General features: G+C 36.5%; 56 protein-coding genes and 5 other annotated features (1 of these 61 only partly in view). Of the genes, 14 read left to right on the top strand and 42 right to left on the bottom strand.

Annotation, left to right across the window (positions count from 1 at the left end):
- The first annotated feature begins 223 nt into the window (after positions 1-223).
- A complete protein-coding gene (locus tag QUF93_RS23950; protein WP_002122858.1) occupies positions 224-673 on the top strand; it encodes a YslB family protein in 450 nt (149 codons plus the stop codon).
- Between the two features lie 115 nt (positions 674-788).
- Here QUF93_RS23950 and uvrC read toward each other — a convergent pair whose 3' ends face one another.
- The 8 genes from uvrC to QUF93_RS23990 form a co-directional block, all read right to left on the bottom strand.
- Positions 789-2573, bottom strand: a complete 1785-nt coding sequence (gene uvrC, locus QUF93_RS23955) for an excinuclease ABC subunit C (RefSeq protein ID WP_002122859.1) — start codon at positions 2571-2573, stop codon at positions 789-791.
- Between the two features lie 148 nt (positions 2574-2721).
- Positions 2722-3036: a thioredoxin gene (trxA, locus tag QUF93_RS23960; RefSeq protein WP_002122861.1), complete on the bottom strand. Its 315-nt coding sequence runs from the start codon at positions 3034-3036 to the stop codon at positions 2722-2724.
- 211 nt (positions 3037-3247) lie between these two features.
- The gene (gene etfA, locus QUF93_RS23965; protein WP_000101960.1) at positions 3248-4225 is read right to left on the bottom strand and encodes an electron transfer flavoprotein subunit alpha; all 978 of its coding nucleotides are present in this window, start codon (positions 4223-4225) and stop codon (positions 3248-3250) included.
- Positions 4226-4261: 36 nt separating this feature from the next.
- Entirely contained in the window at positions 4262-5035 is a 774-nt protein-coding gene (gene etfB, locus QUF93_RS23970; protein WP_289360400.1) for an electron transfer flavoprotein subunit beta, read from the bottom strand.
- A 78-nt stretch (positions 5036-5113) separates the two neighbouring features.
- Complete coding sequence (locus tag QUF93_RS23975; protein WP_002122865.1) at positions 5114-5890, bottom strand: enoyl-CoA hydratase; 777 nt, start codon at positions 5888-5890, stop codon at positions 5114-5116.
- Positions 5891-5901: 11 nt separating this feature from the next.
- A complete protein-coding gene (gene fadR / locus QUF93_RS23980; protein WP_012261773.1) occupies positions 5902-6489 on the bottom strand; it encodes a fatty acid metabolism transcriptional regulator FadR in 588 nt (195 codons plus the stop codon).
- A 106-nt stretch (positions 6490-6595) separates the two neighbouring features.
- Positions 6596-8281 carry a long-chain-fatty-acid--CoA ligase gene (locus QUF93_RS23985; RefSeq protein WP_289360401.1) on the bottom strand — a complete coding sequence of 562 codons (1686 nt, stop codon included), beginning with the start codon at positions 8279-8281 and terminating at the stop codon, positions 6596-6598.
- 193 nt (positions 8282-8474) lie between these two features.
- Positions 8475-9305 carry a BclA C-terminal domain-containing protein gene (locus tag QUF93_RS23990; protein ID WP_289375847.1) on the bottom strand — a complete coding sequence of 277 codons (831 nt, stop codon included), beginning with the start codon at positions 9303-9305 and terminating at the stop codon, positions 8475-8477.
- Between the two features lie 410 nt (positions 9306-9715).
- Between QUF93_RS23990 and QUF93_RS23995 the strand changes: the two genes are divergently transcribed.
- From QUF93_RS23995 to QUF93_RS24010, 4 genes are all read left to right on the top strand, one after another.
- Positions 9716-10690, top strand: a complete 975-nt coding sequence (locus tag QUF93_RS23995) for a petrobactin ABC transporter substrate-binding protein FpuA (protein ID WP_289360403.1) — start codon at positions 9716-9718, stop codon at positions 10688-10690.
- Positions 10691-10697: 7 nt separating this feature from the next.
- Positions 10698-12734: a Fe(3+)-hydroxamate ABC transporter permease FhuB gene (gene fhuB / locus QUF93_RS24000; protein WP_289360404.1), complete on the top strand. Its 2037-nt coding sequence runs from the start codon at positions 10698-10700 to the stop codon at positions 12732-12734.
- A gap of 224 nt (positions 12735-12958) precedes the next feature.
- Positions 12959-13462, top strand: a complete 504-nt coding sequence (locus QUF93_RS24005) for a DinB family protein (protein ID WP_289360406.1) — start codon at positions 12959-12961, stop codon at positions 13460-13462.
- A 139-nt stretch (positions 13463-13601) separates the two neighbouring features.
- A complete protein-coding gene (locus tag QUF93_RS24010) occupies positions 13602-13934 on the top strand; it encodes a YfjL-like protein (RefSeq protein ID WP_289360407.1) in 333 nt (110 codons plus the stop codon).
- Positions 13935-13997: 63 nt separating this feature from the next.
- Here QUF93_RS24010 and QUF93_RS24015 read toward each other — a convergent pair whose 3' ends face one another.
- The 6 genes from QUF93_RS24015 to QUF93_RS24040 form a co-directional block, all read right to left on the bottom strand.
- Positions 13998-14693, bottom strand: coding sequence for an ABC transporter permease (locus QUF93_RS24015; RefSeq protein WP_002122883.1), 696 nt, complete (start codon positions 14691-14693; stop codon positions 13998-14000).
- A gap of 24 nt (positions 14694-14717) precedes the next feature.
- Positions 14718-14858, bottom strand: coding sequence for a hypothetical protein (locus tag QUF93_RS24020; RefSeq protein ID WP_157380769.1), 141 nt, complete (start codon positions 14856-14858; stop codon positions 14718-14720).
- Between the two features lie 37 nt (positions 14859-14895).
- On the bottom strand, positions 14896-15594 hold the full coding sequence (locus tag QUF93_RS24025; RefSeq protein WP_289360408.1) for an ABC transporter permease: 699 nt from the start codon (positions 15592-15594) through the stop codon (positions 14896-14898).
- Between the two features lie 14 nt (positions 15595-15608).
- Positions 15609-16532 (bottom strand): ABC transporter ATP-binding protein, encoded by a 924-nt coding sequence (locus QUF93_RS24030; protein WP_289360409.1) that lies wholly within the window; start codon positions 16530-16532, stop codon positions 15609-15611.
- Positions 16533-16657: 125 nt separating this feature from the next.
- Positions 16658-17593, bottom strand: coding sequence for a HAMP domain-containing histidine kinase (locus QUF93_RS24035; protein WP_289360410.1), 936 nt, complete (start codon positions 17591-17593; stop codon positions 16658-16660).
- 1 nt (position 17594) lies between these two features.
- Complete coding sequence (locus QUF93_RS24040) at positions 17595-18287, bottom strand: response regulator transcription factor (RefSeq protein ID WP_289360411.1); 693 nt, start codon at positions 18285-18287, stop codon at positions 17595-17597.
- A gap of 169 nt (positions 18288-18456) precedes the next feature.
- Here QUF93_RS24040 and QUF93_RS24045 point away from each other — a divergent pair, with 169 nt between their 5' ends.
- Positions 18457-18630 (top strand): hypothetical protein, encoded by a 174-nt coding sequence (locus QUF93_RS24045; RefSeq protein WP_002122890.1) that lies wholly within the window; start codon positions 18457-18459, stop codon positions 18628-18630.
- Complete coding sequence (locus tag QUF93_RS24050) at positions 18631-18825, top strand: YwbE family protein (protein WP_002122891.1); 195 nt, start codon at positions 18631-18633, stop codon at positions 18823-18825.
- A 39-nt stretch (positions 18826-18864) separates the two neighbouring features.
- Here the strand turns inward: QUF93_RS24050 and QUF93_RS24055 are convergent, their stop codons facing one another.
- Positions 18865-20064 carry a class I SAM-dependent rRNA methyltransferase gene (locus QUF93_RS24055; RefSeq protein WP_289360412.1) on the bottom strand — a complete coding sequence of 400 codons (1200 nt, stop codon included), beginning with the start codon at positions 20062-20064 and terminating at the stop codon, positions 18865-18867.
- Positions 20065-20313: 249 nt separating this feature from the next.
- Between QUF93_RS24055 and isdG the strand changes: the two genes are divergently transcribed.
- A complete protein-coding gene (gene isdG / locus QUF93_RS24060) occupies positions 20314-20637 on the top strand; it encodes a heme oxygenase (RefSeq protein ID WP_002112144.1) in 324 nt (107 codons plus the stop codon).
- 72 nt (positions 20638-20709) lie between these two features.
- Here the strand turns inward: isdG and srtB are convergent, their stop codons facing one another.
- The 12 genes from srtB to zapA all read right to left on the bottom strand — a co-directional run bounded on the left by srtB (position 20710) and on the right by zapA (position 36273).
- Positions 20710-21474, bottom strand: a complete 765-nt coding sequence (gene srtB, locus QUF93_RS24065) for a class B sortase (protein ID WP_289360414.1) — start codon at positions 21472-21474, stop codon at positions 20710-20712.
- Between the two features lie 43 nt (positions 21475-21517).
- On the bottom strand, positions 21518-22288 hold the full coding sequence (locus tag QUF93_RS24070) for an ABC transporter ATP-binding protein (protein ID WP_289360415.1): 771 nt from the start codon (positions 22286-22288) through the stop codon (positions 21518-21520).
- Complete coding sequence (locus QUF93_RS24075) at positions 22278-23261, bottom strand: FecCD family ABC transporter permease (RefSeq protein ID WP_002122898.1); 984 nt, start codon at positions 23259-23261, stop codon at positions 22278-22280. The genes QUF93_RS24070 and QUF93_RS24075 overlap by 11 nt, the downstream gene beginning before the upstream one ends.
- A gap of 27 nt (positions 23262-23288) precedes the next feature.
- Entirely contained in the window at positions 23289-24170 is an 882-nt protein-coding gene (gene isdE, locus QUF93_RS24080) for a heme ABC transporter substrate-binding protein IsdE (protein WP_289360417.1), read from the bottom strand.
- Positions 24171-24239: 69 nt separating this feature from the next.
- Entirely contained in the window at positions 24240-27392 is a 3153-nt protein-coding gene (isdX2, locus tag QUF93_RS24085; RefSeq protein ID WP_289360419.1) for an NEAT domain-containing hemophore IsdX2, read from the bottom strand.
- 28 nt (positions 27393-27420) lie between these two features.
- Positions 27421-28131: a heme uptake protein IsdC gene (gene isdC / locus QUF93_RS24090; RefSeq protein ID WP_002122904.1), complete on the bottom strand. Its 711-nt coding sequence runs from the start codon at positions 28129-28131 to the stop codon at positions 27421-27423.
- 489 nt (positions 28132-28620) lie between these two features.
- Positions 28621-29946, bottom strand: coding sequence for a branched-chain amino acid transport system II carrier protein BrnQ6 (gene brnQ6 / locus QUF93_RS24095; RefSeq protein WP_289360421.1), 1326 nt, complete (start codon positions 29944-29946; stop codon positions 28621-28623).
- A 118-nt stretch (positions 29947-30064) separates the two neighbouring features.
- Positions 30065-30316 (bottom strand) — a binding site (T-box leader).
- A 106-nt stretch (positions 30317-30422) separates the two neighbouring features.
- Complete coding sequence (locus QUF93_RS24100) at positions 30423-31112, bottom strand: 23S rRNA pseudouridine(2604) synthase RluF (RefSeq protein ID WP_289360422.1); 690 nt, start codon at positions 31110-31112, stop codon at positions 30423-30425.
- Positions 31113-31308: 196 nt separating this feature from the next.
- Positions 31309-33669, bottom strand: a complete 2361-nt coding sequence (locus tag QUF93_RS24105) for an endonuclease MutS2 (RefSeq protein ID WP_289360424.1) — start codon at positions 33667-33669, stop codon at positions 31309-31311.
- Positions 33670-33688: 19 nt separating this feature from the next.
- Complete coding sequence (polX, locus tag QUF93_RS24110; protein WP_212935228.1) at positions 33689-35407, bottom strand: DNA polymerase/3'-5' exonuclease PolX; 1719 nt, start codon at positions 35405-35407, stop codon at positions 33689-33691.
- A gap of 55 nt (positions 35408-35462) precedes the next feature.
- The gene (locus QUF93_RS24115) at positions 35463-36002 is read right to left on the bottom strand and encodes a CvpA family protein (protein ID WP_002122915.1); all 540 of its coding nucleotides are present in this window, start codon (positions 36000-36002) and stop codon (positions 35463-35465) included.
- 1 nt (position 36003) lies between these two features.
- A complete protein-coding gene (gene zapA, locus QUF93_RS24120) occupies positions 36004-36273 on the bottom strand; it encodes a cell division protein ZapA (protein WP_002122916.1) in 270 nt (89 codons plus the stop codon).
- Positions 36274-36397: 124 nt separating this feature from the next.
- Between zapA and rnhC the strand changes: the two genes are divergently transcribed.
- On the top strand, positions 36398-37336 hold the full coding sequence (gene rnhC / locus QUF93_RS24125; RefSeq protein ID WP_289360426.1) for a ribonuclease HIII: 939 nt from the start codon (positions 36398-36400) through the stop codon (positions 37334-37336).
- A 206-nt stretch (positions 37337-37542) separates the two neighbouring features.
- On the opposite strand, the gene QUF93_RS24130 is transcribed toward rnhC, so the two are convergent.
- From QUF93_RS24130 to QUF93_RS24155, 6 genes are all read right to left on the bottom strand, one after another.
- Entirely contained in the window at positions 37543-37677 is a 135-nt protein-coding gene (locus QUF93_RS24130; RefSeq protein ID WP_002122927.1) for a YuzL family protein, read from the bottom strand.
- Between the two features lie 82 nt (positions 37678-37759).
- Positions 37760-38662 (bottom strand): SDR family oxidoreductase, encoded by a 903-nt coding sequence (locus QUF93_RS24135; RefSeq protein WP_289361011.1) that lies wholly within the window; start codon positions 38660-38662, stop codon positions 37760-37762.
- A gap of 178 nt (positions 38663-38840) precedes the next feature.
- Positions 38841-40232 (bottom strand): asparagine--tRNA ligase, encoded by a 1392-nt coding sequence (gene asnS, locus QUF93_RS24140; protein WP_002122931.1) that lies wholly within the window; start codon positions 40230-40232, stop codon positions 38841-38843.
- A 52-nt stretch (positions 40233-40284) separates the two neighbouring features.
- Positions 40285-40536 (bottom strand) — a binding site (T-box leader).
- Between the two features lie 154 nt (positions 40537-40690).
- On the bottom strand, positions 40691-43111 hold the full coding sequence (pheT, locus tag QUF93_RS24145; protein ID WP_289360429.1) for a phenylalanine--tRNA ligase subunit beta: 2421 nt from the start codon (positions 43109-43111) through the stop codon (positions 40691-40693).
- Positions 43112-43129: 18 nt separating this feature from the next.
- Positions 43130-44164: a phenylalanine--tRNA ligase subunit alpha gene (gene pheS, locus QUF93_RS24150; protein WP_000388217.1), complete on the bottom strand. Its 1035-nt coding sequence runs from the start codon at positions 44162-44164 to the stop codon at positions 43130-43132.
- A gap of 43 nt (positions 44165-44207) precedes the next feature.
- Positions 44208-44436: a binding site (T-box leader), on the bottom strand.
- 62 nt (positions 44437-44498) lie between these two features.
- The gene (locus QUF93_RS24155) at positions 44499-45296 is read right to left on the bottom strand and encodes a TrmH family RNA methyltransferase (protein WP_128856688.1); all 798 of its coding nucleotides are present in this window, start codon (positions 45294-45296) and stop codon (positions 44499-44501) included.
- Positions 45297-45378: 82 nt separating this feature from the next.
- On the opposite strand from QUF93_RS24155, the gene sspI reads away from it, so the two are divergent.
- From sspI to QUF93_RS24175, 4 genes are all read left to right on the top strand, one after another.
- Positions 45379-45588, top strand: coding sequence for a small acid-soluble spore protein SspI (gene sspI, locus QUF93_RS24160; RefSeq protein WP_000009511.1), 210 nt, complete (start codon positions 45379-45381; stop codon positions 45586-45588).
- A 174-nt stretch (positions 45589-45762) separates the two neighbouring features.
- On the top strand, positions 45763-46320 hold the full coding sequence (locus tag QUF93_RS24165; protein WP_128280774.1) for an HD domain-containing protein: 558 nt from the start codon (positions 45763-45765) through the stop codon (positions 46318-46320).
- Positions 46321-46470: 150 nt separating this feature from the next.
- A complete protein-coding gene (locus tag QUF93_RS24170) occupies positions 46471-47184 on the top strand; it encodes a CPBP family intramembrane glutamic endopeptidase (protein WP_289360436.1) in 714 nt (237 codons plus the stop codon).
- 124 nt (positions 47185-47308) lie between these two features.
- Positions 47309-47671 (top strand): ammonia permease, encoded by a 363-nt coding sequence (locus QUF93_RS24175; protein WP_289360438.1) that lies wholly within the window; start codon positions 47309-47311, stop codon positions 47669-47671.
- A 21-nt stretch (positions 47672-47692) separates the two neighbouring features.
- On the opposite strand, the gene QUF93_RS24180 is transcribed toward QUF93_RS24175, so the two are convergent.
- Positions 47693-49492, bottom strand: coding sequence for a DHA2 family efflux MFS transporter permease subunit (locus QUF93_RS24180; protein WP_289360440.1), 1800 nt, complete (start codon positions 49490-49492; stop codon positions 47693-47695).
- A gap of 12 nt (positions 49493-49504) precedes the next feature.
- Entirely contained in the window at positions 49505-50158 is a 654-nt protein-coding gene (locus QUF93_RS24185) for an HlyD family secretion protein (RefSeq protein ID WP_002122946.1), read from the bottom strand.
- 296 nt (positions 50159-50454) lie between these two features.
- Here QUF93_RS24185 and QUF93_RS24190 point away from each other — a divergent pair, with 296 nt between their 5' ends.
- Positions 50455-51072 carry a TetR/AcrR family transcriptional regulator gene (locus tag QUF93_RS24190; RefSeq protein WP_002122949.1) on the top strand — a complete coding sequence of 206 codons (618 nt, stop codon included), beginning with the start codon at positions 50455-50457 and terminating at the stop codon, positions 51070-51072.
- 40 nt (positions 51073-51112) lie between these two features.
- Here the strand turns inward: QUF93_RS24190 and QUF93_RS24195 are convergent, their stop codons facing one another.
- The 7 genes from QUF93_RS24195 to ytxC all read right to left on the bottom strand — a co-directional run.
- The gene (locus tag QUF93_RS24195) at positions 51113-52198 is read right to left on the bottom strand and encodes a M42 family metallopeptidase (RefSeq protein WP_289360441.1); all 1086 of its coding nucleotides are present in this window, start codon (positions 52196-52198) and stop codon (positions 51113-51115) included.
- A gap of 70 nt (positions 52199-52268) precedes the next feature.
- The gene (locus QUF93_RS24200; RefSeq protein WP_000365057.1) at positions 52269-52760 is read right to left on the bottom strand and encodes a dUTP diphosphatase; all 492 of its coding nucleotides are present in this window, start codon (positions 52758-52760) and stop codon (positions 52269-52271) included.
- Positions 52761-53201: 441 nt separating this feature from the next.
- Positions 53202-53558, bottom strand: coding sequence for a 50S ribosomal protein L20 (rplT, locus tag QUF93_RS24205; RefSeq protein ID WP_001138364.1), 357 nt, complete (start codon positions 53556-53558; stop codon positions 53202-53204).
- 38 nt (positions 53559-53596) lie between these two features.
- Positions 53597-53797: a 50S ribosomal protein L35 gene (rpmI, locus tag QUF93_RS24210; RefSeq protein WP_001125945.1), complete on the bottom strand. Its 201-nt coding sequence runs from the start codon at positions 53795-53797 to the stop codon at positions 53597-53599.
- A 21-nt stretch (positions 53798-53818) separates the two neighbouring features.
- The gene (gene infC, locus QUF93_RS24215) at positions 53819-54322 is read right to left on the bottom strand and encodes a translation initiation factor IF-3 (RefSeq protein ID WP_002015470.1); all 504 of its coding nucleotides are present in this window, start codon (positions 54320-54322) and stop codon (positions 53819-53821) included.
- Between the two features lie 63 nt (positions 54323-54385).
- Positions 54386-54506: a sequence feature (ribosomal protein L20 leader region), on the bottom strand.
- Between the two features lie 206 nt (positions 54507-54712).
- Positions 54713-56650 (bottom strand): threonine--tRNA ligase, encoded by a 1938-nt coding sequence (thrS, locus tag QUF93_RS24220; RefSeq protein ID WP_000786076.1) that lies wholly within the window; start codon positions 56648-56650, stop codon positions 54713-54715.
- A 48-nt stretch (positions 56651-56698) separates the two neighbouring features.
- Positions 56699-56926 (bottom strand) — a binding site (T-box leader).
- 31 nt (positions 56927-56957) lie between these two features.
- Positions 56958-57671, bottom strand: the 3' portion of a protein-coding gene (gene ytxC / locus QUF93_RS24225) for a putative sporulation protein YtxC (protein ID WP_002122954.1). 168 nt of this gene lie beyond the right edge of the window; the window shows 714 of its 882 coding nt (coding positions 169-882); its start codon lies beyond the right edge, outside the window — the gene reads right to left on this strand; the stop codon is at positions 56958-56960.

Below are 57671 nucleotides of genomic sequence, written 5' to 3' on the forward strand. Positions count from 1 at the left end.
ATAAGAAAAACTGAAAAAATTATTCGAAATATTTCAGCATAATTTGATAACAAGTTCATTTTACTCTTATTTTTGTCGAAGCGTCAAGAAAACGTATACATAATTTGCATATAATTTGCCAATTCTTTTTTTCTTCTTATATATTCAGATTTCCCCAAAGAAAAATCTGTTTTTATAAATGAAAAATGTTATATAATAATCCCTATAGAAAGAGGGGAATATTGTGAGCAAAAATACAATCGATATAACATCTTTAGAAGATGTTTCATTGAACGCCTTCGCTTATGAATTGCTACGTGAAGAATTACTAACTGATTTAATTGGTAACGATTTAGATGGTATTTTATACTGGGCCGGTAGAAACCTTGCGAGAAAATATCCGCTAGAAACAATTGAAGAAGTCATTCAGTTTTTTGAAAAAGCTGGTTGGGGCACTTTAAGCATCATTGAACATAAACGTCGTGAAATGCAGTTTCAACTTAAAGGTGCACTTATTACTGAGCGTCAAAAACAAAAAAGACATTCATCTTATCAATTAGAAGCTGGATTTATCGCCGAGCAAATTCAAAAACAAAGAAACGTCGTTGCTGAGTCCTACGAAGAACAGAAAAAACGTTCAGACTCTATTACATTTCTTGTTAAATGGGATATAAAAGATCTCATCGAAGTGTAGCATCTACCTACAGTCAACTAGACATATAAGTTTAGTTGACTTTTTAGTATATTCATTTAGGTGCGTTTATTTTAAATCTTCAGAAATTATACCAAAAAACAGAAGACATTGTAAACTACAACGTCTTCTTATCTGTTAAATACGTATAAATTGTCTCCGCTACATTTTTCGGCATACCCGCTTCGACAAATTCCGATATGGAAGCTTCTTTCATCTTTTTTAATGAACCAAAATGTTTTAGCAATACCTTTTTTCGTTTATCACCGATTCCTGGAATTTCATCCAACGCGGATTGAATAACAGATTTCCCATGTAATTGACGATGGAATGTAATTGCAAATCGATGCACTTCATCTTGAATGCGCTGCAATAAATAAAATTCTTGGCTATTCCTCGCAAGCATAACAGGCTCAGGCGGATCCCCAATAATTAAATGTGATGTTTTATGTTTTTCATCTTTTACAAGCCCTGCCATTGGAATATATAACCCAAGCTCGTTTTCAAGAACATCACTTGTAGCCGCGAGATGCCCTTTTCCCCCATCGATAATGATTAAATCTGGCAAAGGTGAACTTTCCTTTAATGCTCTCGTATAACGGCGTCTCACAACTTCCCTCATAGACTCGTAATCATCTGGCCCTTGGACCGTTTTAATTTTATATTTCCGATATTCTTTCTTCGCTGGTTTCCCATCGATAAAAGCAATCATTGCTGAAACAGGATTTGCCCCTTGAATATTCGAGTTATCAAACGCTTCAATACGATATGGCGTTTCAATCCCTAGTTGCTTCCCTAGATTATCAACAGCTTTAATCGTCCGTTCTTCATCACGTTCAATTAAGTGAAATTTCTCTTCTAGTGCAATTTTTGCATTTTTATTTGCTAATTCCACAAGATCTTTTTTCTTCCCGCGTTTCGGCTGTGTCGCTTCAACTTCTAAAAAGCGCTCTACTAATTCTGAATCTATACTTCCTGGAACAACAATTTCCTTCGGCTTGAAATGACTACTGTTTTCATAAAATTGACCGATAAAAGTTAAAAAACCCTCTTCAGGTTCATCATATATCGGGAACATGGAAACATCGCGCTCAATTAACTTTCCTTTTCGAACAAAGAAAACTTGAACACACATCCACCCTTTATCAACTGCATATCCAAACACATCACGATCCACTAAGTCACTCATAATCATCTTTTGCTTTTCCATAATTGCATCAATATGAGCAATTTGATCTCGCAACTCTTTCGCCCGTTCAAATTCTAGTTTCTCTGAAGCCTCATACATCTTCGTTTCTAATTCTGAACGAATTTCTTTATGCCCACCGTTTAAAAATTTAATAATTTCATCAACAATTTCTTTGTTTTGCTCATCCGTTACTTCTTTCACACAAGGTGCTAAACATTGACCCATATGATAATACAAGCAAACTTTATCTGGCATATTTGAACATTTACGAAGTGGATACATACGATCTAATAATTTCTTTGTTTCATGTGCCGATTGCGCATTTGGATACGGACCAAAGTACTTTCCTTTATCCTTTTTTACATTTCGCGTAATGAGTAAGCGCGGCTGTTTTTCAGCTGTAATTTTAATGAAAGGATATGTTTTATCATCTTTTAATTGAATATTATATTTTGGATCATATTTTTTTATTAAATTTAACTCTAAAATAAGAGCCTCCAAATTTGAGGAAGTCACAATATATTCAAAATCAACAATTTCTCCAACAAGCCGAAGTGTTTTCCCATCATGTGAACCAGTAAAGTACGAGCGCACACGATTTTTGAGTACCTTTGCTTTTCCGACGTATATAACCGTTCCCTGCTTATCCTTCATTAAATAACAACCAGGTTGATCGGGCAAAATTGCTAATTTCTCTTTTAAATGCTCGTGCACTCGTCTCCCTCCATTTCTACATGCTTATCATTTTTATTTTCACATAAAAACATACTATGCCAAAACACCCAACATACGTTCTTTTATTGTAACGGAAAGGTTGTAAAAAAGAAAATAAAAAAAGCTACCAAATGGTAGCTTCTTTATTTTAGAAGTGTTTAGAAACTAATTCTACTAACGCTTCTTTCGGTTTATATCCTAACGCTTGATCAACCACTTTACCGTCTTTTAATACGAAAAGAGCTGGAATGCTCATTACTTCGAATTGACGAGCAGTTTCTTGGTTTTCATCAACGTCCACTTTTACTACTTTTACTTTCTCGCCTAACTCTGAATCGATTTCCTCTAATACAGGAGCGATCATTTTACAAGGTCCGCACCAAGGCGCCCAAAAATCTAATAATACAACACCTTCGCTAGTTTCAGATGCGAAGCTTTGGTCATTTGCGTTTACAATTGCCATTTTATTTCCTCCTTCAAGTATATTCTACCAAGAGTATATCATTAACTTATATACGTGGCGAATATTATGTATCGTTATGTATTGTAACAAAAAAATGTTCCTTTATACTATATAAAAATATGGATGAAACACTAAAAAGATGAGAGACAGGGATCTCTCACCTTTTTTCTATATATAGGGGTACTTCACTTGGAACTCAAGGGTACTCAAATCATGAATGTACTTTTAACTTTTTAAACTCTTCTGTTAAAAGAGGTAATACTTCAAATAGATCACCGACAATACCGTAGTCAGCTACTTTGAAGATACTCGCTTCTGGATCTTTGTTAATCGCAACGATTATTTTTGAGTTAGACATACCAGCTAAATGCTGAATCGCACCAGAAATTCCGCATGCAATATATAAGTCTGGTGTAACAACTTTACCTGTTTGACCAATTTGTAATGAGTAATCACAATACTCAGCGTCACAAGCACCACGAGATGCTCCAACAGCGCCGCCTAGTACATCAGCTAACTCTTTTAATGGCTTAAATCCATCTTCACTCTTCACACCACGTCCGCCAGCGATAATAACTTTCGCTTCTGAAAGATCAACACCTTCTGCAGTTTTACGGACAACATCTTGAATGATTGTACGTAAATCTTTCACATCTACTGTAATAGAAGACACGTCACCTGTGCGAGACTCGTCTTTTTCAAGAGTTGCAATGTTATTTGGACGCACTGTCGCAAATAAGATACCATCTGTTACAATCTTCTTCTCAAACGCTTTACCAGAGTAAATCGGACGAGTGAAGATAACATTTCCACCTTCAACTTCTAAAGCAGTTACGTCAGAAATTAGACCAGCTTCAAGTTTCGCTGCTAATTTTGGTGATAAATCTTTACCAAGTGCTGTATGCCCAAATACAATACCTTCTGGCTTTTCTTCAGCATATACAGCTAAAAATGCTTGTGCATAACCATCAGATGTATATGATTTTAATTTATCATTTTCAACTGTCACAACGCGATCTGCACCGTAATGAATCAATTCATTTGCAAAAGAGGCAACGCTGTCTCCAACTAGAAGACCTACCACTTCACCGCCTTCTGCAATTGTTTTTGCTGCTGCTACCGCTTCAAACGAAACGTTACGTAGCGATCCATCACGAACTTCACCCATTACTAATACTTTACGAGCCATAGATTTTCCCTCCTGCATATATAATTTCGTATTTTATTAGATTACTTTCGCTTCTGTGTGGAGCAACGATACAAGTTCTTTTACTTGATCTTGCAGCTCGCCTTGTAACACTTTTCCTGCATCTTTCTTAGGAGGCAAATAGATTTCAATTGTTTTTGTTTTTGCTTCCACATCATCTTCTTCTAAATCTAAATCATCTAATTCTACTTCTTCTAGTGGCTTCTTCTTCGCTTTCATAATACCTGGAAGTGATGGATAACGCGGTTCATTTAAACCTTGTTGTGCTGTTACTAAAACCGGTAATGATGTTTCAATTACTTCTGTATCCCCTTCAACATCACGCTCGATTTTTACATTTGTACCGTCAATTTCAAGCTTTGTAATTGTCGTTACATATGGAATATTTAACGCTTCAGCTACACGTGGACCAACTTGTCCAGATGCACCGTCAATCGCAACGTTCCCGCCTAAAATTAAATCTACTTCTTTATCTTTCAAATATTCAGCAAGTACTTTTGCTGTCGTGAACTGGTCACCATGTTCAACATCATCTTCAATATTAATTAATACTGCTTTATCGCAGCCCATCGCTAGTGCAGTACGAAGTTCTTTCTCACTATCTTCCCCGCCAACTGTTACGACAGTAACCTCTCCACCTTGTGCATCTCTTACTTGAATTGCTTCTTCAATCGCATATTCATCGTAAGGGTTGATGATGAATTCCGCTTCGCCATCGTAAATTGCACCGTTTTTAATTACGATTTTTTCTTCTGTATCAAATGTTCGTTTCATGAGTACGTAGATGTTCATTCCATTTACCCCCTTATTTTTCAGAAAGATTACATCAATTTTAAAATTCTGTTAATTTATATCAAAAAAATAATTGAACTACCTGCCACTAAATGAAGGTTTACGCTTTTCTAAAAATGCCGCTACACCTTCTCTTCCATCTTCACTCGTAAATACTTCACCAAAAACTTGCGCTTCGTGCTGTACACCTTCGTAATAATGAGACGATTTTGTCGTTTGCAATAACTCTAATACAGCACGAGTTGTTGCTGGACTTTTCCCAGCAATTTGTTTTGCAATTTTAAGCGTATCTTCTAAAATTGTTTCTTCAGAAAACACTCCGTTAACAAGTCCCCATTTTAATGCTTCTGCACCAGTAATTGGTGTACTTGTTAACATCATTTCACAAGCTTTTGCTTTCCCAACATAACGCGGTAAGCGCTGTGTACCTGCAAAACCAGGAATTAATCCAAGCGTTAATTCAGGTAAACCAAGTTTTGCACTTTCGGTTACGAAGCGCATGTGGCAAGACATAGCAAACTCAAGGCCGCCGCCAAGTGCCGCTCCATGAATTGCCGCAATAACTGGTTTTGAACATTTTTCAACGCGCTCAAATGTAACTTGTCCAAGCTGCGCTAATTCTGTCGCTTGCTTCGCTTCAGTAACAGATGTAAATTCTTTAATATCTGCTCCTGCTGAGAAAAAGCGTCCTTCACCATGGAGAACAACAACACGAATGTTATCATCCTTTTCCACTTGATCGATTAACTCAGTAACATCATGCATAACTTGTGAAGACATTGCATTCGCTGGCCCGTGGTTTAACGTTGCCACCGCGATATGGTCTTCAACTCTTACAGATAGGAATTTCAACATGATCCCTCCCATTATTGACGATAACCACAAGCTGCAATAAGTAGCCCATGTACCGTTTTTGAAAGTGCGACCAGATCATACTTATGATCGCTCATTACCCAATTGGTCACAACTTCATCTACTGTTCCAAAGATCATTTGTCTTGCCACACGAACATTTAAGTCCGCTTGGAATTCACCTTGCTTTATGCCTGTCTCTAAAATCTCATCCATAACTTGTAAGTAGCCTTTTAATACTTCATTTATTTTAAGGCGCAAGTCTTGATTGGACTGCCTTAGCTCTAATTGTGTAACGATAGCAAGAGGATCATTTTGTGACAACAGCAAGAAGTGCGTTTCTACCAACATGAATAACTTCGCTACAGCGCTTTCAATTCCTGCTATTTTTTGACGAATTGTTTCAACAAATTCTCCCATCTTCTCTTGGAATAAGGATATTAATATATCTTCTTTATTTTTAAAATATAAATAAATCGTGCCATCAGCTACCCCAGCTTGCTTTGCAATTTTAGAAACTTGCGCTTGATGGTATCCATTCTCCGCAATCACAATAACTGCTGCATCAATAATTTGATTGTATTTCGGTCTATTTTTCTTCACTTTACTGTCCCCTTCAAGAAGATGACTGAATGAATAGTCATTCATATTCTTATAATACTTACTATTCAGAAAAGTGTCAATCCTATTTTTTCAAAAAGAAAGGGCCTTAGCCCGTTTGCTCATCCTCACTCTTTTTCTTCTCTTCATCTATTAGGACACGGCGTAAAATCTTTCCGACTGTCGTCTTCGGTAATTCACTTCTAAACTCATATACTTTTGGGACTTTGTATGCTGCTAAATATTTACGTGCAAACTTATCTAATTCTTCTTCCGTGCATTCGGCGCCTTCTTTCAAAACAACAAATGCTTTTACAGTTTCTCCTCGATACGGATCAGGAACGCCAATTGTTACTACTTCTTGCACCTTTTCATATTCATATAATACCTCTTCCACTTCACGAGGATATACATTAAATCCGCTAGCAACAATCATATCTTTCTTACGATCTTTCACATAGAAAAATCCATCCTCATCCATGTATCCCACATCACCTGTATGAAGCCAGCCATCTTGCAATACAGCTGCTGTTTCTTCTGGTTTATTCCAATACCCCTTCATAATTTGTGGGCCCTTTACAACAATTTCCCCAATTTCCCCTGGAGATAATGCCTCTCCTGTTTCAAGTGACATGATGATTGCCTCTGTATCTGGCCACGGTACCCCAATACTTCCCGGCACACGCTTTTCCCACAAAAAATTCCCATGTGTAACTGGTGATGACTCCGTTAATCCATAACCTTCTACTAATTTACCACCTGTAACCCTCTCAAACTCCTCCTGTACTTCTACAGGAAGCGGTGCAGAACCACTAATACAAGCCTGAATTGAAGAAATATCATATTCTTTTAAAAGAGGACTATTTAATAGAGCAATATAAATGGTTGGTGCTCCTGGAAATAGTGTAACTTTATGTTTCTTAATTGCTTCAAAAACCATTTTCATGTCAAACTTCGGAATAAGCACCATTTTATATCCTTGCATAATACTCAAATTCATTACAGCTGTCATCCCGTACACATGAAAAAACGGAAGAACACCAAGGATTACCTCTTCTCCTTCTTTACAATTATATAACCAATGCGCTCCCATTAAAGTGTTCGAAACGAGGTTTTTATGCGTTAACATAACCCCTTTTGGAAATCCTGTCGTTCCCCCTGTATACTGCAAAAGGGCTAAATCATTTTCAGGATCACATGGAACTTCAACATCAGCATTACTTTCCCTTTCTACCGATTTCCAAAGATGAATCGTTTCGCTTTCCGACACATTCACAACAAGATTTGCCTGCTTTTTTTGTACAAATGGATAAAGTAAATTTTTAGGAAATGGTAAAAAATCTGCAATACGGGTTACGATAATGTGCTCAAGCTTTGTTGCAGTTTGAACATTAGTAACTCTCGGAAACACTAAATCAAGGCAAAGAATAACTTTTGCCCCTGAATCATGAAGTTGGTACTCAAGCTCTCTTTCTGTATAAAGAGGATTCGTTTGTACGACAATACCACCCGCAAGCAAAGTACCATAATAACCAATTACAGATTGTGGACAATTCGGTAACATAATCGCAACTCTATCACCTTTTTCAATACCAAGCCTTTGAAGGTAATTCGCAAATTTCTTTACCTTGTCATGGAAATCTGAAAATGTAACATCTTTACCTAGAAAGTGAAGCGCTTTCTTTTCTGGATAACGAGAAGCCATTTTCTCTAAATATTCATGAAGTGGCTGAATATCATATGAAATCGTCCCTGGAATTTCCTCTGGATAACTCTGCAACCAAGGTTTTTCCACTCTCATTCCCCCTTCCAATAATTGTTAAAATAAATGAATGTTCATTCATGATGATTGTTTTCATTATATTATAGTCAGAACAGCGTTACAATCATAATATTCTGACTTTTATATAACTATGCTTTACTTCGTTAACTTCTTATTATATGTATAAACTCTCTTAATTTTAAAAGAATAAGAGAGTTATCGTTAATTAGCTTAATCTTATAATCGTTAAAACTGCACCAGGTGTAGTCGTTGATAATGTTGCAATAGCTACCAATCCAAACAACTGCAAACTAATTGCACTCCCCGCTGCAAGAGTCGTAATAATTGTTGCACTAAAGGAAGTGGTCGCTAGTGCTGGAGCATTTATCGTCCCAGCCAGAGGAGCCCCATTTATTGTAATTCGAGAACTTACTAATAATGAAGCAGTAATATTTATTGTATATGAAATATAATAATTCCCTGCATTTGCAGCCGTAAATACTGTATTTCCACCAGACACAGTAATTCCTGGACCGATATTCTGATTATTTGGAAGCGTGACATTTGTTCCACCAAGAAGTACCGATATTGCTGTACCCGACGTATTATTCGCAAATGCATACGTCGCAGTTATACTTGTACCTGTTACTCCCGTTGCCCCTGTTTCTCCCGTTGGGCCTGTTGCTCCTGTTATTCCCGTCGCTCCCGTTGGACCCGTTGCTCCTGTTAGACCTGTTGCTCCTGTTGCTCCCGTTGGACCCGTTGCTCCCGTTGGACCCGTTGCTCCGGTTGCTCCCGTTGGACCCGTTGCTCCCGTTGGACCTGTTTCTCCGGTTAGGCCTGTTGCTCCTGTTGCTCCGGTTGCTCCCGTTGGACCTGTTCCCCCGGTTGGGCCTGTTGTTCCTGTTGCTCCCGTTATTCCTGTCGCTCCCGTTGGACCTGTTGGACCGAGCTTAGGAACTATCCCATCACAACTAAAACAGCACGAATCAACATGTATACCATTTTGATTATTACACCCACAATATCCATTTGTGTTATTGCGCCCAAAAGACATGTTGATCCCTTCCTTCTTGTTCAATATTTTAAATACATCCAACTAATTTAGAAGCATCTATCTAATAAAAAATCGCTTTTTATTTCCCCTATCAACTCTATCCGATCTAAGACAAACCTTTTATAAACAAAGGTTTACTCCTGACATTCTAATAATTATTACATGCAATATTCTCTCCTTTCGCTTGTACTTTCGCCTTCTTCATTAAACGAATTTCCTCTCCTTCAATCTTGATACATTCATGTATTTCAATGCAACATATCAAAATCCGTATAAATCATTATTTTCCGTCGAAATTTTAAAAATATATTGACACTTAAAATATCCTCATAGTATGATTTGTTTGTTGTAATTGATAACGATTTTCAATATCGTACATTGCAAATAAAAAAATTATTTGGGGGCAGAAGATGAAGAAAATTCTCAGTATTTTCATAGTAGTTCTTCTATTCGCTGTTGGATGCGGACAGCAAAAAGAGGAGAAAAAAGAAGCAAAGACAGACGATAAAAAGCAAGCTATAACAATTAAACACGCTGAAGGGGAAACGAAGTTAGATAAACCGGCGAAAAAAGTTGTTGTACTTGAGTGGGTATATGCAGAAGACTTATTAGCACTTGGTGTTCAGCCAGTAGGGATGGCAGACATTAAGAATTATAATAAATGGGTAAATACAAAAACAAAACCAAGTAAAGATGTTGTAGATGTAGGAACTCGTCAACAACCAAACTTAGAAGAAATTAGCCGTCTAAAACCAGATTTAATCATTACAGCTTCATTCCGTAGTAAAGCGATTAAAAATGAATTAGAACAAATTGCACCAACAGTTATGTTCGACCCATCAACAAGCAATAACGATCACTTTGCTGAAATGACAGAAACATTTAAACAAATTGCAAAAGCAGTTGGAAAAGAAGATGAAGGTAAAAAAGTATTAGCTGATATGGATAAAACATTTGCTGATGCAAAAGCAAAAATTGACAAAGCAGGCTTAAAAGATAAAAACATCGTAATGACACAAGCATTTACAGCTAAAAACGTACCAACATTCCGTATTTTAACCGACAATTCTACAGCTTTACAGGTTACAAAAAAATTAGGTTTAACAAATACTTTTGAACCAGGTAAATCTGAGGCAGATGGTTTTAAACAAACAACTGTAGAATCATTACAAAGTGTACAAGATTCAAACTTCATTTACATTGTAGCGGATGACGATAACATGTTTGACACTCAACTAAAAGGCAACCCTGCTTGGGAAGAATTAAAGTTCAAAAAAGAAGACAAAATGTATAAATTAAAAGGCGACACTTGGATTTTCGGTGGTCCTGAGTCTGCAAAATCTTTAGCAACACAAGTAGCAGATGTAATGACAGCGAAGAAGTGATTACACGATGAATAGCTTACAACATACACTTCGAGCAAGTCTTGTATTCGGAGGAGGAGCAGCTCTCTTGCTCCTCCTTTTCTTTATTCATATCGGGCAAGGACAAGCAAATATTTCCTACAGTATGATTATCGATGCTCTTATCTCACCGAATCAATCGCTAGAGCATCAAACTTTAATCATGCTTCGACTCCCTAGAGCTGTAATTGCCATTTTAGCTGGAGGTGCTCTTGCTGCATCTGGAGTCATTTTGCAAACTTTAACGAAAAATCCCCTTGCTGAAGCAAGTACAATGGGAATTCATTCAGGTGCATATTTCTTTCTAGTAGCGGCTACAATTTTCTTACCGAAAGGTTTGCAAATTAACTCACTTCTTTTCACATTTATCGGTGGTGCAATTACTGCTTTATTTGTATACCGTATTTCTGGTGGAAAAAAGGGAACCCCACTTAGAATGGCACTAGCTGGTATGGTCGTTACATTAATGCTTTCTGCCTTTACCGGAACGATGCAGCTTTTCTATGAAAATGAAACAGCTGGTTTATTTTTATGGGGAGCTGGATCTCTTATTCAAAATAACTGGGATGGCGTTCAATTTGCTTTTCCATTTATCGTTATTTCTTTCCTAGTTTTACTATTCATATCTCGTAAGCTCAACATTCTCTTACTAGGTGATGATGTTGCTGTTTCTCTTGGTGAAAAAACAGCAGTAACACGTCTTATCGCCTTCATTGCTGCAATCTTTTTAACAGCAGTAATTGTTACTGTTGTTGGACCAATCGGTTTTGTTGGCTTAGTTGCACCACATTTAATGCGTCTTATTGGCTATCGTCAACATTTTACACTTCTCCTTTCCTCCTTCTTATGGGGAGCCATTTTATTACTTGGAGCAGATGTCGTTGGTAGACTAATAGATCCAACCGGGGCTGAACTTCCTGTCGGAGCAGTCACAGCAATGATCGGGTCACCTTGGCTTATTTATTTAGTGTATCGAATGATGAAGTCGAAACAATATATGAATGATAACGGGGCGAATGCAGCTGGAGCTAGTTCCCGCTATTACTCTTATAAAAAGGTAATCATTATATCTATCACACTTTGTATTGCAACAATTGCTCTTGGCGTTGTAATCGGTAGCAATTCTTACATCGAAAGCATTACAAATGCCATAACCGGGCAATTAACACAATTTGATAAAAATATGATGATGAATCTTCGTTTACCAAGAATGCTAGTTGCCGCTATCGCTGGAGCATGTCTTGCAATAAGTGGACTTGTTTTCCAAGGCATATTAAGAAATCCACTTGCCGATCCTTCTATTATTGGTATTTCATCAGGAGCAGGTGTTGGTGCTTTAACAATTATGTATGTCTTTCCTGCACTTCCTGGTTTCTTCCTACCAATTGGTGCATTTATCGGCGGGCTACTTGCAGTTGGAATTGTCCTCTTTTTCTCATGGAAATCAGGATTTAGCCCAACAGCTCTTGCCTTAATTGGAATCGGAATTTCAGCGCTTGGCTCGGCAATTATTCAAATCTTTATCGTTAGAGCGAATTTGAACGTCGCTGCTGCTTTAACTTGGCTATCAGGGAGCACATACGCAAGAGGATGGAATCACTTAGAAAATATCATTCTATACCCATCACTCATTCTCGTACCAATTATATTTTTCTTAATGAAACAACTCGATGTTCTTGTGCTTGGCGATGATTTAGCAACAGGACTTGGACAGCCTGTAAATAAAACACGCCTTGCTCTAATTGTTTTAGCGACACTACTTGCATCAGTCAATATCGCTGCTGTCGGTACGATTGCCTTTTTAGGCCTTGTTGCACCTCATTTAGCGCGAATCGTTGTTGGGATGAATCACCAAAGACTATTCGTTTGTTCAGCACTGTTTGGAGCAATCCTTCTTTCCATTGCTGATTTACTCGGACGTACGATTGCATACCCGAAGGAAATTCCTTCTGGGCTTGTCGTTGCTGTACTTGGAGCACCTTATTTCTTATGGTTAATGAGGAAAAGTGGGAAGAAGGTTAATTAAAAGCCAGCTTCATATATGAAGCTGGCTTTTCTATTATGGCATAAAATTAATATAAGCTTTGTACATAAAATATATAACAAATGAATAGATCGATTTTCTGACACTTTTACAAATATTTTCTATTTTTTTATATTGTATCAATATGTAATGAAATTTTTTCTATTAAAAGGGAATAAATCAAGTATCTCGAACTTAACCTATGAACATAATTAGGAGGGATAACTATGTACCAAACAATTGAAGGATTTTTACAATCATGGAAATATGAAGCTGAGTCTACTCAGAAGATGCTCGATGTATTAACAGATGAATCTTTATCACAAGAAATTGCACCTGAACACTGGACATTAGGAAGAGTTGCTTGGCATATCGTTACCGCAATTCCAGTTATACTATCTGGGACAGGACTAAAGTTTGAAGGAGAAACGAAAGATTATCCTGTCCCAACTTCTGCAAAAACAATTGCAGATGAATATCGAAAAGTGAATGCAGCTTTTGTTGAAGCACTTCAAAGCGAATGGACCGATAAAGACTTAGCTACTATTAATGACTTCTTTGATCGTCCTATGCCGAATTCTACATTTTTAATGACACTGATTAATCATCAAAATCACCACCGCGGACAAATGACTGTTTTAATGCGACAAGCTGGCTTAACCGTTCCTGGTGTATACGGTCCTGCAAAAGAAGAATGGGCTGCCGCTGGAATGGAAGCTCCAAAAATGTAACGACAAAAAAAGGACAAGGTGTTTGCGCACCTTGTCTTTTTCTGTAACATGTTTCATGTGAAACTATTTTTTGCTGAATGGTTGTTTTATGGAAAAAATAAGTTAAAATGAATACATATTATGAGAAGGGGCAACCAAATTGAATACAAAAAACAAAAAAATAGCAATGGGAACTCTTTTACTAACATCTATCATTGGATTTATCGGTGTATCTCTTTACTTCACAAGTTATGGTACCCCTTGGGAAAAACAAACAGCAATTACAGAATCAAAAAATTATATTACAAAATACTTTAATCTAGACGCGAAAGTCAAAAATACTTCTTACGATTCTAAAATGGATAGCTATGCAATCGCCTTTGAAACAATTGAAGATGGAGAGTTTACTATCGAATATAAAGGTCCTAATAACTTTAACATTTCTCCAGGAGTTCAAGAGTATTTAAGTAAACACTACAAATTTAAGGAGTAGTAACGAAGCATACATATACAAAAAAAGAGTTGGTGTAACGCCAACTCTTTTTTCTTATTCTTGTCACGCTGTTACATCTTCCCTCTCTATATTTTTGATTCCGTAATATGCAATCGCAACTCCAATCGCTGCAAATGCTAGTTGAAGTGGAAGAAAAGTCGCTATAGGAAACATTGGTTGGTTATTAATTGCGACTAATACAACGATAATAGATGAAACAATTGTAGTCGGCACCGAATGTTTACGCATTCCGAAGTATAGAGGAATTAAACTTATTCCCGCAGTTGCAATCGCTAAAGGAACCAGGTTTATCCCTTCTTGCATCAATTGATCTACTGTGAATGGATTAGGAAGAATCGAAAAATAACTATCTATGCCAAAGAAAATTCCTACTACAAAAATATTAGATAAAATAACTGTTATGAATGTTACTATTGCTGTAATAGCCAACTTACTAATCATCATTTTCTTTCGGTTAACAGGATAAGAAAACATCAGTAATATTGTTTTGTTTTTATATTCGTCAATTATTAATTTGGCTATTAATACACCACCAAAAATAATAAATGTTGCTCTTACTAATGCACTAGCCATTAACAAAATCGCCTGTGGATCCCTTATTTCTGGATCTCCTTCTATTTGAGAAACAATACTAACAAAGATCAACAATGCCAGTATAACAATATTTGCAATAACTGCTCTCCTCACATACCATCCGAGCTTAAATTTCTTCAGTTCTAGCTTCATAAGACGTAGCATTATGGTCCTCCTCTCTTTTAAAATTTAATTGATATAAATTTCCTTTATCGTATCTATCTCAAAAGCAACCTCCTTCTTAAAATCTTTTCCAGCGAATGTCTTAAAATCAAAAATCACACTAGCAATTGTAAGAAATAAAATAGCAATTACTATTATTTTCTTCACTATCCATACCCCAGTTCATCGTTGTTTTAAGCTTGCTTTACGCCACATCAACCTTGTCGATTTTACGATACGACAGATAACTAATAAAAATCCCTAATAAACAGAGCACAATTGGGATAACTATAAAATCATAAAAACTTACTTGATTGTTTCCAATGTTACTGTTCATTATCATCCCGATTATTACTGCAGAAGTAATCGTTGTCGGTGCCGATTTCTTTCTCATCCCAAAAAATAAAGGAATTAAACTTATACCAGATATCATAAATGCATTTATAAAAGTAGCTGGAATGGTAGCTATTATTTCCCCCCTCGTAACAGGCGTTTCAATTACTCCCATCATTGGATTCATAAAAAATATGAGCAAACTAATAGTGAAAGTAGCGATAATCATGCTCACAAAGCAAAAACTAAAAACAATTGTTAATTTCGCCCTCATTACCATTTTCCTTTGCAATGGATACATAAACAATAGTTGCATTGTTTTGTTCTTATACTCATCAATTACTAAACGTGATAAAATGACCGAACTAAAAATAAGAAATGTCATCCTAATAAAGATGTTTGCTAAAGTCATATATTTTGTGAAATCAGTGAGCGCCGCATCTACTTCACCTTTCGCTCCCAACCCTATAAGACTTACTGCAACAAAAATTGCTATAATACAAATCGCTACCCCTTTAAAGTAACTAGATAGTTGATGTTTCTTCCATTCGAGCTTCATTAGTTTAAACATATAAGCCACCTCCATTAAGCATGAATGCCTTCTCCATCCATTACATTTAAGAAATACTCTTCTAAAGAACTATGTTTCCTATTAATACTTTCTATTTCAACATCGTTCATAATAAGTGCTTTTGAAATGGCTTGCTGTGACGTCGCCATTTCATAAACACGAATCATGTTTCCACTCATTATTTTGTAATTTTTTATACCGAGTTTATCTTCTAAAATATAAGCTGCACGCTTCACATCAGGAATAGTGATTTCAATGTACTCTGTTTGTTTTCCGTTAATACTCTTCATTGAAACTTCTTTTATTAGTTTTCCATTTTGAATAACACCAATTGTATCTGCCATTTGTTCCATCTCGCCTAAAATATGACTAGAAACTAATAACGTAATGCCATATTCTTTGCAAAGCATTTTAAATAAATCTCGTAATTCTTTAATACCAATTGGATCTAAACCGTTAATTGGTTCATCTAAAATGAGAAGCTCTGGCTTTGTCATAATCGCTCTTGCAATACCGAGTCGTTGTTTCATCCCTAATGAAAAATCTTTTACTTTTTTATTGTCTATGCCGTGCAATTTCACTAAATTCAAGGCATGTTCAATTGCATTTTTATCGTAATAGCCCATATATTCACAATGTAATTCTAAGTTTTCCTTCGCCGTTAATTTATCATAAAAGATTGGATATTCAATAATTGTCCCCATTCTTTTTAATACTTCATAAGATGTGTCTGTTAACTTCTCACCGAAAATTTCAATATCACCGCTCGTCGGTTTTATTAAATTTGTAATCATTTTCATAATCGTTGTTTTACCCGCGCCGTTCGGTCCTAAAAAGCCGTAAATCTCTCCTCTTTTCACATGCATATTAACACTAGAAATAACTTCTTTCCCTCTAAACACTTTCGTTAACTGGTTCGTTTTTAATATATATGTCATGTCACTTTCCCCTTTCGCACTACTCTATAGTTCTATAATAGACAACGGAAATCTCTTTTTTCTTAACCGTTCCTTACAAATTCCTTACGTTCCAAAAAAGCTTGTAGAATCTAATTCTCTACAAGCTAAAACTGTATCTTTGTTAATACAACTGTAAAAATTGTTTTTTCATACGGCTTACTAGAAAGATGAATTTCTCCATCCATCGCTTCCACAAGCCTTTTCGTAATCGTTAACCCTAGACCGCTTCCTTGGTACAATCTATTTCTCGAATCTTCAAGTGTGTACATACGCTCAAACACTTTATCAATATGAGATTCATCAATTCCTTTTCCTTTATCCCATACGTCTATATACACACTCGTTTCATCATCTCTTAAAGTCATACCGAGTTTCTTTCCATCGTCTCCATATGTAATCGCATTTGATATTAAATTATTTAACACTCTGCCTAATACTTCTGCATTTCCAAGTGCATATATATTTCTTTCTGGTATATCAATATGAACATCAAAACCTTTCGTCGTCACTAAATCATAAAAAGATAAAATCTTTTCGCGACAAACTTCATTCATATTTACTTTTGTTATCTCGATTGCCTTGTCACCAGATTCTAATTTTGCCAAATCAAAAAACTTATGAATCAGTTCCATTACTTCCAGTGTTTTTACATGCACTTTTTCAAGTAACATTTGCTGCTCTTCTTCATTTATCGTTTTATCATTATTTAATATTTCAGTATATCCAAGAATAACGGTTAGTGGTGTTTTTAAGTCATGCGAAATATTTGAAAGCATTTTTCTCATCGAAATTTCCACTTTCGCATGATCTGCATTCGTTTTCTGTTTTGCATCTAATAATTGATTAATTGCGACTAATAGTTTTTGCAATTCTGTATCATCCGTCATAATTAATAGCTTCTCACCAGTTTGTTCTTTTACAATTCGCTCTAACTTCTCATACGTGAAACGTAAATTCCTATTACTATTTTTTCTAATTTTATATTGCACGTAAATAACGATAAGCAATATAATAATCACCACTGTTAAAAGTATAACCATACTACATCACTTCCAATTTATAGCCAATTCCCCACAGTGTTTTTATATATTCCGGGTTAGATGGATCAATTTCAATCTTCTCGCGTAATCTCCTCATATGCACATTAATAACATTATCATCACCATAATATTCTTCATTCCAAACAAGCGTATATATTTGTGCTTTCGTAAAAACACGATTTTGATTCTTCACAAATAGTTTTAAAATCTCAAATTCTTTTAAAGTAAGTTTAAGCTGTCTTCCTTTTTTCTCCACAGTAAAATTAATTGGGTCAATTATTAAGTCACCAATCTGAATGGTCTCATCTTTTAATTCCACAGCTGAATACTTTGTAGATCTTCGAATTGCAGCTTTGACACGTGCCGCTAACTCAATCATAGAAAATGGTTTACAAATGTAATCATCCGCTCCAAGCCCTAAGCCAATCGCTTTATCAACATCCGTATCTTTTGCCGACATCATTAAAATCGGAACAGCACTCTTCTCACGGATAATTCTTACAACCTCTAATCCATCTAACTTCGGCATCATAATATCAAGAATAATTAAATCAAATGATGATTTTAAAAAGGATAATACGCCTTCTTCACCATCAGATGCGATTGTAATTTGAAAGCCTTCTTTTACCAAGTACTTTTCAACCATCTCTTGAATTGAGATATCATCTTCAACTAATAAAATATGATATGACATATTTCTATCCCCTTTTTTACAAACATTAACAATTCAATTGTATCGTAACGAATGAATGCTGGAAAGAATTATATGAATTTTCAAACCAACTTCCCTTCCTTCCTTAACAATGATATGATGAAATTCACTACTATTGTTCATAATTAACTTTATATAAAGGAGACTTATCATGTCAGAAAACAAAAAAGTAAGCTTAGCTGATTTAATGCGCGAACAACTTGCGAAGAAAAAGCAAGGAAATGGAAACAGTTCAAATAATGGAAATCAAAGCCAAGCAACGAAAAAATTACAAAACCAACAAACGAAGAAAACAAACAACCAACGTAGACGTACAGGTGTATAAATGAACGGGCAAAAACGATCTAACATCGCATCAGGTCTTGAAGTTGATATTGTGTTAAAACAAGATCAACGAACTGGCAAATTAACACGTGGAATTGTAAAAGATATTTTAACTAACTCACCTTCTCATCCGCACGGCATTAAAGTACGATTGCAGGACGGGCAAGTTGGTAGAGTCCAAAATATCGTTCAATAAGAAAAGGAGCTCAAGTAAACTCGAGCTCCTTTTTCTTTATTAACCTTTAATTTTCTCGATGAAAACTACTTTTAAATAGTCTCCTTCTTTAAATTGATCAATTGTACGGAAATCTTCCGGTAAAGAATATTCTTCTAATATTTTATATTTACCGTTCATTTCTTTAAATGCTGTATCGATAAAGCCATTAAACTTTTTCATATCGAATGCGCTACAATTTGTAGAAGCAACGATAATACCGTTATTTTCTGTAATGGCAATTGTTTCTTTTAATAAATTTTTATAATCTTTCGCCGCACTGAACGTATATTTTTTTGAGCGTGCAAAACTTGGAGGGTCAAGTACAACCATATCAAATTTCATCTTTTTCTTAGCTGCATATTTGAAATATAGAAATACATCTTCTACAATAATATCTTGTGCTTCATAATCAATTTCATTTACACTAAACTGCTCGATCGTTTTACTTAAACTACGATTTGCAAGGTCAACACTTGTTGTTTTACTTGCGCCGCCAAGCGCTGCAAATACAGAGAAAGCCCCAGTATAAGAGAACATATTTAAAACCGTTCTTCCTTGTGCATACTTATCGCGAATTTGTTTTCGAACGTTACGCTGATCTAAAAATACACCAACCATCGCCCCGTCATTTAAATATACTGCAAAGTTTACACCGTTTTCTTTTACGATAAGTGGAAACTCACCGCGCTCTCCTGCTACGAAATCATCACCTTCAATGTATTTTCCTTTCGTATCAAAACGCTTTTTCTCATAAATACCTTTAAAATTTGCTACTTTTTGAAGCGCCGCTATGATTTCATCTCTGAAAGTATAGATTCCTTCACTATACCAGCTCACTACATAATAACCATCATAATAATCGATGATTAAACCGCCAAGGCCATCACCTTCGCCATTTAGGGCACGGAATGCCGTTGTGTCATTTGACTTATAAAAATCTTTTCGTTTATGTAAAGCAGATTTTATTTTACTTTCAAAGAAATCCTGATTAATTTGCTCTTTCTCTTTTCTCGTTAAAATCCAGCCATACCCTTTATTTTGTTTTCCATAATAACCTTTTCCGATAAATTGGTTCTTCTCATCTACTACTTTGATGATTGTCCCTTCTTCACGTACATCATTTAAATTTTGAATTGCATCTTTTAAAATAAGTGGATATCCACTTTTAATTTCTTTTATAAACTTCGGTTTTATTTTTATAGTTACTTCAGATCGCATGTAATGTCTTCCTTTCCATTTGAATGCTTTCTATTAATAGGAAGCATTTAAAAAACGAGGCTGAAAAACAGCCTCGTTTCACTATACCATATTATTGCTTTGCTAGTACAACTAGCTCATTTCCTAGCATAACTGCTATTTATTTATATAAAAACTATAATTATAATTGACAATGATAATGAAATTCATTATCATTTAAAGTATATGAAACGATGAAAATAATGGTAGATTTATAGGAGGAATACAGAAATGATTATTGTTACAAATACATCTAAAATTACGAAGGGTGACGCACATAAATTAATTGAGCGCTTTAATAAAGTAGGTAAAGTTGAAACGATGCCCGGTTTCTTAGGATTAGAAGTTCTTCTAACTGAAAATACAGTTGATTATGACGAAGTGACGATCAGCACTCGTTGGAATGCAAAAGAAGATTTCCAAGGTTGGACGAAGAGCACTGCCTTTAAAGATGCACATTCACATCGCGGTGGATTACCAGACTTTATTATCGATAATAAAATCTCATTCTATGACGTTAAAATTGTTCGTATGCCCATAGCTGCGGCTCAATAAATTCGGTTTTAATAATTGGTATAGAAGTATGAGAAGTAATACATCTTCTCTACTTCTATACCTTTTCTTTTTTCAACTTCTTTTCACCAACTTCGCATGCACGACTAGTCTACCAGCCTCTGGATCCAGTGCATAGTCACACGTTGAAAGTGTTAAAATTTGATCATCCGCTGTCACTTTTGTATCTGTTTTATAGAGTGACCTATCCTTAATTTTTTCTAGAAAAGATGCATAGTCTTCATCGCTTTCAAAATCCGTTTCAATATAATAGAAATCAGTTGTCGTTGTATATACTGAAAATACTTCTACATCGTATCCTTCAAACAAAGTATCGTAATACAATTTGCGATGAGACATAAAAAAATCTTCTTCTAGCATTTTTTTAAGACTCCCAAACATAGAACCGTCTTTCATACGATGTCCGTATAAAATCGTATTTCGATTTTGAGATTTCATATCGTTGCGATGATCCATAAAAATACTGCCTGCCCTCATATCCTCGCCTTTATAATTACGATACAAATAGTAATCATTATCTTTCGCTTGAACAATCGGATAATTAATTTGCGTATCATCCATTGTAATCCATCCAACTATTTCTGGATTAATTTTTTGTAAAGCTTGAAACTGCGCACGTACTGCTCCATCTGATGATTTTTCTTCCATCGGACTCCTTTGATAAATATCTTGCGCTTCAGCCATTACTTTGCGATTTTCATAGTAATCCATGAACATCCCGCCTAATTCATACACGGAGTAGAAAAAGATGCCTAAAAAAACAACTGTAAGTATTCTTTGAAAAAAGGGATTCTTTTTCTTTTCTTTCTTGCCGCTCAAATTATCACCTCAAAACGGATTGCCAAAGGGATTTAGCCGCCTATCAAATCCCCATTGGTACCATATACAACCCTGTATCTTCATCGTATTTCACGACGACCTCTACGCCATATATGCTCTTAATCATATCTTCTGTTACAACATCATTTGGCGTACCTTTCATAACTATTTCTCCATCTTTCATAACGATAATATGATCGCTATAACGGATTGCTTGATTAATATCATGTAATACCATAACAATCGTTAAACCATGTACTTCATTTAACTCTTTCACTAACTCTAATATTTCAAGCTGATAGTAAATATCTAAATACGTCGTCGGTTCGTCTAAAAACAGCATGGGCGTATTTTGCGCTAAAGTCATCGCAATCCAAACACGTTGCCTTTCTCCACCAGATAATGCATGTATTGGCTTATCACGCTTATCTTGCAGTCTCGTACACGTCAATGCTCTTTCGATTGCTTCGCTATCCTCGTCAGTTTGTGTAGAAAAAATATTTTTATATGGCATACGCCCAAAACTCGTCAATTTTTCAACTGTAATATCTGCTGGCGCCTCATTTTGCTGATGAACGACCGCTAACTTTCTAGCAAACTCTTTCGGCTTATACTGGCTAATAGCTTTCCCATCTAGCATTACTTCTCCGCTACGGGGATTATGATTTCGCGACATAACACCTAGTAATGTTGATTTCCCACAACCATTTGGGCCAATAATTGTTGTAATTTTTCCAAGCTCTATCTCACTACTAACAGACTTTAAACGATCCGTTACATTATCATAAGAAAAGGTTACATTTTTAATTTCCATGAACTCGATCACTCTTTCTAAGCAAGAATATTAAGAACGGACCACCGATAACTGCCATAATCGTTGCCGCTGGAATTTCATTAGGCGGTACGATAAGCCTACCGATTGTGTCTGCCGTTAAAATTAATAACGCACCTGCAAGGGCTGAAAATGGAATAAGTACTTTATGATCTGATCCAACCAATTGCCTTGAAATATGCGGGATAAGTAACCCAACAAAAGCGATAACGCCCGCAATTGCAGTTGATACAGCTGCTAAAAGCACAGCAATGGCAGAAATAATAAGGCGTACCCTCGTCACGTGAAGTCCAAGGTTTTTAGCCGTTTTATCTTGTAAAGATAATAAATTACACCATGCCCCTACAAACAGTGCAAGTATAAGGCCGATTGATCCATATGTAACAAGTACTTCCACATCACTCCATGTCTTCATTGTTATATTAGATGTTGTCGTCTGTTTAATACTTTTAATGAAATATCCGCAAATCGTAACGAAAGATTCATTTAAACCAGTAAACATCGCATTAATCGCAATACCAATTAAAATGATGCGTAGCGGACTTAAACCCGATTTCCAAGAAAACGAATAAACGAGATAACAAGCAAACGCACCGCCTAAAAATGCGAATAGTGGTGTCCAGAAAAAGAACTGAGGAAATAGTGTAATGATAACAAGCGTCATAAAACTGGCCCCCGAAGATATCCCGATAACCCCAGCATCCGCAAGTGGATTTTTCATAACTGCTTGGAAAAGTACACCAGAAACAGCAAGTGCTGCTCCAGTGAAAAGTGCAATAATAATGCGCGGGAAACGTAAATCTTTAATGACTTCAACATCTTCATTTGTCCCTGTAAATATACCTTGTAAAAGATCAATGACACCTATTTCTAAACTACCTTTCACAGCGGATACAGTAGTCATAATAACTAGTAATACTGTGACGATGAAGAAACTCCAAAATTTTTTATTCATCTCAATCTTCCTTTATCTATACATGCATCATGGATACATCATTTTCTTTAATTCATCTAGAGCTTCAATAGCCGCTAGATTCCCTGTTGTTCCAAATAAACGCTCTTCCAAATCGTAAACTCTATTATTTTTAACTGCGGCAAAATGCTTCCAAATATCATTCGTTTTAAATTCCTTATCAAACATTTTCACAACTTCATCTGGCATACCATGTGCTGCACGTAAAATAATATCTGGGTCAGCTTTTTTTAAGTACTCTGTGTTAGAAGCTAAATACTCTACTTTCTCACCTTGCACGATATTTTTACCACCTAGTTGTTTTACTAAATCCCCAATATATGAGTGTTCTGTCGCAACTAAATAACTTCCAGGCACTCCAAGTAAAATAAGGACTGTCGGTTCTTTCTTCCCTTTTACTTGTTTTTGAATGTCTGCAACCTTGTTATCAAACTTTGTTACAACTGCTTCAGCCTGTTTCTCACGCCCATATTTTTTACCCAGCTCTATAATTGAGTTTTGCATGTTTTTTAAACTCGTTAAATTTAAAAAGTTTGCCTTAATGCCCGCTTCATTAAAAACTGGCTTCAACTCATATTCAAGCGTCGTAACAGATAATACTTCTGATGGTTTCATTGATTTTACTTTTTCCATATCAGGGCTCATCGGATTTCCAACATCCGGTAAGCCTTTATAACGCTTCGGTAATGTTTTATAACTAGTTGGAACACCAATTAAATCTACTTCTAACGCATCCATAATTTCAGTCACGGCGACTGTAGTTGCAATAACACGTTCCTCACTACTACTCTTTACCTTTTTTGCCGTTTCTTTTTTTGGTGATGAGCACCCAGCTATACTAAATAAAAGAATGATAGCCATTAATACACTCGTGATTTTCTTCACTCTCAATCACCACTCCTTTCAGTACAATATGAAACGAGTCTTGATGCATGAAACCATGCATCAAGACTCCAAATTTTACAGTCTACCCGCTCTATATTTACGAACTAATAAAGCAAGTGAACCTAATAGTAGCACCATGTATAAACCGATTTGTGCTGTATCTGCTGTTTTTGAGTTTTTCTCTTTTTTCGCATCGTTCTTCACATTTTCGTTTTGCTTCTTACCGTCTGCATTTCGGTTAAAATCAGGATTACTGATTGTTTTTACATTGTCTACTTTCGGTGTAATCACTGGATTTTTCGGTTCATTCTTCGGATCGTTTTTCGGATCCTCTTTAATAGTTCCTACTGCACCAATATTATTTGTATCAAATTGAATTTGCACGTCGTAGAAATGATGGTAGTTCATTGAATCGATATCTACTTTTGTTTTCGCATTTAATTTCGCAAATAAATCATCGATTTCAAACTCTACTACTCTCGTATCTGCATTTTTATCTTCACTCACTACTTTTGCATCAACAAACGCACCAGCATTTTCTGTTTGGAACTTCGTAATCCACGCACTATTTTTCAGTGTCATCGCAACATATTTTTTGCCATCTTTCACTGTTAATCTTGCTGGCTTTACAACGTATTGATTCATCATTGAAATCTCATCCGTTTTATCTTTTAACACTTTAAAAGCAACATCATATTGACCGTCTTTTAAATTTTTCGGATCAACTGTTGTGTGTCCATTTTGATTGTTATTTCCGCCTTGATTATTGTTTCCATCTTGGTTGTTACTTCCACCTTGGTTATCGTTTCCGTCTTGATTATTGTTTCCATCTTGGTTGTTATTTCCACCTTGGTTATCGTTTCCGCCTGGAATGTTGTTTCCATCTTGATTACCTAAAGCTTTAATACTACCTTTATCAAATACAAATTGAATATCATAGAAATGATGGTAGTTCATCGCATCAATATCTACTTTCACTTTTGCATTTAGCTTTTTCGATAAGTCATCTACTTCCACTTCTACTACTCTTGTATCTTGCTCTTTATTTGTACCTAATACTTTCGCATCGACAAATGAACCATTCTTTTCAAACTCAAACTTTGTAATCCATGAGCTATTCGTTAATGTGAAGGATACATATTTCTTACCATCTTTCACTTTCAATACGCCTGGGCTCTTCGTATATGTGTTCATCATTGAAATTTCTTCTGTTTTATCTTTTAGCACTTTAAAACCGATACTGTATTCACCGTCTTTAAGAACATTGGGATCAATTGTTGTGTTATTGTCTTGGTTATTATTTCCACCTTGGTTGTCATTTCCGCCTTGGTTATCGTTTCCGTCTTGGTTATCGTCTCCGCCTTGGTTGTCGTTTCCACCTTGGTTATCGTTTCCGCCTTGGTTGTCGTTTCCACCCTGGTTATCGTTTCCGCCTTGGTTATCTACTGGCTGAATGCTATCTTTATCAAATGCAAATTGAATGTCGTAGAAATGATGATAATTCATTGAATCGATATCTACTTTCACTTTTGCATCTAATTTTTTCGATAAATCAGCTACTTCTACTTCCACTACTCTTGTATCAGCCTTCGTATCTGTATTTAATACATTTGCATCAACAAACGCACCATTTTTCTCAAACTCAAACTTTGTAATCCATGAGCTATTCGTTAATGTGAAGGATACATACTTCTTGCCATCTTTCACTTTCAATACACCTGGGCTCTTCGTATATGTGTTCATCATTGAAATTTCTTCTGTCTTATCTTTTAACACTTTAAAACCGATACTGTATTCACCATCTTTAATTGTGTCAGCATCCGGTTGTTTCTCTCCGTCTGGCTGTTTGTCTTCATTTTTAATTGCTTCAAGTTTGTCTTGTTCAAATACAAGTTGTACGTCATGAGTTTGCTTGTAACCTTGCGATGCCACTTCAATAAATACTTTTGTATTTAGTTTTTTCGATAAATCATCCACTTCAAATTCTACTACTCTTGTATCTTTTTCTTTATCTTCACTCACTACTTTTGCATCAACAAATGCACCATCTTTTTCCGTTTGGAAGTTTTTAATTAATGAGCTACTTTTTAGTGTTACGATTGCTTTTTTCTTACCATTTTCTACTTTCAATATTCCTGGATTTTCCATGTAAGTATTCATTTTAGATTCTTCATCCGTTTGATCTTTTAATACTTTAAATGGAATGCTGTACGCACCATCTTTAATTATTTCAGCATCCGGCTTTTTATCTTCATCCGGTTGTTTCTCTTCATTTTTAATTTGTTCAAGTTTGTCTTGTTCAAATACAAGTTGTACGTCATGAGTTTGCTTGTAACCTTGTGATGCCACCTCAATAAATACTTTTGTATTTAATTTTTTTGATAAATCAGCTACTTCAAATTCTACTACTCTTGTACCTTTTTCTTTATCTTCACTCACTACTTTTGCATCAACAAATGCACCATCTTTTTCCGTTTGGAAATTTTTAATTAATGAGCTATTTTTTAGTGTTACGATTGCTTTTTTCTTACCATTTTCTACTTTCAATACTCCTGGATTTTCCATGTAAGTATTCATCTTAGATTCTTCATCCGTTTGATCTTTTAATACTTTAAATGGAATGCTGTACGCACCATCTTTAATTGTGTTAGAATTTGGTTGTTGATCTGAGTCAGGCTTTTGGTCGGGCTTCTGACTTGGATCCGGATTTTCATTTGGATCTGGCTTATTAGCTGGGTCCTCTTTTTCATCTGGTTTTTCTACATGAATTGGTGTAATGCTATTTTGATCGAATGAAATACGAATGTCATAGTAATGATGATAATTAAAAGCATCAATATCAACTTTTACTTTTGCATTTAATATTTTCTCTAAATCTTCTACATCAAATTCTACTACTCTTGTATCGTTCTCTTTATCTTCACTAACTACATTTACATCAACGAATTGACTACCTTTTTCTGTTTCAAACTTCGTAATCCATGAACTATGCGTTAATGTAAAGGATACTTTCTTTTTCCCATCCTTCACTTTTAAAGTTCCCGGGCTTACTGAATATTGATTCATCATCGACTCTTCATCTGATGTATCTTTTAACACTTTGAACCCAATTGAATACTCGCCGTCAGCTAAAGTTGTAGCAGCTTGAACTGCAAGTGGTTGTAGCGTTGATACGAATGTAAAAATCGTTAGAAACATTGCAACAACAATCTTAAGATACCTGTTCAATGGAATGACTCTCCCTTTTAAAATTTATTTATTTACTTAACTTCACTTTACGAACTAAGAAAACACCTGAGATCAAAACTAACGCTGCAAATAATCCGATGCGTGCATCATCACCTGTTTTTGGGTTATCTGTTTTTTCAGCCTTGCCACTCTCATTTGTTCCTTTATTTGCGTCTTTGTTTGTTTCTTTACTCTCTTCTTTCTTTTGCTCTTCTTTTACTTGTCCATCTTTTTTAGTTTGATCATCAGTTTTTGTTACAACAGCTGCATTGTTATCGCCACCTACAGCCTTCACATTTGCATCAAATGCAAAGCGAACTGTGTAATGATGGTCGTAGTTTGCACTTGGTACAACAACATGAATTTTTACTCCTAACGGTTTAGATAAATCATCAACTTTAAATTCAACCGTTCTTTTATCTGCTGCTTCGTCCTTGCTAATTACTTTTGAATCAACGAAATTACCATTCTCTGGTGCTTTGAATTCTGTAATCCAAGCACTATGATTCATTGGAACTTGTACTCTCATCTCACCATTTTTTACAATTAACTTAGCTGGTTTTTCAAAATAATCATTTGCCATTGAAGCCGAATCATCTTCCGCCTTTTTGATAACGTAGTTAATATCGTAAGTACCGTCAGCTAATTTTGCTGAAGCTTGTCCAGATGGCATTACGAGAAAAGCTAGCATACATACTAACGTTATAATAAATGCGGGTAATACTGAAAACTTTCTCATTTTGCTTACTTCCTCCTTGTTTATCTTTCGTTTTATAATTTGAAAATGATAATTATTCTCAATTTATAAGAAAAAAATAATCTCTTCTACCTTTATTTAATTGTCATTAATTTATGTAATATAAGTATCGTTGATTATCATTCTCACTAGAGGTCAAAAAATATAATATCCCTCAATATTCCCTATAAAAAGCACTCTAAAATAATTCAATCACTTTACTGATTATCATTCTCAGCAGACTACAAAAAAAATAAACTACCTATTCTATTGTTCTATCACCCCTTCTTCCAAAAATGATATAGTCATAGAAAACCTCTTCCCTTGCTCCCGTCACTTCCCTTCCAACATTTCCACAACTAAGTCAATCTTAGCCTACTGTTAAATTTTTTGTCAACTATATTACGTATAAATTTTTTAATATCTGAATTTCTCTATGTATGACTTTTTCTACAAAAAAAGAGACTTTCTATTATAGAAAGCCCCTTTTCTCTATTTTTCTACAGCAACTTCTTGTTTCTTGAACATAGAAATTACATAACCAATCGCTACACCAACTATAGCGGGAACCAACCAACCAATCCCTACACTATATAATGGAACCTTATCTAAAATAGGTGCTAATGCCGCGATTTGAAGATCCGCATTGTTTAATCCATCAAAGAAGCTAATCGCGAACGCTCCTACAATACCTCCTACATACATCGCTAATGGAAGACGAACGTAATTTTCAACAAGTGATAATACGATAAGCACAATACCAATTGGATAAATTGCGATTAAGATTGGTAATGCTAATGCGTTTAACTGAGTTAAACCAAGATTTGCTACCATAAATGCTAATACACAGAAAATGAAAACAACTTTTTGATATGAAAGCTTCGGTAATAAGGAAGAAAAGTATTCTCCACAAGCAGCAACAATACCTACAGAAGTTGTTAAACATGCTGCTGTAATCGCGATACCTAGTAATAAAGTTCCGTAACTTCCAAATAAATGGTTCACAACGTTTGTTAAAATAATTCCTCCGTTTGCGCCCATTCCAAGAGATACACTAGAAGCCCCAAGATACGCAAGCGCCAAATACACAAGTAGTAAACCAAGTGCTGCAATAAATCCTGCAAAGATTGTTACTTTCGCAATGCTGTTCTTATTTGTAACACCTTTTGCTTTTAAAGCATTAATGACAACATTTCCGAATACAAGTGCTGCAAGTCCATCTAAAGTTAAATATCCGTCAATAAAACCTTTAAAAAGAGGAGCACTATACGCTTCTGTCGGTGCACCAAATTCTCCAATTGGTGTAATAAGTGCTTTACCTACGATAATTGCAATAACAGCTAACAAAATTGGAGTTAACACTTTACCGATGCGTCCCACTAATTTCGATGGGTTTAAAGCTAAATAGAACGTTACTGCAAAGTAAATAAGTGTAAAGATAACAAGTGGATATGATTGACCAGCTATTTCACTTGGTAAAAACGGTGCAATGCTCATCTCATAAGCAACTGTTCCTGTACGTGGAACACTTACGAATACGCCTAAACATAAATAAATTGCAGTGATAAAAACAAGTGCGAATATAGGATGTACCCGTCCCGCTAGCTCATTAATATCTCCCTTTAAAGCTATAACAATAACCCCTAATAAAGGCAATCCCACACCTGTTACGATAAAACCAAACAACGCGATCCATACATCTGTTCCAGCACCTTGTCCTAACGCTGGTGGAAAAATCATATTACCTGCACCGAAAAATAGTGCAAATAACATTAAACTTATTGCAAACATCTCAGAAAACTTTAAAGATGATTTCATTTCTACTAACCTCCTAATTAATCATTTCATTAACAAAATATTCTGAATTTAAACCCGTCACATATCCTCTTTCAAACATACTTCCCTATAAAAGAACGCAAAAAACACCCGTCCCTAACAAAGGGACGAGTGCTGAAATCGTGGTTCCACCCTTATTCTAATAAAATGAATTTATAACGAAATAAGCTCATTTTATAGCTCGTGTAAATTGATAACGGTTTTATCCGCCAAGAATTACAATGCATCATGCAGTTCACTCTTGAAGTTTAGAGGTGGTAAGTATATCTTTCCGTATTAGGAAGCTCACAGCCTAAGGCTTCCCTCTCTGAAAATCGTAAAAAACAACTCATGTCCTCATCATTACTTTTATTAAATATCTTGTCGAAACTTGTTGTTTTTTATTATATGGGCTATTTTCAAAAAAATCAATAGTTTTATTTTTTCTGACAAAAAATATAGGGAGAAAACTTTTCTCCCTATAACTGCCCTATTAATATTTCTAATTCCTCAGCTGTAATGTCTCGCCATTTTCCTACTCCAAGCTCATTTAGCTCTATATTCATAATGCGAACTCGCTTCAACTTTTTTACAGTAAACCCGAAAGCACGGCTCATTCTACGAATTTGTCTATTCATTCCTTGCGTTAAGACGATGCGAAATGTAGATTGATCGACTCTCATCACTTTACATGGCTTCGTCATACCATCTTTAATCTTTACACCGCTGGACATCTCATCAATAAACCAATCAGTAAAAGGCTTATCGACCGTAACAACATATTCCTTCTCATGTTCATGATCACCGTGCAAAATTTTGTTAGTAATAGAGCCATCATTCGTTAATAAAATAAGTCCCTCTGATGCCTTATCTAATCGCCCAACAGGAAAGATTCGCTCTGGATAATTGATATAATCAATAATATTATCTTCAATATGATCGGCTGCTGTACAAGTAATTCCGACTGGTTTATGAAAGGCGATATACACTTTTTCTTTCTCTTCTTTTGCAATAACCTGTCCATCAATCGTTACAATATCACCATCGCTCACTAGTGCACCATGCGTACATATTTCGCCGTTAATAGCCACGCGCCCTGCTTTAATGAGGCGATCTGTTTCACGTCTTGAGCAGGATTTTGCTTCGCTTATGTATTGGTTGATTTTCATAGCTTATTCCTTTTCATATATATTAAAAGCGTCAATCTATGGCAATATCATTATGCCACGATTGACGCTCCTTCACTTCGCAAAAACAACTAAATAAATAACCCCAATCACCAAAAATATTCCACAACAAGCTAACAATACTTTTGCAAGTTTGTCCATAAACATATAATGGTTTCCCCTTTTGTTTGGTTGTTTGCTACTTTAATTCGACAACTGTTACGCCTAGGCCTCCCTCACCCATGTCACCGTAACGGTAATTCTTCACGCCGCGGTGCTTCTTCAAGTAATCTTGTACACCTTGGCGAAGTGCTCCTGTACCTTTACCGTGAATAATCGATACGCGGGGATAGCTCGCAAGCTGTGCATCGTCTAAATATTTTTCAACGCGCATCATTGCATCTTCATAACGCTCACCGCGAAGGTCAAGCTCTAACGACACGTGATAATCTCTACCCTTCACACTTGCGACTGCTTTTTTCTCTGTTTGCTTCGGTGTGTTAATGTATTCCATATTAGATTCTTTCACTTTCATCTTCAGAATACCGATTTGTACGTTCCACTCTGTATCACTTACTTTTTTAAGCAATTGACCTTTTTGACCGAACGTTAATACTTTTACTTCATCGCCTGCGCGTAATTGTTGTTTTGGCGCTGTATTTTTCACGTTTACTTTTTGTTTCTTCACAAGCTCTGGCGCCGCACCTTCTAGACGGCTCTTCGCTTCAATAAGCTCATGGTCTTTCACGTTTACAAGCTGTGCTTTACGCAATTGACGAAGTTCTTGAATAATGCCTTCTGCTTCTTTCTTTGCAGCTTCGACTTTTTCTTCCCCTTCTTTTTGCGCTTTTAATAATTTTTCATCGCGCTCATCATTAAATTCAATAATTTGACGCTGTAATTCGCGATGCAGTTTTTCAGATTGCTTACGAAGTGCTTCTGCTTCGTTCCAGTCACGTTCTGCGTTCTTTTGACTTTCTTCTAACTTCGCAATCATATTTTCAATTTTGTTTGTATCTGTACTAATGTGGTTACGAGCTTGATCAATCACGCGATCAGATAATCCAAGGCGTTTCGAAATTTCAAAGGCATTACTACGTCCTGGTACACCGATTAATAATTTATACGTTGGGCTTAACGTGTTCACGTCGAACTCAACGCTCGCATTAATAACTTGCTCACGGTTATATCCGTATGCTTTTAATTCTGGGTAATGCGTCGTTGCAACAACGCGAGCACCACGATTACATACTTCATCTAAGATTGAAATTGCTAATGCAGCCCCTTCTTGCGGGTCTGTTCCAGCTCCTAATTCATCGAATAAAACTAAGCTTTCAAAATCAGCTTTTTCTAAAATATCAACAATGTTCACCATATGTGAGGAGAACGTACTTAAACTTTGTTCAATCGATTGCTCATCACCGATATCAGCAAAGATATTTTTGAATACACAAATCTCTGATTCATCCATTACTGGAATATGAAGACCAGATTGCGCCATTAGTACACAAATACCAACTGTTTTCAGCGTAACTGTTTTACCACCTGTATTCGGTCCTGTAATAACAATTGTCGTGAAATCTTTACCTAGCATAATATTATTTGGCACGATAATTTCTGGATCAATAAGCGGATGACGTGCTTGTCTTAAATCCATATAGCGCTCGTTATTTACGATTGGCTTCGTCGCTTTAATACGCTTCGCATAAAAAGCTTTCGCAAAAATGAAGTCAAGATTCGCAACTACTTCTACGTTCGATAAAACGATATCTGCTTCTACTGCCACTTCTTCTGTTAACATCAATAAGATGCGCTCGATCTCTTGTTTTTCTTTCACTCGTGCTTCTTGAAGCGCGTTATTTAATTCTACAATTACTTGTGGTTCAATAAATAACGTTTGCCCAGAAGCTGATTGATCGTGAACAATACCGCCATATACGCCGCGGTATTCTTGTTTTACTGGGATTACGTAACGTTCGTTACGAATCGTTACAATCGCGTCAGACAGCATCTTTTGCGCGTTGGAAGAACGCGTCATGTTTTCTAACTTTTCACGAATACGGCTTTCCGCAGTACGAATTTGAGTACGAATACCACGCAGTTTATCACTTGCGCTATCGACTACTTCACCGCCATCACCGATGCAATTTGTAATTTTCTTTTCTAAATCATATAAAGATACAATTTGAGCAACATGAGTTTCTAAAATTGGAAGCTCGACACCATTACCAACCATATCTTCAATGAAACGTTTCATATTGCGACTACCATACATCGTATTCGCAATATCAAGTAGTTCATTTGGGCTTAACATACTTCCAATCTTTGCACGCTTCACATTTGAGCGAATATCCGTAATACCACCTAATGGTGCATTACCTTTCAAACGGATTACTTTCGCTGCTTCATCCGTCGTTTCTTGCAGTTCCACAATTTCTTCAAAGTCTGTGCTCGGCACTAAATTCTTCACTTTATCACGACCAAGTGAAGATGCTGTATGTTCAAGTAATTGTTCTTTTACTTTATTGTATTCTAATACACGCAACGTTCTTTCTAACATGTTGCTGGTCCCCCTTGTGTTACTTATTACGTTTAATATAGTCTAATAAACGTTCAATATCCCATGTGTTAATCACGTTATCTTTTTGAATCCACCCTTTACGTGCTGCTGCTACACCTGTTTCCATATCTTCTAACATTTCAAGTGTATGAGCATCCGTATTAATCGCTACTTTTACACCAGCATCTTGTGCTTGCTTTAATAATTTCGCACTTAAATCTAGACGGTTTGGATTCGCATTTAATTCTAAAACTGTATTTGTTTCTTTTGCGAGTTCAATTAATAAATCTGTATCTACATCGTAACCCTCACGGCGTCCAAGAAGACGTCCTGTCGGATGGGCAATCATTGTGACATGCTTATTCTCAAGTGCAGTGCGCAGACGTTTCATAATCTTTTCACGGTCTTGTGAGAAACTAGAATGAATAGCTCCAATTACGTAATCAAGCTCAGCTAATACTTCATCATCGAAATCAAGCGAGGCATCTGGTAAAATGTCCATTTCGATCCCGCGTAAAATTGTAATGTCTGGATATTTTTCATTCATACGTTCAATTTCTTTCGCTTGCTCGCGAAGACGCTCTTTCGTTAAACCGTTCGCAACTTTCAAGTATTGTGAATGATCGGTAATTGCCATAAATTTATATCCACGAGCACGGCATGCTTGTACCATTTCTTCAATTGAAAAAGCACCATCACTCCACGTTGTATGCATATGTAAATCACCTTGTATGTCAGAGAACTGAATTAAGTTCGGATACTCTTTAATTAATTCAATTTCTTTTCCATCTTCACGCACTTCTGGTGGGATGAATGGAAGACCGAAATGAGCGAAGAATGCTTCTTCCGTTTCAAATGTTTTCACTTCACCTGTTTCTAAGTTTTCTACACCGTACTCACTAATTTTTTCGCCTTTATCTTTTGCGATTTGGCGCATTTTTACGTTATGATCTTTTGATCCTGTGAAGTGGTGAAGCGTTGTAATAAACTCTTCTGGTTTTACTAAGCGGAAATCGATTGAAATATCATATTCATATTGAAGACGAACAGAAACTTTCGTATCACCGCTCGCGATCACTTCAATCATATTATCGAACTGTAGTAAATGCTCACGTACTGCTGCTGGTTCTGTCGTTGCAATAATGAAGTCTAAATCCTTCACTGTCTCACGAACACGGCGTAAGCTACCAGCACGAGAGAAACGAACTACCTCAGCGATATTCGACAATTTCTCCTCTATTTCCCCGGCAATAGGCAATACCATCGCAATTGGCAAACGCTCTGGACGAGAGCCTACTTGATCGATTGCTTCTAATATTTTCTCTTCTGTTTTTTTACCGAAACCAGCTAAAGCTTGTACTTTATTTTCCTCACAAGCAGCTTTTAACGTCTCCATATCAATAACGCCTAGCTCTTTATATAACTTAGCTACCTTCTTACCACCAAGGCCTGGTAGTTTTAATAACGGTAATAAACTACTTGGTACTTCTTTTTCAAGTTCTTGTAATACTTCAGATGTTCCCGATTCTATATATTCTTGAATAACTGCTGCCGTTCCTTTTCCGATGCCTGGAATCTTTGTGAAATCTTCAATTTCAGAAAGACTACGATCATCACTCTCTAGCGCTGCCGCCGCTTTACGGAATGCAGATATTTTAAATGGATTCGTACCCTTTAATTCCATAAATAGGCCGATTGTCTCTAGTAATTTAATAACTTGTTTTTTATTTACTTTCATGATTCTCCCGCCTTTCGTTCATAGAAAAAAACTCCTCTTTCTGAAAAAAGAGAAGTTATACTCTGCTACCTGTCTGCCATAGCTCCTTCACCTTTTCAGAAAGAATCGGTGTATCGTCTACAATTATTTTGCTAATTGATGATTTTTGTAATGGTGTTTGTATTTGTTCAATTGGAAGGATTGTTCCAACAATAATTAAGACAAACAGAATGATATACACTTCTAAAAAGCCAAGAAGTGCCCCAGCAACCGCATTGACTTGCTTTAAAACTGGGATTTCTGCAAACATATTCAGTAAATTACCAAGTAATGAAAGTGCGATTTTTGTAATAATAAATAATACAATAAACGCAAGTGCTTGATAGAAGACACCCTCAATATTATTCGCATCTATCCATTCTGGAACAGAAACATTCTTATCAAATGGATACGGAATAATTTTCGCAAGTGCTGGCGCTAAATCTTTACAGTACCAGTATGCAACGAGGTATGCGATAATAAAGCTTGTTAACTTTACAAGTTGCAAAATAAACCCTCTGCGTAAACCGAGGAAAAACCCCATAACAAGCAATAAAATGATAATAATATCAATCATGTTATTCAATTCCTTTTTGTGTCATACTTTCTTTCAATTTCTCATGTTCTTCTTTTAATTTTATGTAATCGTGTATGACGTTTATCGCCGTCAATACCGCTAGTCTACTCGTATCAAGCGAAGGATTCTTGGCATTGAGTTCGCGCATTTTATCATCCACAATCGCTGCTACCATGCGGATATGACTTGTACTTTCATCGCCAACAACTGAATATTGTTGACCATATATTTCTACATTAATTCGACTTTTATTTCCCTTTTGTTGTGACAACTCACCGGCCTCCAATCACGTACAGAATCCTAAAGTTTATCATACCATGAACCATCATAATATGGAAACAGAAAGAACAATCCGATATGATAAAAATAACAATATAAAAAAAGGGGCGACCATTTTGTCAAATTCTATCGTAATACAAACAAGTTCTACAGTAATTGAAGACATGAAACAACAATATAAACAAGCGCTTAGCCCAAAAATTCCGCAAGGCGGTATCTTTATGGCAAAGGTGCCATCTTGTACGATTACAGCGTATAAATCTGGAAAAGTAATGTTCCAAGGAGGCCGTGCTGAAGCAGAAGCTTCTCGTTGGCAAACTGTCTCTCAAACACCAAAATCAGCTGTGAAAAAATCGGTCAATTCACATCGTTATGCGCCGCCCGCTTCCATCGGTACAATGTCTATTCTAGGATCAGACGAAGTAGGTACCGGTGATTACTTCGGACCGATGACAGTAGTTGCTGTATATGTGGATGCGAAGCAAATTCCACTTTTAAAAGAACTTGGTGTAAAAGACTCCAAAAACTTAAACGATACTCAAATTGCTGAGATTGCAAAACAACTCCTTCACGTTGTTCCTTATAGCTCTCTCGTTCTTCACAATGAAAAATATAATGAGCTATTTGATAAAGGAAACAACCAAGGTAAACTGAAGGCTTTACTGCATAATAAAGCCATCACAAACTTATTAGCTAAAATTGCACCTACAACACCTGAGGGCATCTTAATCGACCAATTTACACAGCCTGATACATACTATAAATACTTAGCGAAACAAAAACAGGTACAACGTGAAAATGTTTATTTCGCTACAAAAGGTGAAAGCGTCCATTTAGCAGTAGCCGCCGCTTCCATTTTGGCTCGTTACTCATTCGTAAAACAATTTGACGAACTAAGCAAAAAAGCTGGCATGCCACTTCCAAAAGGTGCTGGTAAACAAGTTGATATTGCCGCTGCTAAATTAATTCAAAAAGTCGGTAAAGAAAGACTGCCTGAGTTTGTGAAGCTGCATTTTGCTAACACGGAGAAGGCTTTTCGTTTATTAAAAAAATAACTACTTTTTAGTATCGACATGATTTTCATGAACTAAACAAGGCGAAAAGAATTGAATTCTTTTCGCCTTTTACGGATGAAAAATGGGTAAATAGGATCTCACACGTTCCTATTTTCGTCGTATTTCTTCGATATATCGATATATTTCCATTTCGGCCGATATCCGTTCATTTACTATTCACATAAAAAAGGGATCCCTTTTTATGTTTAACTTCGCTTCTGCTTCTTATTTGATGAAGGTACTTTATGAGAACCCGTTTCATGCGTAGTCGTTCCTTGTCCTTCCACTTCTGAAGAACCTAAGCTTGATCTAGAATGGTCTGTTTTCACTTTCTTACTCATTACAATCACCCCCAAGATTACTTTTTACTTAAGGGTAAAAAACTATTCAACATAACACTCTGAACAGACACTCGCTACTCTTTTACTCTCGTGTCTGTTTTTCACTAATGTCCCATAGACGTTTTGCGGCATCCTTATCCAAGGCAACTTCAGACGTTTTTCCTATTTGCTTATCGGCATAGTAACCGCCACTATGATTAGTAACTCCAATTGATTCCGCTAGCCATATTAAAGTTTCAGCACCTTCCTCAGGCGTACGAGAGAAAGGTTTCATTGCTGCCATAGTTAATCGAGCAACCAGACCATTGTCCTGGTTAAAATTCGTATTCACTAGCCCCGGGTCAAAGCTATAAGCACTAACACCCGTTCCCTCCAACCGCTGTGCCAATTCAGAGGTGAATAAAATGTTAGCTAGTTTTGTTTGTGCATAACGCATTGTAGGACCGCCCATGAACTTCTTAACACCACGATACAGTTGTTCTGCATCTAAATCACCGAAATCAATTCCCTTTTTAGCCATTTTGTGACCGTGAGATGCGGTGGTGATAACACGAGCAGGAACACTTTCCTTTAAACGCTCCAACAACAAATTAGTGAGCAGGAATGGACCTAAATGGTTAACCGCCCAAGTCATCTCCAAACCGTCCTCCGTAAGCTGCCTTGTTTGAAATAAAGCACCCGCATTATTCACTAATATATCAATTCTCGGACACCTTTCTAAAATCTCAGTAGCTACCCGGCGTATAGATTGCTGGGAAGCCATATCAGCGAAAAATATATCTACCACTGCATTCCCATTCGTTAAATTTTCAATTTGAGTCATAACATCATTCGCTTTTACTTCATTACGTGCAATGATTCCTAGTTTGGCACCGCGTTCTGCAAATGCCTTAGCTGCCGCTAATCCAATACCACTTGTTGCACCGGTGATTACTATATACTTGTCACGTAATGTCCATTTTGTATGAATTGGAATTTCCCCCATCGTCCCCAAACCCCTTTCCCATTCCTATAAATGTTGCATTCGCTTTACTATATATGAAAGGAGAAGGAAACTTTGAACAACATTTTTTCCAATCTTGAAATACTTATAAAATTCGAGTTCTAGTTACACCCTTTTCCAATAAAAAAAGCGAGAGCAGTTGCTCTCGCTTTTTTCTATCTTAAAACTCTGAAGAACCTGGAGTTCTTGGGAATGGAATTACGTCACGGATGTTAGCCATACCAGTGATGTACATTAGGAAGCGCTCGAAACCTAGACCGAATCCAGCGTGTTTTGTACCGCCGTATTTTCTAAGTTCTAAGTACCACCAGTAGTCCTCTTCGTTCATACCTAATTCTTTAATTCTGTCTACTAAAACATCCATTCTTTCTTCACGTTGACTTCCGCCGATTAATTCGCCGATGCCAGGAACTAGAAGGTCAGTAGCTGCTACTGTTTTTCCATCTTCGTTCATACGCATGTAGAATGCTTTAATGTCTTTCGGATAGTCAGTTACGAATACAGGGCGTTTGAAGATTTCTTCTGATAAGTATCTTTCGTGCTCTGTTTGTAAGTCAATACCCCATTCTACTGGGTATTTGAAGTCAGCACCTGATTCTTGAAGTACTTTAATTGCTTCTGTATAAGTGATGCGACCGAAGTCAGAGTTGATTACATTGTTCATGCGCTCTAGAACTGTTTTATCAACGAAGCTGTTGAAGAAGTCCATTTCTTCTGGTGCATGCTCTAGTACGTATTTCATTGCATATTTCAGCATATCTTCTGTAAGATCCATTACATCGCCTAATTCAGCGAATGCAATCTCAGGCTCAACCATCCAGAACTCAGCTGCGTGGCGAGTTGTGTTTGAGTTTTCTGCACGGAATGTAGGTCCGAATGTGTACACATCACGGAACGCTAGTGCATAAGCTTCAGCATTCAGCTGTCCACTTACTGTTAAGTTTGTTTCTTTACCGAAGAAGTCTTTTGATTCGTCAACTTGTCCGTCTTCACCTTTTGGTACGTTGTTTAAGTCTTGCGTTGTTACGCGGAACATTTCGCCTGCACCTTCTGTATCACTACCAGTGATAATTGGTGTGTGAACATGTACGAAACCACGCTCTTGGAAGAACTGGTGAATCGCAAATGCTGCGATAGAACGTACACGGAACGTTGCAGAGAATGCATTTGTTCTTGGACGTAAGTGAGCGATTGTACGTAAGTATTCAAACGTATGACGCTTCTTTTGAAGTGGGTAATCAGAATCTGATAAGCCCTCGATATCAATTTTTTCTGCTTTAATTTCAAATGGTTGCTTCGCTCCAGGCGTTGCAATTACTTTACCTTCTACTTTAACTGAAGAGCTAAGTGGAAGCTTTGCAATTTCTTTGAAGTTCTCTAATTCTGTATCGAAAACGATTTGAACACCTTTGAAGAAGCTACCGTCGTTTAATTCGATGAAACCAAATGCTTTTGAATCACGTAAGTTACGAATCCAACCTGATACTTGTACTGTTTGATCTGCGTATTTATCTGTATCTCTATACAGACTTTTTACTAATGTGTTTTCCATAGTAAAATTCTCCTTTACTGATATATTTAAATACAAAAAAACCTTTCATCCATAAAGGGACGAAAGGTTAAACTTCGCGGTACCACCCAATTTGTCATAAAGACCAACTTTAACTCGTATGTAATACATACTTCCCGGTTTGTAACAGGCCGGATTCCCGTCTAAGTCTACTCTTGAATACAAGTTTCAATTTCGGTTAGCAACTCCAAGGTGTTCTTCACATATACCGCCTCATCAGGCTCTCACCGCCCCTGACTCGCTTTGGATTATAGTATATACTACTTTTCCTTATCATCGTCTTTCGTTTTGTTAAACTAAAATTAATGTACTACATTCGAGGGAAAGATGCAAGATGCCTTGATATATATCGGCGTTTTTTATAATATATCGAATTACCGATAACACTCGACAACCGCTCCAATAAAAAAATTGCCGGAATTAAATCCGGCAATTTTCAATTACTTACGTAACTCCGCACCAAATTTCTCTTCTACCGCTGTTAATACACGGCTATGTGCTTCTGTTACTTCTTCGTCTGTTAATGTACGTTCTGCATCGAAGTAGTTCATAGAGAATGCAAGTGATTTCTTGCCTTCTTCCATTTTTTCACCTTCGTATAAGTCGAATAGCGTTACTTCTTTCAGAAGTTCTCCGCCAGCTTCAGCAATTACTTGCTTCATTTCACCAGCTTTTGTTTCTGTTGTTACTACAACAGCCATGTCACGTGTCATAGATGGGAAACGTGGAATTGCTGAGTAATAAGTTTCTTCCACGTCTGCACCGAATACTTTTGCAAGAGATAGTTCGAATACGAATGTATCTTTCACATCTAATTGTTTTTGCGCTTCAGGGTGCAATTGACCGATGAATCCAATTACTTCGCCATCTAATACAATGTCAGCTGTACGGCCTGGGTGCATACCTTCACGTTTTGCTGGTGCATATGTGATTTGGTTTGCAACGCCAAGTACGTCGAATAATCCTTCAAGCACACCTTTAACAACGAAGAAGTCTACAACTTTCTTCTCACCTTGCCATGCATGGTGAAGAGCAAGACCTGTCATAACACCTGCAAGATGTTGTTCTTCTTTCGGAAGTTCTCCTGCTTCTGTCGGTAAGAAGATAGAACCTACTTCGTATAAAGCAACACTGTCATTTTTACGTGCAACATTGTATGAAACTGCCTCTAACAATTGTGGCACTAAGCTTAAACGAAGTTGGCTACGCTCTTCACTCATTGGAAGCGCAAGATTTACAGGAGCTTTTTCGTTCGGCTCAACCATATATTGTTTCGCTTTGTCAGCGCTTGTTAATGAATATGTGATTGCTTCATATAAACCAGCACCTTCTAGGAAGCGACGTACTTTACGACGTTTCGTTTGTGCTGATGTTAATTTACCACGTGTCATCGTTCCAGAAGGTAATGTAACTGGAATGTGGTCATAACCGTATAGACGGCCCACTTCTTCTACTAAGTCTTCTGAAATTGTAATATCAGGACGACGTGCTGGTACATTTACATGGAATGTGCCTTCTACTTCTGTGAATGGGAATTTCAAGTTTGTGAACATTGTACCCATTTCACTTGCAGAAATATCTGTACCTAATACACGGTTTACTTTTTCAGCTGTAACAGATACTGTACGCTCTTGTACTTGTAAGTTATCAGCTTCTACTACGCCTTCAAGCGCTTCTCCGCCAGCGTATTTCGCCATTAAAGCAGCTGCGTGTTGAATCGCTTCGAATGTACGTGTTGGGTCGATTCCTTTTTCAAAACGTGCACTTGATTCACTACGAAGACCTAAGTCTTTTGATGTACGGCGCACTGTTTGACCTGCAAAGTATGCAGACTCAATTAGAACGTTTACTGTATCGCTATCAACTTCAGAATCAGCTCCGCCCATTACCCCAGCAACAGCTAAAGCTTTTGTGCCGTTTGTAATTACAAGATGGTGCTCTTGTAACGTACGTTCTTGAGCATCTAATGTTTGAATTTTTTCGCCTTCTTTTGCAAGACGAACAACGATTTCTTTTGAACCTAATTTATCGTAATCGAATGCATGTAACGGTTGACCGTATTCCATTAAAATGTAGTTTGTAATATCAACTACATTGCTAATTGGACGAATGCCAGCTGCCATAAGGCGAGTTTGCATCCACATTGGTGATGGACCAATCTTTACGTTCTTCACCATTTTTGCAATGTATAACGGATTTTCTTCTTTCGCTTCTACACTTACAGAAATATAGTCAGAAGTTTTTTCTGCTGTTTCTTGTAAGTCGATAGCTGGAAGTTTTACTTCACGGCCATAAATAGCAGCTACTTCATATGCAACACCTAACATGTTTAAGCAATCTGCACGGTTTGGTGTTAAACCAAGCTCAAGTACTTCATCATGTAAGTTTAAAATTTCAAGTGCATCTGCTCCAACTTCAGCGTCACTTGGGAAGATGAAAATACCATCTGCGTATTCTTTTGAAACTAACTTTCCATCAATGCCAAGCTCTTGAAGAGCACAAACCATACCGTGAGAAGCTTCACCGCGTAGTTTTGCTTTTTTAATTTTGAAGTTACCAGGAAGTACAGCGCCAACTTTTGCAACTGGTACTTTTAAACCTTTTGCAATATTAGCAGCTCCACAAATAATTTGTACTGGCTCTTCTTCACCGATATCGATTAAGCATTTGCTTAATTTGTCAGCTTCTGGGTGTTTTTCACATTCTAATACGTGACCAACTACAACACCTTTTACACCTTTATTTAATACTTCAACGCCTTCTACTTCAATACCACTTTTCGTGATTTTGTCTGCTAGTTCTTGTGCTGTTACATCTTTAATATCTACATACTCTTGTAACCAACGATATGATACGAACATATTTATCCTCTCCTTCCCTTACGCTCGTTTGAATTGTTGTAAGAAACGTACATCATTTGTATAGAAATGACGAATGTCATCTACGCCGTATTTCAACATTGCGATACGCTCTGCGCCCATACCGAATGCGAAACCTTGATATTCTTTTGAATCATAACCAGCCATTTCAAGTACGTTCGGATGAACCATACCTGCGCCTAGAATTTCAATCCAGCCAGTCCCTTTACAAGTGCCGCAACCTTTACCGTGACACATCATACAAGAAATATCCATCTCTACAGATGGCTCTGTGAATGGGAAGAAACTTGGACGAAGACGGATTTCACGATCTTCACCGAACATCTTTTTCACGAATACTTGCAGTGTACCTTTTAAATCACTCATACGAATGTTTTTATCAATTACAAGACCTTCAATTTGCATGAACTGGTGTGAATGTGTCGCATCATCGTCATCGCGGCGATACACTTTACCAGGACAAATAATTTTGATTGGGCCTTTTTCTTTATTATTTTCCATCGTACGTGCTTGCACAGAAGATGTATGTGTACGTAGTAACGTTTCTTCTGTAATGTAGAATGTATCTTGCATATCACGTGCTGGGTGATCTTTCGGTAAGTTTAGTGCCTCGAAGTTGTAGTAGTCTTTTTCTACTTCTGTTCCTTCAGCTACTTCATAACCCATACCGATGAATACATCTTCAATTTGTTCTACAACAGCTGTTAACGGATGGTGACACCCTGTTTCAACAGGACGACCTGGCAGTGTAACATCAATTGTTTCAGTAGCTAATTTCGCTTCAATTACTGCTTTTTCTAAGTTACCAATTTTGTCGTCTAGACGCGTTTGAATCGCTTCACGTACTTCATTTACTAATGCTCCCATACGTGGACGCTCTTCTGCTGATAATTTTCCCATGCCGCGTAATACTTCTGTAATTGGGCCTTTCTTCCCTAAATACGCTACGCGTACGTCGTTTAAGCCTTTTAGCTCTTTCGCTTCTTCAATAAGCTCTAACGCTTTTTGCTTTAGCTCTTTTAAACGTGCTTCCATTTGGAACCCTCCTAATTTTAAAAATAAAAAAACCTCGCTCCCAAAAAGGGACGAGGTAAATTCGCGGTACCACCCTAAATTGACAGAACAAGTCTGCCCACTCATTAGTTATAACGATCAATTCTGACCGGAACGCCTTTACATATAAATGGTCCTGGCGTCAACTCCAGAGGTGAATTCACTTCCGTCTACCATAAGAATGCTTTCAGTCTATGGCACTCTCTCCCTATATGGCGATTTTGTAAGCTACTCTTCTCTATCAACGTTTTTCGTTATTTAACTTTTATTGTATGTTCATTACAAACATATACTTCAACTTATTATAAGAAGTTTTTTATTTGTTCGCAACCGGGCTTTGTAAATAATACGTTAAAATCCCTGCTGCAACCGCAACATTTAATGATTCTGCCCCGCCATAAATTGGAATATACAAGTTTTGATCAGTTTTTGCAAGAATTTCTTGGCGTACGCCGCTTCCTTCATTTCCTACAATTAATGCAAAACTTCCTGTCGGTGTTACTTCACCAAATGGAACTCCATTTTCAAGAGCTGTTCCATATACAGGGACGTTATTTTCTTTTAACTTGTCTACCCACTCTTCTAAGTTCCCTTTTACAATCGGTAAGTGAAAAATAGAACCTTGTGTAGAGCGTAGTACTTTACTATTATAAACATCAACGCACCCTTCTCCAAGCACAACGGCATGAATACCAGCTGCATCAGCTGTACGAATAATCGTTCCCAAATTACCCGGGTCTTGAAGGCCGTCTAATAAAAGAAATTTCCCATCAGTAAGAGCTACTTCTTTCTCATGTTTCTCACAAACAGCAAATACGCCTTGCGTTGTTTCAGTTTCGCGAAGTACTTTTACAATTGCTTCAGGCACAATATACATTTCAACATCATTAACTGTCCAATCTTTCGGAAGATCTGTCTGATCTGAAACGATAAGCTCTGTTACAACTCCCGCCTTTAACGCTTCCTCTACTAAATGGAATCCTTCTACAAAAAATAAACCTTTTTTATCGCGCTCTTTTTTCGTCTGCAGCTTTTTCCACTGCTTCACACGCGGGTTTTGTACTGAATCAATGTTTTTCATAATATGTATTTCCCTCTCTTCTTGTCTTATCATTATAGCCTATTTTTCATACATATTTACATAAAAAAGAACAAAAACTAACGTCAGTTTCAATTCTGAAGAAGAGGTGAAGATAATGAGTTTTAATTTACGTGGCGCTGTATTAGCGAATGTATCTGGAAATTCACAAGACCAATTACAAGAAACGATTGTCGATGCAATTCAAAGCGGTGAAGAAAAAATGCTTCCAGGTCTTGGCGTTTTATTTGAAGTCATTTGGAAAAATGCTGATGAAAATGAAAAACACGAAATGTTAGGAACACTGGAGCAAGGATTAAAAAAATAAACAATAAAAGGTCACCTTAGAAACTTAAGGTGACCTTTTATGTCTATAAAATTTTTCTTCTCCTAAACATTTCTACTTTACTAAAAGCTAATTGATGGAGTACAATGTTCAAAATACATTTAAACCGATCGATTTTCTTCATATACATCAATAGATAAAAGGAGTGAATGTTTTATGCACCGTATTACGCTTGAACAAATTTTTAAACATCACATTACACAAAAATATGTAAACCGTTCTGGAATGGTCCACGCGATTGCTGTCGCTTACCATGCGTTTCACTTAGCTAAAAAGCATCACGCCTCAGTCGACGCTGCGACAAAGGCTGGTTTCCTTCATGATATCGGACATCATACATGGTACAGTGAGGGAGAATGGGACTATGACTTGTATAAAAAGAATGATATACATGCGATTAAAGGAGCGGAAAGAGCTCATAAATTATTAATCCGATTAGGGGAACACCCGAAACTAGCAAAAGAAATTTCTGTTGCAATTCTTCTGCACACTGATTCTTTCCTACTAGAACAAACGCTTGAAAGAACACCTCTACAAAACGTTATTAAATGGGCAGATGAAGCAGATGAAGAGCCAGGCGGAGCACATCATTATAGAACGATTTCTTATGAAAAAGCACTAAAAGCAATGCAGCAGTTAGATCGATTGGTAGAGCGTGAATTGCAAATAGAGCAATCGAAATCGAATAACAAAACAGAACATAGTTATCAATGAGAAAGAGGCATCACTACAGAGTGATACCTCTTTTATTATTTTCCCCAGAAAAAATATACAGAACATTTCAAATCACTATCTTTTATGCAATATTTCAAACGCATATCGTTTATAATTACATATATAAATACAAAGAGGTGATTTGAACATATGCAACCCGCTACACAAATTCCGCACGAACAGAACAACCCCATGTCATGGTTACAATTTTTTGGAGTTTTATTCGTTCTCTTTCCGTGTCTCTCATTAATAAATATACTCTTTACATTTTTACCTATTGAATTATACGGATACATTAACCCAGATACAAATAAACCTTTACTTGAATCTATAGAAAATGTAAGTTATGAATTAGTTGCCCTACTTTTACTAATCGTATATATCATGAAATATAAACCACTGAAAGAACTAGTATTGCCTATATTTGATTTTCAAGTTTTAAAATCTTTCCAGATGTACATCTATGTTCTCATTTATTATGTACTCACCCTGTTTGTAGATATGTTTGTACTAGATAAATTATTCCCTTCATCCGTACAAGAACAGTCTGATGCATTACAACTTTCGACACTAGAGCACTATCCACTTCTCTTACTTCTAGCTGGCGGGATTTTTGCACCTATTTTTGAAGAGCTTGTATGCAGAGGTATTCTTCTTCGTTTTTTCGAAGAGAAGTTTACCTTTTGGCCAGCTGTAATTCTCTCAAGTTTAATTTTCGGTATCGCTCATACGTACTCTGTGGGAATTATGGTTAGTGCATTTATGACGGGAATATTTGCTTGTTTATTGTACAAACAAACTAAATCTATTATTCCAGCTATACTATTACATATTTTGACTAATATAATCGCCTTTTCAACGTAAAGAAGAGGTATCATCACGGTACCTCTTTCACTCTTTTATAACAACTTCAAACTGTTCGCAGCTATTTGTTGGCAGCTCGTGTCTATGCCTAATTCATTTTTCATTCGTTAAGGAGTTATTACACATGGAATCTACCGGATTATTTATTTGGCTTATCTTAGCCCCTATTTTATTATTATGTGAAATCATCGTTGGTATTTTTTTAATCACTGCCGGAATTAAATATCGTAAATTACTTACCTTTATAGCGGGATTGATTAGCGTATTGCTTATCGTTGTTCCTATCATTTGTATAGGAATCGGAATAGATTCAGAGCAGAAACTCCCAATTTCAGGAACTTTATATTGGAGCTTCTTCCTTTTAGCTGGACTATTAGCTATTATAAGCGGGAGACAATTAACACATATTCGTTCTATGGGGATAATTTTGTTTATAACGGGATTATGCTCTTTGACTGCTTATCATCTTTTATATTTAACTACATAAAAACATAAAAAAGCAGGGAATTTAATTCCCTGCTTTTCTATTTGGTTTATTGCCTGATGGTAAGAAGAACGATAACACCCAAGCAATACCAGCTAATATTGTTGCAATTAAGAAGGCATCGTTAATACCATTAATTGCAGATAGCTTTGAAATTTGTCCGAATAATAGTTGCGTGCTCATCACATCTCCTGCTTGAGCTGATCCGGCTAATGCCGCTAAGCTTTGGCCCATACCGTGTACTTTATCAACTAAAATTGGGTTTGACGTTGTTAACATATTGCCGTAATCCGCTACGTGAGCAGTAGTTTGTTGCGTCATAAGCGTGATTAATATCGCTGTTCCAATTGAACCAGCTACTTGTCTTGACGTATTTTGCGTTGCTGTACCGTGAGAAATTAATTTCATCGGCAGTGCGTTCATACCAGCTGTCATAATTGGCATCATAATGAATGACATACCAATTGAACGTATAATATAATCCGTCATAATAACGCTATACGGTGTATCCATTGATAACGTTGTAAATTTATATGTCGCAAATGTTGTAATGGCTAATCCAACAATTGCTAACGGACGAATACCATACTTATCAAATAGTTTACCTGCAACTGGTCCCATAATTCCCATAATTAATGATCCTGGAAGTAATAATAAACCTGATTCCATCGGTGTAAAACCGCGAATGTTTTGCAAGTATACTGGAAGTAATAACATACCTCCGAATAAGGCCATCGTAACGATTGCATTGATTACTAAAGTAAAAGTAAATACTGGATATTTAAACACTTGTAAATCAAGCATTTTATTGTCCGTTGTTAGCTCTCTCCAAATAAATACAGCTAAACCAATGACACCGATGATAAGTGTTATAACAACTTCTGCACTAGTCCAGCCATTATTTCCGGCTTCACTAAATCCGTACAGTAAGCTACCTAGTCCAATACTTGAACTAATAACACCGAATACATCTAACTTTGTTTTAGACACTGGCTGGGCTAGTGTAAAGAATTTTAAAGATAAGAACGTAATAATTAAACCGATAACAAACATTCCGTAAAACATTAAGTTCCAGCTATAGTTTTCAATTACCCAACCTGTTACAGTTGGTCCGATAGCTGGTGCTAAAATCATCGCAACCCCTAATAGTCCCATAGCTGCTCCGCGCTTATGAGGAGGGAATAATGTCATGAAGATATTCATACCAACTGGCATTAAAATACCTGCACCAACCGCTTGAATAACGCGGCCCGTCATCATCATTGTAAAGTTACCTGATGTAGCACAAATGATAGATCCTACAGTGAAGAATAACATTGCTGCTACAAATAATTTACGATACGTAAACCGTGAAACTAAAAATGCACTAATCGGTACTAAAATTCCGTTTACAAGCATGAAGCCTGTAATTAACCATTGTGCTGTTGAAGTTGATACGTTAAATTCGTTCATTAATGGAGGCAATGCAACATTAATGATTGTTTGGTTTAAAATAGAAACGAACATACCGAGAATTAATACAGCTACAACTGCCTTTACGTTTACATTCTCTAAAGGCATAGACATTGGTTTTTTCGGCACTTCTGTTTCTTGTTTTACTTCTTCTTGCTTCCCTGTTTCTAATTCAACTACATTAGAAACTTCTGTTTCTTGTTTTGATTCAATTTCTTTCTCTACTGTTTCTATCTTACTTACTTCTATCTTACTTACGGCTGGGACTTGTTCTTCTCCCGCGTTCGTTTTTTTCTTTCGTAAAAGACGATTTACAAGGAAGAAGACGATTATACAAAATAGTGTATATCCTACAATTGCAATTGAGGACATTTCATCTCCCCCTTACTTATGAATACGAACTGACACATTCATTCCAGGAACAATATTTACTGATTTACTATGATCTAAAGAAATTTTAACTGGTACAACTTGCTTTACTTTCGTATAGTTCGCTGTTGCGTTACTTGATGGTAACATCGAGAATGTATTTGCTGTTGTTAATCCAACTTGTTCTACTTTTCCTGTTAACGTTGTATCTGGGTATGCATCTACATACACATCTACTGTTTGACCTTTTTGAACATCATCAATATTTGTTTCTTCAATATTTGCTGTTACCCATAAATTGCTCATATCAAATGCATAAGCAATCGGGCTACCTGCTCCAACGAACGCATTAGTTGTTGCATTTGATTGTACAACTGTTGCATTTTGCGGAATTGTTACATCTACTGTTTGCTCCCCATTTGCTCCAGCTACAGTGACAGCACCTAATTTATCGTTCTCATTGTAGTTTTTTCCGACTTCAGCTTTCCAGTCTGTTAACTTACCTGCTACTGGTGATGCAATTGGGATTACTTTCCCGTCAATCTTCGCATTTTCTGTTTTTAAATAATTTTCCGCTTGATTGTAATAGTAATAACCGCCAATACCGCCGCCAACTAATACAATTAATGTGATAATGTTGATAATCACCATTCTTCGAAACTGATTCATTGCATTCCTCTCCTTATATCGCATATAATTTTTTTCTAAACTATTTACATCCTTAGTGTTTATATTGTTTAATTGTTAATTATATTAACCTTTAAACAAAAAAAGCACACCTTTTACGACGCAAACTATGTTTTGTCTGCATCCTAGCGGTGCTGATTTCTAAAGGACTATCGTTTATAATTATAAATAATTATCCCAAATCTACAACCAACAATTTAAACCTATATGTTGTTTAAACAACATTACACTATATATGTGTTGTTTAAGTTTAAAAAATTAAACGAGGTGAAGTAAAAATGTCTATTAAAAATACAAATGATCCACGTGTAAAACGAACGAGGCAACTCATACAGGATGCTTTTGTCGCTTTAGTAGGCGAAAAAGGCTTTGAAAATGTAACTGTGCAACATATCGCGGAACGTGCTCCTGTAAATCGTGCTACATTTTATAGCCATTACCATGATAAATATGACCTATTAGAAAAAAGTATTGAAGAAATGTTAGAGAAGTTAACGGAAGTAATTAAACCGAAAATTAGAAATAAAGAAGAGTTTCAACTGACATTCGATTCACCACATCCGACATTTTTGGCTTTGTTTGAACATATCGCAGAAAATGTGAACTTCTATAACGTTATGCTTGGAGATAAAGCTGCTGGAAACTACTCTTATAAAATGATGAAAACAATCCAAACATATTTAACATTAAGCTTATCTATTTCACAGCCTGATGATGAAGAACTCATGGTTCCTCGTGACATTCTTATTAGTTATGTGACAGGGGCTCATATCGGAATGATTATGTCATGGTTAAAAAGAGGCATGATATATACTCCGCATTTTATGGCAATGCAATTAACTCGTTTAATTATTTTAGGAACTCATACTGCGGCAGGATTAGACAGACCATTTTAAAATGCAAAAAGCGAAGGGGAAAATCCCTTCGCTTTCTCTATTAATTAAATGTAATGTTATGTACAGCCTCTTTATCAAGACGTTTAATAACTTCTACAATTAACTTCACTGCGTTTTCATAATCATCACGATGTAACATCGCTGCATGAGAATGAATGTAGCGTGTCGCAATCGTAATTGCCATAGACGGAATACCATTTACAGAAATGTGAATTGCTCCTGCATCCGTTCCCCCACCCGCTACAGAATCATACTGATATGGAATTTGTAATTCATCAGCAACATCAACAACGAAATCACGTAAACCTGTATGACCAATAACAGAAGCATCATATAAAATAATCTGCGGTCCATCACCCATTTTACTTTGTGCTTCTTTGGCTGTTACACCTGGTGTATCCCCAGCAATACCAACATCTACAGCGAATGCGATATCCGGCTTAATATAGTTTGCAGATGTTTTCGCACCACGAAGACCAACCTCTTCTTGTACAGTTCCAACGCCGTATACAACGTTTGGATGCTTTTCATCTTTTAATTGTTTTAATACGTCAATTGCAATTGCACAACCAATTCGGTTATCCCATGCTTTTGCAAGTAACATCTTTTCATTCTTCATCACTTGGAATTCGAAGTACGGTACAACTTGATCTCCTGGTCGTACGCCCCACTCCATCGCTTCTTCTTGGCTAGAAGCACCAATATCGATGAACATGTCTTTAATTTCAACTGGCTTTTTACGAGCTTCTGGAGGTAAAATGTGCGGTGGTTTTGAACCAATTACACCTGTTACATCTCCTTTACGCGTTACAATCGTTACGCGCTGTGCAAGCATAACTTGCGACCACCAGCCACCAACCGTTTGGAAACGAAGGAAGCCTTTGTCATCAATTTGCGTAATCATAAAGCCAACTTCATCTAAATGACCTGCAACCATAATTTTCGGGCCGTTTTCTTCCCCAACTTTTTTCGCAACTAAACTTCCTAAATTATCAGTAGAAAGTTCATCTGCAAACGGCTCAATATATTTCTTCATTACTTCACGTGGTTCACGCTCGTTACCCGCAATACCGCGTGCGTCTGTTAATTCTTTTAGCATTGTCAATGTCGCGTCTAATTTTGTCATTGCCAACACCCTCCTTTTTCTTCAGTCACTTTATTATACAATAAGTAAATTGAAATATTCAAAAATTAACTTAGTATCCTTGTGTTTGACGCTGATGATTTACTTCATTTTTATCTAAATATGCTTTTTCAATTTCCTCTTGTTCAAATTCAAGCGCTTGTCCAAGGCGAAGATAGCTTGTAAATAGTTCAATATAGTTCGTGATAGAAGGTTGATCTGTAAAACGAATCACTTTCGCATATGTGTCTAAGAAAATTTCCACTTGTGTTTTATTCGTTTGCGCACATTTATAGAATAAGAAGTTTTTATCAATTCCTAAATCGATTCCGATTGATAAAATAAAATGCAAACCATCTACGTATTCTTCTAATATTACTTCACGTTCTGACGCCGGTTTATTGCTCCAATATTTAAAACAACGTGTTTCATTTGCAAGTTCTCCAATTTCTACAAGAAGAGCTAACATTTTTTCTTTTAACAATTTCTTCGGTTGTAAGTCATGCTCTTTCACAATACGGTCATCTAATTCTTTTTGTAATTTAAATAGTTGTAGTAAGTCCATTCTATTGTCCTCCTCCAACATCGCATTTTCCGCAACAATGTTGTTTCATCTCAAAGTTCATTATTATGTTTCAGTTCTTATGAATAAGTCAGCTATCTACCTCTTTATAAAATAGCTTGTCCCTAATTTACAAATACGTTTCAGTCATCGCTCTTATATTGTTCATCTGATGAAAGTTCCATATCATCTTTCCATTATAGCAGTGTCGTTTCGGCTAGGAAAGATACTCTTCTTTCCAAACGAGCATAATTGAAAAAAGCCAGGAGGATTCTCCTGACTTCATATATATATTCTTCTATATCGCTATAGTTTTTATATTGATTTTGTCATATCGATAACGACGCGTCCATAAATTTTTGGAGCTTCATTCACTTCAAACTTCTCTTTGAATACAAACAAAAAACCTTAGAAGAAAATTCTTCTAAGGTTTCAACTAATTAATTAGTTAATGTTGTTTTTTGCAACTGTTGCTAATTCAGCGAAAGCTTTTTCGTCATGAACAGCTAAGTCAGCAAGCATCTTGCGGTTAACTTCGATGCCAGCATTTTTTAAACCGTGCATTAAGCGGCTGTAAGAAAGACCATTCATACGAGCTGCTGCGTTGATACGTGTAATCCATAATTTACGGAAGTCACGTTTCTTTTGACGACGGTCACGGAATGCATACATTAGAGATTTCATAACCTGTTGGTTAGCAACCTTGAATAATGTACTCTTAGAACCGTAGTAACCTTTTGCTAATTTTATAACTTTTTTACGACGTTGACGAGTAACTGTACCACCTTTTACTCTTGGCATAATATTACCTCCTAGTTTGTTCTATATATCAGCCGAACTTATTTTAAGTTGTCAAGCATTTGACGAATGCGTTTGAAGTCACCAGCGCTAACTACACCAGCTTTACGTAGTTTACGTTTAGCTTTTGTAGATTTGTTAGCGAATAGATGGCTTGTGTAAGCGTGAGAACGCTTCAGTTTACCAGATCCAGTCTTTTTGAAACGCTTTGCAGCGCCGCGATGAGTTTTTTGTTTAGGCATAGGTATTTCCTCCTCTATCTATTACTTATCGTTTTTCGGTGCTAAAACTAAGAACATACTGCGTCCTTCCATTTTAGGCTTAGATTCAATTGTACTAACTTCAGCACAAGCTTCTGAGAAGCGATCTAAAACACGTTGACCGATTTCTTTATGAGTAATGGCACGTCCTTTAAAGCGAATTGACGCTTTAACCTTGTCGCCTTTCTCTAAAAACTTGACAGCATTACGAAGTTTTGTGTTAAAGTCATGTTCATCAATTGTTGGACTTAAACGAACTTCTTTCATGCTAATTACTTTTTGATTTTTGCGCTGTTCTTTTTCTTTCTTCTGTTGCTCAAAGCGGAATTTACCGTAGTCCATAATGCGGCATACTGGCGGTTTCGCATTTGGAGCAACCAATACTAAATCAAGATTAAGACCTGCAGCTAAGTCTAAAGCGTCATTACGAGACTTGATTCCAAGTTGATCGCCGTTTGCGCCAACTAAGCGTACTTCACGTGCACGAATTTGCTCGTTAATCATCATATCCTTGCTAATAGTAAGCCACCTCCAAGGTTTTCTTAGAATACGTTTTGCAATTGTAGAACCCGAACAAAAAAAGTGCGGGCACACGGCACCCACACTTGTAATATCTTTAGTAAGAAATACATTTACCTGCTAACTGCGAATGCGTCCATCAGGTGAGAAGCGGGTGCTTCTACTTGTCAAAACCATATTCTATTATCCTTGATGAGTTTATCATAGGACATGACGTCTGTCAAGAAGACGCGATGTGTTTTACTAACAACAAGAAATATTGTAACAAACAACTAGCATACTTGCAATACTTTTTTATGATAAGTATTGTTTGGTTATTTTTTCTAGATTTTCTTTTTCATAATACATAAAAAAGCCGCGGTATACCGCGGCTCTTTTTTATCGTTTTCCTTCTACTTTAATCATGTCAACAAACGCATCTAATGCGATTGTTTCTGATTTTTGTTCACCATATTTACGTACGTTAACGCCATTTTCAGTAACTTCATTGTCACCTACTACAAGCATGTACGGAATCTTTTGCATTTGTGCTTCACGAATTTTGTAACCAATTTTCTCTTCACGAGTGTCTAATTCAACACGGATACCAGCACGTCGTAATTCATCTTGTACTTTCTTCGCATAGTCTAAATGTACTTGCGGAGAAACTGGAATTACTTGTGCCTGAACTGGAGCTAACCAAGTTGGGAATGCGCCTTTGTATTCTTCAATTAAGAAGGCTACGAAACGTTCCATAGTTGATACAACACCACGGTGAATTACAACTGGACGATGTTGTTTACCGTCTTCACCAACGTAAGCTAATTCAAAGCGTTCTGGAAGTAAGAAGTCTAATTGTACAGTTGAAAGTGTTTCGTCTTTTCCAAGAGCAGTACGAACTTGAACGTCAAGTTTTGGACCGTAGAATGCCGCTTCACCTTCAGCTTCATAGTAATCAAGACCCATTTCATCCATAGCTTCTTTTAACATACCTTGTGCTTTTTCCCACATCTCGTCATCAGCATAATACTTTTTAGTATCTGCTGGATCACGATAAGATAAACGGAATGAGTAGTTTTCTAAACCGAAATCTTTGTACACTTCTAGAGTTAAGTTCACAACGCGTTTTAACTCTTCTTTAATTTGATCTGGACGAACGAAAATGTGCGCATCGTTTAAAGTCATTCCGCGTACACGTTGTAATCCAGATAACGCACCTGACATTTCATAGCGGTGCATTGTTCCAAGTTCCGCAATACGGATTGGTAATTCACGGTAGCTGTGAATATCATTTTTATAAACCATCATGTGGTGAGGGCAGTTCATTGGACGAAGAACTAACTCTTCATTATCCATTTCCATTGATGGGAACATGCCATCACGGTAATGGTTCCAGTGACCAGAAGTTTCATAAAGCTCTCTGCTTCCTAATACTGGAGTGTATACGTGATCATAACCTAAGCTTGCTTCTTTATCAACGATGTAACGCTCGATAATACGGCGAATTGTTGCACCTTTTGGTAACCAAAGTGGTAAACCTTGTCCTACTTTTTGGCTATTAGTAAATAGTTTTAATTCTTTACCTAATTTACGGTGATCTCGCTCTTTCGCTTCTTCAAGCATACGTAAGTGCTCATCTAATTCTGCTTTCTTAACGAATGCAGTACCGTAAATACGTTGTAGCATTTTATTATTGCTATCGCCGCGCCAGTAAGCACCAGCAACACTTAATAATTTAAACACTTTAATTTTCCCTGTAGATGGAAGGTGAACACCACGGCAAAGGTCGAAGAATTCGCCTTGCTCATAGATTGAAATAACTGCATCTTCTGGAAGATCGTTAATTAAATCTAATTTTAACTCATCGCCGATTTCTTCAAAGCGACGAAGTGCTTCTGCACGTGGTACTTCATGACGAACGATTTCTAAGTTCTCGTTCACGATTTTTTGCATTTCTTTTTCGATTTTCTTGAAGTCTTCAACTGTAATTGCTTCTTCCATATCGATATCGTAGTAGAAGCCATTTTCGATTACTGGACCAATGCCAAGCTCAAGCTTAACATCTTTATATAAACGTTTTAACGCTTGTGCTAAAAGGTGGGCTGTTGAATGGCGTAAAATGTATAAGCCATCTTCAGAATCTAATGTAATAATAGAAACTGCACCATCTTCTTCGATTGGTGTAACAAGATCGATCATCTCATCGTTTAATTTTCCAGCCACAGCTTTTTTCTTTAAGCCTGGGCTAATAGAAGCTGCGATTTCTTCAGTTGTTACTCCTTTTGGAAACTCCTTCACAGCTCCATCAGGGAAAGTAATTTTAACTACATCTGCCATCACTGGTCACTCCTCTTTTTTTTCAAAATAAAAAACACTCATCCCATAAAAAGGGACGAGTGTTGAATTCGTGGTTCCACCCTTGTTCCAATTAACCTTATCGTTAATTGCTCAAGTTCAACATAACGGTGTTGTCCGTTAGCAATTACTAGAAAAACGTTCACTGCTAAAGTTTAGAGGTGGTAAGTAATAATCCCGTACTAGGAAGCTCACACCCTAAGGCTTCCCTCTCTGAAAATCGTAGAAAACTACCCATGTCCTCATCATAACATTTCGATATATTTCATTTATGTAGGTAATTATATGCTCAAAAACTTAGAAAATCAAGGGCGTTACCTTTATTTTTTAAATTTTTCACATTGCGCTCAAATTCATGTAATCCATGTAGTTGCACTCGTTCCTGAAATACATTTCGCAAAGTAATAATCATATTATGATCTTGTTCTTTCGTATATAAATAAATCTTTTTCGGCGAAATAGAAAGAAGTGGTGCAATTACTTTCGTATCGATATATACATCCTGTTTCTTTAATAATTCTTCATCTATATATTGAACCAATTTCTCCTGTTTTAAACGTCTACCTTTATCATCATAGAAAATAAAACTTTCATCAAAAATAAGATGTACACAGGACAAACGTGATTTCCGGCTACTTACTTGTTGGCGAAGTGTCTCAATGAACATTTGATATTCCTGCTCCATCTTATACTCATCAATTGCAACTTCAGCAAGCCTAGCTACCATTTCCCTATATGTACGAAGACGAAAACGAACGTATGATGAAAACGAGAATGAGAGCGGATCACAAAGCCAATCATTCAAAGACGAAGCAATATAAGATTCAAATTTTTGACGTGTTAAATCACGAGCTACTCCTTTTCTTCTTTCCTTTAAAATCTCATGTGCCATATGCAATATTTGATGACACTCTTCTTGTTCTTCATAAAAAAACTTTTCCTTTAAAATGGTATGAATCCATTCATTTTGTTTCACATTCATAATGAAATATAGTAATACTGG

The organism is Bacillus hominis, assembly GCF_030348325.1.
GTDB classification, from domain to species: domain Bacteria; phylum Bacillota; class Bacilli; order Bacillales; family Bacillaceae_G; genus Bacillus_A; species Bacillus_A hominis.

What these genes read in the sequence shown, in the direction of transcription:
- trxA (WP_002122861.1), bottom strand. Translation starts at nt 3,036, where the DNA reads ATGGCAATTGTAAACGCAAATGACCAAAGCTTCGCATCTGAAACTAGC.
- etfA (WP_000101960.1), bottom strand. Translation starts at nt 4,225, where the DNA reads ATGGCTCGTAAAGTATTAGTAATGGGTGAAGTTCGTGATGGATCGCTA.
- etfB (WP_289360400.1), bottom strand. Translation starts at nt 5,035, where the DNA reads ATGAACATCTACGTACTCATGAAACGAACATTTGATACAGAAGAAAAA.
- QUF93_RS23975 (WP_002122865.1), bottom strand. Translation starts at nt 5,890, where the DNA reads ATGTTGAAATTCCTATCTGTAAGAGTTGAAGACCATATCGCGGTGGCA.
- QUF93_RS23990 (WP_289375847.1), bottom strand. Translation starts at nt 9,305, where the DNA reads ATGTCTTTTGGGCGCAATAACACAAATGGATATTGTGGGTGTAATAAT.
- QUF93_RS23995 (WP_289360403.1), top strand. Translation starts at nt 9,716, where the DNA reads ATGAAGAAAATTCTCAGTATTTTCATAGTAGTTCTTCTATTCGCTGTT.
- fhuB (WP_289360404.1), top strand. Translation starts at nt 10,698, where the DNA reads ATGAATAGCTTACAACATACACTTCGAGCAAGTCTTGTATTCGGAGGA.
- QUF93_RS24005 (WP_289360406.1), top strand. Translation starts at nt 12,959, where the DNA reads ATGTACCAAACAATTGAAGGATTTTTACAATCATGGAAATATGAAGCT.
- QUF93_RS24015 (WP_002122883.1), bottom strand. Translation starts at nt 14,693, where the DNA reads ATGCTACGTCTTATGAAGCTAGAACTGAAGAAATTTAAGCTCGGATGG.
- QUF93_RS24025 (WP_289360408.1), bottom strand. Translation starts at nt 15,594, where the DNA reads ATGTTTAAACTAATGAAGCTCGAATGGAAGAAACATCAACTATCTAGT.
- QUF93_RS24030 (WP_289360409.1), bottom strand. Translation starts at nt 16,532, where the DNA reads ATGACATATATATTAAAAACGAACCAGTTAACGAAAGTGTTTAGAGGG.
- QUF93_RS24035 (WP_289360410.1), bottom strand. Translation starts at nt 17,593, where the DNA reads ATGGTTATACTTTTAACAGTGGTGATTATTATATTGCTTATCGTTATT.
- QUF93_RS24040 (WP_289360411.1), bottom strand. Translation starts at nt 18,287, where the DNA reads ATGTCATATCATATTTTATTAGTTGAAGATGATATCTCAATTCAAGAG.
- QUF93_RS24045 (WP_002122890.1), top strand. Translation starts at nt 18,457, where the DNA reads ATGTCAGAAAACAAAAAAGTAAGCTTAGCTGATTTAATGCGCGAACAA.
- QUF93_RS24050 (WP_002122891.1), top strand. Translation starts at nt 18,631, where the DNA reads ATGAACGGGCAAAAACGATCTAACATCGCATCAGGTCTTGAAGTTGAT.
- QUF93_RS24055 (WP_289360412.1), bottom strand. Translation starts at nt 20,064, where the DNA reads ATGCGATCTGAAGTAACTATAAAAATAAAACCGAAGTTTATAAAAGAA.
- isdG (WP_002112144.1), top strand. Translation starts at nt 20,314, where the DNA reads ATGATTATTGTTACAAATACATCTAAAATTACGAAGGGTGACGCACAT.
- QUF93_RS24070 (WP_289360415.1), bottom strand. Translation starts at nt 22,288, where the DNA reads ATGGAAATTAAAAATGTAACCTTTTCTTATGATAATGTAACGGATCGT.
- QUF93_RS24075 (WP_002122898.1), bottom strand. Translation starts at nt 23,261, where the DNA reads ATGAATAAAAAATTTTGGAGTTTCTTCATCGTCACAGTATTACTAGTT.
- isdC (WP_002122904.1), bottom strand. Translation starts at nt 28,131, where the DNA reads ATGAGAAAGTTTTCAGTATTACCCGCATTTATTATAACGTTAGTATGT.
- brnQ6 (WP_289360421.1), bottom strand. Translation starts at nt 29,946, where the DNA reads ATGAAATCATCTTTAAAGTTTTCTGAGATGTTTGCAATAAGTTTAATG.
- QUF93_RS24100 (WP_289360422.1), bottom strand. Translation starts at nt 31,112, where the DNA reads ATGAAAATCAACCAATACATAAGCGAAGCAAAATCCTGCTCAAGACGT.
- QUF93_RS24105 (WP_289360424.1), bottom strand. Translation starts at nt 33,669, where the DNA reads ATGTTAGAAAGAACGTTGCGTGTATTAGAATACAATAAAGTAAAAGAA.
- polX (WP_212935228.1), bottom strand. Translation starts at nt 35,407, where the DNA reads ATGAAAGTAAATAAAAAACAAGTTATTAAATTACTAGAGACAATCGGC.
- QUF93_RS24115 (WP_002122915.1), bottom strand. Translation starts at nt 36,002, where the DNA reads ATGATTGATATTATTATCATTTTATTGCTTGTTATGGGGTTTTTCCTC.
- QUF93_RS24130 (WP_002122927.1), bottom strand. Translation starts at nt 37,677, where the DNA reads ATGAGTAAGAAAGTGAAAACAGACCATTCTAGATCAAGCTTAGGTTCT.
- QUF93_RS24135 (WP_289361011.1), bottom strand. Translation starts at nt 38,662, where the DNA reads ATGGGGGAAATTCCAATTCATACAAAATGGACATTACGTGACAAGTAT.
- asnS (WP_002122931.1), bottom strand. Translation starts at nt 40,232, where the DNA reads ATGGAAAACACATTAGTAAAAAGTCTGTATAGAGATACAGATAAATAC.
- pheT (WP_289360429.1), bottom strand. Translation starts at nt 43,111, where the DNA reads ATGTTCGTATCATATCGTTGGTTACAAGAGTATGTAGATATTAAAGAT.
- pheS (WP_000388217.1), bottom strand. Translation starts at nt 44,164, where the DNA reads ATGGAAGCACGTTTAAAAGAGCTAAAGCAAAAAGCGTTAGAGCTTATT.
- QUF93_RS24155 (WP_128856688.1), bottom strand. Translation starts at nt 45,296, where the DNA reads ATGATAAGACAAGAAGAGAGGGAAATACATATTATGAAAAACATTGAT.
- sspI (WP_000009511.1), top strand. Translation starts at nt 45,379, where the DNA reads ATGAGTTTTAATTTACGTGGCGCTGTATTAGCGAATGTATCTGGAAAT.
- QUF93_RS24165 (WP_128280774.1), top strand. Translation starts at nt 45,763, where the DNA reads ATGCACCGTATTACGCTTGAACAAATTTTTAAACATCACATTACACAA.
- QUF93_RS24170 (WP_289360436.1), top strand. Translation starts at nt 46,471, where the DNA reads ATGCAACCCGCTACACAAATTCCGCACGAACAGAACAACCCCATGTCA.
- QUF93_RS24175 (WP_289360438.1), top strand. Translation starts at nt 47,309, where the DNA reads ATGGAATCTACCGGATTATTTATTTGGCTTATCTTAGCCCCTATTTTA.
- QUF93_RS24180 (WP_289360440.1), bottom strand. Translation starts at nt 49,492, where the DNA reads ATGTCCTCAATTGCAATTGTAGGATATACACTATTTTGTATAATCGTC.
- QUF93_RS24185 (WP_002122946.1), bottom strand. Translation starts at nt 50,158, where the DNA reads ATGAATCAGTTTCGAAGAATGGTGATTATCAACATTATCACATTAATT.
- QUF93_RS24190 (WP_002122949.1), top strand. Translation starts at nt 50,455, where the DNA reads ATGTCTATTAAAAATACAAATGATCCACGTGTAAAACGAACGAGGCAA.
- QUF93_RS24195 (WP_289360441.1), bottom strand. Translation starts at nt 52,198, where the DNA reads ATGACAAAATTAGACGCGACATTGACAATGCTAAAAGAATTAACAGAC.
- QUF93_RS24200 (WP_000365057.1), bottom strand. Translation starts at nt 52,760, where the DNA reads ATGGACTTACTACAACTATTTAAATTACAAAAAGAATTAGATGACCGT.
- rplT (WP_001138364.1), bottom strand. Translation starts at nt 53,558, where the DNA reads ATGCCAAGAGTAAAAGGTGGTACAGTTACTCGTCAACGTCGTAAAAAA.
- rpmI (WP_001125945.1), bottom strand. Translation starts at nt 53,797, where the DNA reads ATGCCTAAACAAAAAACTCATCGCGGCGCTGCAAAGCGTTTCAAAAAG.
- infC (WP_002015470.1), bottom strand. Translation starts at nt 54,322, where the DNA reads ATGATGATTAACGAGCAAATTCGTGCACGTGAAGTACGCTTAGTTGGC.
- thrS (WP_000786076.1), bottom strand. Translation starts at nt 56,650, where the DNA reads ATGGCAGATGTAGTTAAAATTACTTTCCCTGATGGAGCTGTGAAGGAG.